59 protein-coding genes are annotated in these 57,108 nt (G+C 48.6%); 16 read left to right on the top strand and 43 right to left on the bottom strand.

The features are described 5' to 3' along the window. Positions 1-37: 37 nt before the first annotated feature. The 16 genes from WH37_RS00295 to WH37_RS00220 form a co-directional block, all read right to left on the bottom strand. Positions 38-811, bottom strand: coding sequence for an SDR family oxidoreductase (locus WH37_RS00295; RefSeq protein ID WP_046228768.1), 774 nt, complete (start codon positions 809-811; stop codon positions 38-40). Positions 812-847: 36 nt separating this feature from the next. Beyond that, positions 848-1,555 carry a Cthe_2314 family HEPN domain-containing protein gene (locus WH37_RS00290; protein WP_046228576.1) on the bottom strand — a complete coding sequence of 236 codons (708 nt, stop codon included), beginning with the start codon at positions 1,553-1,555 and terminating at the stop codon, positions 848-850. A 23-nt stretch (positions 1,556-1,578) separates the two neighbouring features. After that, entirely contained in the window at positions 1,579-2,505 is a 927-nt protein-coding gene (locus WH37_RS00285; protein WP_046228575.1) for a COX15/CtaA family protein, read from the bottom strand. A 167-nt stretch (positions 2,506-2,672) separates the two neighbouring features. Further along, on the bottom strand, positions 2,673-3,023 hold the full coding sequence (locus WH37_RS00280) for a thioredoxin family protein (RefSeq protein ID WP_046228574.1): 351 nt from the start codon (positions 3,021-3,023) through the stop codon (positions 2,673-2,675). Between the two features lie 17 nt (positions 3,024-3,040). Beyond that, positions 3,041-4,639 carry a copper amine oxidase N-terminal domain-containing protein gene (locus WH37_RS00275; protein WP_046228573.1) on the bottom strand — a complete coding sequence of 533 codons (1,599 nt, stop codon included), beginning with the start codon at positions 4,637-4,639 and terminating at the stop codon, positions 3,041-3,043. A 213-nt stretch (positions 4,640-4,852) separates the two neighbouring features. Continuing rightward, positions 4,853-6,514, bottom strand: a complete 1,662-nt coding sequence (locus WH37_RS00270) for a putative polysaccharide biosynthesis protein (protein ID WP_046228572.1) — start codon at positions 6,512-6,514, stop codon at positions 4,853-4,855. A 30-nt stretch (positions 6,515-6,544) separates the two neighbouring features. Then, entirely contained in the window at positions 6,545-7,267 is a 723-nt protein-coding gene (locus WH37_RS00265; protein WP_046228571.1) for a ThuA domain-containing protein, read from the bottom strand. 305 nt (positions 7,268-7,572) lie between these two features. After that, positions 7,573-8,055, bottom strand: coding sequence for a DUF456 domain-containing protein (locus WH37_RS00260; RefSeq protein ID WP_046228570.1), 483 nt, complete (start codon positions 8,053-8,055; stop codon positions 7,573-7,575). A gap of 7 nt (positions 8,056-8,062) precedes the next feature. Next, complete coding sequence (locus WH37_RS00255) at positions 8,063-8,815, bottom strand: Cof-type HAD-IIB family hydrolase (protein ID WP_046228569.1); 753 nt, start codon at positions 8,813-8,815, stop codon at positions 8,063-8,065. A 188-nt stretch (positions 8,816-9,003) separates the two neighbouring features. Next, positions 9,004-9,876, bottom strand: a complete 873-nt coding sequence (locus tag WH37_RS00250; RefSeq protein ID WP_046228568.1) for a metal ABC transporter permease — start codon at positions 9,874-9,876, stop codon at positions 9,004-9,006. Then, on the bottom strand, positions 9,873-10,811 hold the full coding sequence (locus WH37_RS00245; RefSeq protein WP_046228567.1) for a metal ABC transporter permease: 939 nt from the start codon (positions 10,809-10,811) through the stop codon (positions 9,873-9,875). The genes WH37_RS00250 and WH37_RS00245 overlap by 4 nt, the downstream gene beginning before the upstream one ends. A gap of 7 nt (positions 10,812-10,818) precedes the next feature. Then, complete coding sequence (locus WH37_RS00240) at positions 10,819-11,598, bottom strand: metal ABC transporter ATP-binding protein (RefSeq protein WP_046228566.1); 780 nt, start codon at positions 11,596-11,598, stop codon at positions 10,819-10,821. A gap of 28 nt (positions 11,599-11,626) precedes the next feature. Then, a complete protein-coding gene (locus WH37_RS00235; RefSeq protein WP_046228565.1) occupies positions 11,627-12,595 on the bottom strand; it encodes a metal ABC transporter solute-binding protein, Zn/Mn family in 969 nt (322 codons plus the stop codon). A 191-nt stretch (positions 12,596-12,786) separates the two neighbouring features. Continuing rightward, entirely contained in the window at positions 12,787-14,847 is a 2,061-nt protein-coding gene (locus WH37_RS00230; RefSeq protein ID WP_046228564.1) for a peptidoglycan D,D-transpeptidase FtsI family protein, read from the bottom strand. 31 nt (positions 14,848-14,878) lie between these two features. Further along, positions 14,879-16,057, bottom strand: a complete 1,179-nt coding sequence (locus tag WH37_RS00225; protein ID WP_046228563.1) for a transglutaminase domain-containing protein — start codon at positions 16,055-16,057, stop codon at positions 14,879-14,881. Positions 16,058-16,110: 53 nt separating this feature from the next. Then, the gene (locus WH37_RS00220; RefSeq protein ID WP_231594069.1) at positions 16,111-16,572 is read right to left on the bottom strand and encodes a hypothetical protein; all 462 of its coding nucleotides are present in this window, start codon (positions 16,570-16,572) and stop codon (positions 16,111-16,113) included. 228 nt (positions 16,573-16,800) lie between these two features. Between WH37_RS00220 and WH37_RS00215 the strand changes: the two genes are divergently transcribed. Then, the gene (locus tag WH37_RS00215) at positions 16,801-17,970 is read left to right on the top strand and encodes an MFS transporter (RefSeq protein WP_046228562.1); all 1,170 of its coding nucleotides are present in this window, start codon (positions 16,801-16,803) and stop codon (positions 17,968-17,970) included. A gap of 66 nt (positions 17,971-18,036) precedes the next feature. Next, positions 18,037-18,399 carry a ribonuclease M5 gene (locus tag WH37_RS00210; RefSeq protein ID WP_046228766.1) on the top strand — a complete coding sequence of 121 codons (363 nt, stop codon included), beginning with the start codon at positions 18,037-18,039 and terminating at the stop codon, positions 18,397-18,399. Here WH37_RS00210 and WH37_RS00205 read toward each other — a convergent pair. Genes WH37_RS00205 through cyoE form a run of 3 tightly spaced genes read right to left on the bottom strand, consistent with a single transcriptional unit; the run spans position 18,396 to position 20,904 of the window. Further along, the gene (locus WH37_RS00205; RefSeq protein WP_046228561.1) at positions 18,396-19,340 is read right to left on the bottom strand and encodes an AEC family transporter; all 945 of its coding nucleotides are present in this window, start codon (positions 19,338-19,340) and stop codon (positions 18,396-18,398) included. The genes WH37_RS00210 and WH37_RS00205 overlap by 4 nt on opposite strands. A gap of 2 nt (positions 19,341-19,342) precedes the next feature. Beyond that, positions 19,343-19,963: an SCO family protein gene (locus WH37_RS00200; RefSeq protein ID WP_046228560.1), complete on the bottom strand. Its 621-nt coding sequence runs from the start codon at positions 19,961-19,963 to the stop codon at positions 19,343-19,345. 41 nt (positions 19,964-20,004) lie between these two features. Continuing rightward, the gene (cyoE, locus tag WH37_RS00195) at positions 20,005-20,904 is read right to left on the bottom strand and encodes a heme o synthase (protein ID WP_269431253.1); all 900 of its coding nucleotides are present in this window, start codon (positions 20,902-20,904) and stop codon (positions 20,005-20,007) included. A gap of 213 nt (positions 20,905-21,117) precedes the next feature. On the opposite strand from cyoE, the gene WH37_RS00190 reads away from it, so the two are divergent. Together WH37_RS00190 and gerQ are read left to right on the top strand one after the other, a co-directional pair. Beyond that, entirely contained in the window at positions 21,118-21,540 is a 423-nt protein-coding gene (locus tag WH37_RS00190) for a cell wall hydrolase (RefSeq protein WP_046228558.1), read from the top strand. 53 nt (positions 21,541-21,593) lie between these two features. After that, positions 21,594-22,139: a spore coat protein GerQ gene (gene gerQ / locus WH37_RS00185; protein WP_046228557.1), complete on the top strand. Its 546-nt coding sequence runs from the start codon at positions 21,594-21,596 to the stop codon at positions 22,137-22,139. 36 nt (positions 22,140-22,175) lie between these two features. Here the strand turns inward: gerQ and WH37_RS00180 are convergent, their stop codons facing one another. Beyond that, positions 22,176-22,466 (bottom strand): hypothetical protein, encoded by a 291-nt coding sequence (locus tag WH37_RS00180; protein WP_052736716.1) that lies wholly within the window; start codon positions 22,464-22,466, stop codon positions 22,176-22,178. 105 nt (positions 22,467-22,571) lie between these two features. On the opposite strand from WH37_RS00180, the gene WH37_RS00175 reads away from it, so the two are divergent. Further along, entirely contained in the window at positions 22,572-23,558 is a 987-nt protein-coding gene (locus WH37_RS00175) for a metal-dependent hydrolase (RefSeq protein WP_046228556.1), read from the top strand. Positions 23,559-23,718: 160 nt separating this feature from the next. Here WH37_RS00175 and WH37_RS00170 read toward each other — a convergent pair whose 3' ends face one another. Continuing rightward, positions 23,719-23,931, bottom strand: a complete 213-nt coding sequence (locus tag WH37_RS00170; protein WP_046228555.1) for an alpha/beta-type small acid-soluble spore protein — start codon at positions 23,929-23,931, stop codon at positions 23,719-23,721. A gap of 137 nt (positions 23,932-24,068) precedes the next feature. Between WH37_RS00170 and WH37_RS00165 the strand changes: the two genes are divergently transcribed. Then, complete coding sequence (locus WH37_RS00165) at positions 24,069-24,251, top strand: DUF5325 family protein (RefSeq protein WP_046228554.1); 183 nt, start codon at positions 24,069-24,071, stop codon at positions 24,249-24,251. Here the strand turns inward: WH37_RS00165 and trpS are convergent. Then, a complete protein-coding gene (trpS, locus tag WH37_RS00160) occupies positions 24,248-25,237 on the bottom strand; it encodes a tryptophan--tRNA ligase (protein ID WP_046228553.1) in 990 nt (329 codons plus the stop codon). The genes WH37_RS00165 and trpS overlap by 4 nt on opposite strands. Positions 25,238-25,683: 446 nt before the next feature. Between trpS and WH37_RS00155 the strand changes: the two genes are divergently transcribed. Further along, positions 25,684-26,787 carry a permease gene (locus WH37_RS00155; protein ID WP_046228552.1) on the top strand — a complete coding sequence of 368 codons (1,104 nt, stop codon included), beginning with the start codon at positions 25,684-25,686 and terminating at the stop codon, positions 26,785-26,787. Continuing rightward, entirely contained in the window at positions 26,784-27,686 is a 903-nt protein-coding gene (locus WH37_RS00150; RefSeq protein WP_231594068.1) for a TIGR03943 family putative permease subunit, read from the top strand. The genes WH37_RS00155 and WH37_RS00150 overlap by 4 nt, the downstream gene beginning before the upstream one ends. Before the next feature lie 126 nt (positions 27,687-27,812). On the opposite strand, the gene WH37_RS00145 is transcribed toward WH37_RS00150, so the two are convergent. The 3 genes from WH37_RS00145 to WH37_RS00135 form a co-directional block, all read right to left on the bottom strand. Next, on the bottom strand, positions 27,813-28,232 hold the full coding sequence (locus tag WH37_RS00145; RefSeq protein ID WP_046228550.1) for a hypothetical protein: 420 nt from the start codon (positions 28,230-28,232) through the stop codon (positions 27,813-27,815). A gap of 210 nt (positions 28,233-28,442) precedes the next feature. Continuing rightward, the gene (locus WH37_RS00140; protein ID WP_046228549.1) at positions 28,443-29,237 is read right to left on the bottom strand and encodes an IucA/IucC family C-terminal-domain containing protein; all 795 of its coding nucleotides are present in this window, start codon (positions 29,235-29,237) and stop codon (positions 28,443-28,445) included. Next, positions 29,230-30,204, bottom strand: a complete 975-nt coding sequence (locus WH37_RS00135; RefSeq protein WP_046228548.1) for an alpha/beta fold hydrolase — start codon at positions 30,202-30,204, stop codon at positions 29,230-29,232. The genes WH37_RS00140 and WH37_RS00135 overlap by 8 nt, the downstream gene beginning before the upstream one ends. Before the next feature lie 141 nt (positions 30,205-30,345). On the opposite strand from WH37_RS00135, the gene WH37_RS00130 reads away from it, so the two are divergent. After that, positions 30,346-31,197 carry a polysaccharide deacetylase family protein gene (locus WH37_RS00130; protein WP_046228547.1) on the top strand — a complete coding sequence of 284 codons (852 nt, stop codon included), beginning with the start codon at positions 30,346-30,348 and terminating at the stop codon, positions 31,195-31,197. Positions 31,198-31,324: 127 nt separating this feature from the next. Here WH37_RS00130 and WH37_RS00125 read toward each other — a convergent pair whose 3' ends face one another. The 8 genes from WH37_RS00125 to yicI all read right to left on the bottom strand — a co-directional run bounded on the left by WH37_RS00125 (position 31,325) and on the right by yicI (position 40,001). Further along, the gene (locus tag WH37_RS00125) at positions 31,325-31,996 is read right to left on the bottom strand and encodes a 3D domain-containing protein (protein WP_046228546.1); all 672 of its coding nucleotides are present in this window, start codon (positions 31,994-31,996) and stop codon (positions 31,325-31,327) included. A gap of 109 nt (positions 31,997-32,105) precedes the next feature. Further along, positions 32,106-32,888 carry a CAP domain-containing protein gene (locus tag WH37_RS00120; RefSeq protein WP_046228545.1) on the bottom strand — a complete coding sequence of 261 codons (783 nt, stop codon included), beginning with the start codon at positions 32,886-32,888 and terminating at the stop codon, positions 32,106-32,108. A 366-nt stretch (positions 32,889-33,254) separates the two neighbouring features. Beyond that, on the bottom strand, positions 33,255-34,202 hold the full coding sequence (locus WH37_RS00115; RefSeq protein WP_046228544.1) for a DUF4097 family beta strand repeat-containing protein: 948 nt from the start codon (positions 34,200-34,202) through the stop codon (positions 33,255-33,257). After that, a complete protein-coding gene (locus WH37_RS00110) occupies positions 34,199-34,759 on the bottom strand; it encodes an HAAS signaling domain-containing protein (protein ID WP_052736714.1) in 561 nt (186 codons plus the stop codon). The genes WH37_RS00115 and WH37_RS00110 overlap by 4 nt, the downstream gene beginning before the upstream one ends. Further along, complete coding sequence (locus WH37_RS00105) at positions 34,756-35,076, bottom strand: PadR family transcriptional regulator (protein WP_046228543.1); 321 nt, start codon at positions 35,074-35,076, stop codon at positions 34,756-34,758. Before WH37_RS00105 ends, WH37_RS00110 begins: the two co-directional genes overlap by 4 nt. 466 nt (positions 35,077-35,542) lie before the next feature. Continuing rightward, positions 35,543-36,562 (bottom strand): Gfo/Idh/MocA family protein, encoded by a 1,020-nt coding sequence (locus tag WH37_RS00100; protein WP_046228542.1) that lies wholly within the window; start codon positions 36,560-36,562, stop codon positions 35,543-35,545. A gap of 56 nt (positions 36,563-36,618) precedes the next feature. Further along, complete coding sequence (locus tag WH37_RS00095; protein WP_046228541.1) at positions 36,619-37,389, bottom strand: sugar phosphate isomerase/epimerase family protein; 771 nt, start codon at positions 37,387-37,389, stop codon at positions 36,619-36,621. Positions 37,390-37,679: 290 nt separating this feature from the next. Continuing rightward, positions 37,680-40,001 carry an alpha-xylosidase gene (gene yicI, locus WH37_RS00090; protein ID WP_046228540.1) on the bottom strand — a complete coding sequence of 774 codons (2,322 nt, stop codon included), beginning with the start codon at positions 39,999-40,001 and terminating at the stop codon, positions 37,680-37,682. A 150-nt stretch (positions 40,002-40,151) separates the two neighbouring features. Between yicI and WH37_RS00085 the strand changes: the two genes are divergently transcribed. The 3 genes from WH37_RS00085 to WH37_RS00075 all read left to right on the top strand — a co-directional run bounded on the left by WH37_RS00085 (position 40,152) and on the right by WH37_RS00075 (position 41,865). Next, on the top strand, positions 40,152-41,084 hold the full coding sequence (locus tag WH37_RS00085; protein ID WP_046228539.1) for a helix-turn-helix transcriptional regulator: 933 nt from the start codon (positions 40,152-40,154) through the stop codon (positions 41,082-41,084). A gap of 87 nt (positions 41,085-41,171) precedes the next feature. Beyond that, positions 41,172-41,399, top strand: coding sequence for a hypothetical protein (locus WH37_RS00080; protein ID WP_046228538.1), 228 nt, complete (start codon positions 41,172-41,174; stop codon positions 41,397-41,399). Positions 41,400-41,595: 196 nt separating this feature from the next. Beyond that, entirely contained in the window at positions 41,596-41,865 is a 270-nt protein-coding gene (locus WH37_RS00075; RefSeq protein WP_046228537.1) for a hypothetical protein, read from the top strand. A gap of 155 nt (positions 41,866-42,020) precedes the next feature. On the opposite strand, the gene WH37_RS00070 is transcribed toward WH37_RS00075, so the two are convergent. Together WH37_RS00070 and WH37_RS00065 are read right to left on the bottom strand one after the other, a co-directional pair. Next, the gene (locus tag WH37_RS00070; protein ID WP_046228536.1) at positions 42,021-43,088 is read right to left on the bottom strand and encodes an anthranilate phosphoribosyltransferase; all 1,068 of its coding nucleotides are present in this window, start codon (positions 43,086-43,088) and stop codon (positions 42,021-42,023) included. 12 nt (positions 43,089-43,100) lie between these two features. Continuing rightward, positions 43,101-43,721 (bottom strand): ANTAR domain-containing response regulator, encoded by a 621-nt coding sequence (locus WH37_RS00065; protein WP_046228535.1) that lies wholly within the window; start codon positions 43,719-43,721, stop codon positions 43,101-43,103. Between the two features lie 301 nt (positions 43,722-44,022). Between WH37_RS00065 and nirB the strand changes: the two genes are divergently transcribed. The 4 genes from nirB to cobA all read left to right on the top strand — a co-directional run bounded on the left by nirB (position 44,023) and on the right by cobA (position 48,517). Beyond that, complete coding sequence (gene nirB, locus WH37_RS00060) at positions 44,023-46,458, top strand: nitrite reductase large subunit NirB (protein WP_046228534.1); 2,436 nt, start codon at positions 44,023-44,025, stop codon at positions 46,456-46,458. An 18-nt stretch (positions 46,459-46,476) separates the two neighbouring features. Beyond that, a complete protein-coding gene (gene nirD, locus WH37_RS00055; RefSeq protein WP_046228533.1) occupies positions 46,477-46,788 on the top strand; it encodes a nitrite reductase small subunit NirD in 312 nt (103 codons plus the stop codon). 74 nt (positions 46,789-46,862) lie between these two features. Next, positions 46,863-47,732: a formate/nitrite transporter family protein gene (locus WH37_RS00050; protein WP_046228532.1), complete on the top strand. Its 870-nt coding sequence runs from the start codon at positions 46,863-46,865 to the stop codon at positions 47,730-47,732. Continuing rightward, the gene (cobA, locus tag WH37_RS00045) at positions 47,732-48,517 is read left to right on the top strand and encodes a uroporphyrinogen-III C-methyltransferase (RefSeq protein WP_414811796.1); all 786 of its coding nucleotides are present in this window, start codon (positions 47,732-47,734) and stop codon (positions 48,515-48,517) included. The genes WH37_RS00050 and cobA overlap by 1 nt, the downstream gene beginning before the upstream one ends. A 470-nt stretch (positions 48,518-48,987) precedes the next feature. Here cobA and WH37_RS00040 read toward each other — a convergent pair whose 3' ends face one another. From WH37_RS00040 to WH37_RS00005, 8 genes are all read right to left on the bottom strand, one after another. Beyond that, a complete protein-coding gene (locus WH37_RS00040; protein WP_046228530.1) occupies positions 48,988-50,694 on the bottom strand; it encodes a GMC family oxidoreductase N-terminal domain-containing protein in 1,707 nt (568 codons plus the stop codon). Continuing rightward, positions 50,687-51,346 carry a hypothetical protein gene (locus WH37_RS00035; protein WP_046228529.1) on the bottom strand — a complete coding sequence of 220 codons (660 nt, stop codon included), beginning with the start codon at positions 51,344-51,346 and terminating at the stop codon, positions 50,687-50,689. Before WH37_RS00035 ends, WH37_RS00040 begins: the two co-directional genes overlap by 8 nt. A 149-nt stretch (positions 51,347-51,495) precedes the next feature. Continuing rightward, positions 51,496-52,224 (bottom strand): hypothetical protein, encoded by a 729-nt coding sequence (locus WH37_RS00030; protein WP_046228528.1) that lies wholly within the window; start codon positions 52,222-52,224, stop codon positions 51,496-51,498. A 130-nt stretch (positions 52,225-52,354) separates the two neighbouring features. Next, on the bottom strand, positions 52,355-53,461 hold the full coding sequence (locus WH37_RS00025; RefSeq protein ID WP_046228527.1) for a rhamnogalacturonan acetylesterase: 1,107 nt from the start codon (positions 53,459-53,461) through the stop codon (positions 52,355-52,357). 95 nt (positions 53,462-53,556) lie between these two features. Beyond that, positions 53,557-54,813, bottom strand: coding sequence for an MFS transporter (locus WH37_RS00020; RefSeq protein ID WP_046228526.1), 1,257 nt, complete (start codon positions 54,811-54,813; stop codon positions 53,557-53,559). Positions 54,814-54,971: 158 nt separating this feature from the next. Next, complete coding sequence (locus WH37_RS00015; protein ID WP_046228525.1) at positions 54,972-55,328, bottom strand: hypothetical protein; 357 nt, start codon at positions 55,326-55,328, stop codon at positions 54,972-54,974. Positions 55,329-55,391: 63 nt separating this feature from the next. Next, positions 55,392-56,312: an ABC transporter ATP-binding protein gene (locus tag WH37_RS00010; protein WP_046228524.1), complete on the bottom strand. Its 921-nt coding sequence runs from the start codon at positions 56,310-56,312 to the stop codon at positions 55,392-55,394. A 5-nt stretch (positions 56,313-56,317) separates the two neighbouring features. Further along, complete coding sequence (locus WH37_RS00005; RefSeq protein ID WP_046228523.1) at positions 56,318-57,004, bottom strand: hypothetical protein; 687 nt, start codon at positions 57,002-57,004, stop codon at positions 56,318-56,320. Positions 57,005-57,108 lie beyond the last annotated feature (104 nt).

Raw genomic sequence — 57,108 nt, 5'->3', positions numbered from 1 at the left:
CCATTCAGCTGCGGGCAAGCACTTGCATACGTTCCTTTCACAGACCTTTAATATTAGGACGAATCGGATCAAATCCGCCCGTCACATTAATAATATTCCCCGTTAAAAAATCCGACCGCCGTTCGCATAGAAAGGTGATCACCCGAGCAACATCTTCACCTGTCCCGGGTCTGCCAAGCGGTGATTCCGCATCCTCCTGACCCTCTACCTCTGCTATCGTTCGTTCCTTGTTCGCTCCGCGAATGTCGCCAGGCCCAATCATATTGACGGTAATGCCATGAGCAGCTTCTTCAACAGCAAGCGATTTTGTAAAGGAAACGAGACCGGTTTTGGCAGCGGCATATACAGCTCGATGGGGCCATGCACGCGCTTCACCTGCGTGGCCAAACCCGAAATGAATAATTCTGCCCCAGCCACGGCTGCGCATGCCTGCAAGCAGCTTATGGTCCAGCAGCATGACGCTGAGCAAATTGCTGTTAAGCATGTCCGATATAGCGGCAAAATCATAGTCGGCAAACAGCCGCCGTTCCCTAACAAACGGTCCCGCATTGTTTACCAAAATATCGATGCCGCCTCTCCAGCTTGCCGCTTCATCAGCCAGCTTCGTTGCACCCTCCATCGTTGAAAGATCAGCCTGCACAATGGTAGCGCTTACGCCAAGTTGTTCGATCTCTTTTTTCGTTTGCTGGGCTTCCTGCTCGCTCTTAAAATAATTAATGACGATATGACTGCCCTGCTTCGCAAGCTCTAGTGCCGTTCTTTTGCCAAGACCTTTGGCACTTCCTGTAACAAGCGCCGTTTTCCCATTCAACTCCAACTGTGCTTCCTCCCTGCGATTACGAATCACCTATCTTTTTCGTATATAACCGCAAGCGTACTGGAACGTAAGATATAAAGTGTCGGTCACCATTGCTACTCCAGCCGCCAGGTCCTGTGACTGCGCCATGATGTTTTCTAGCTTTACTTCGAGTCCATAGCCTTTATGGCTTTGCACAAGATCATCGAGCATTTCGGAATTCATATAATGAATTTCTGCATTGCGCCGTTTCCGCAAGCGTGCCATCGGCTCCTGCGTTAAGCCTTTGACCTCATCTAGGACACCTGTCAACGGTCGATGGACACCGCGCTCCCGCATATTCCGCAGCACCGTAAAATAGGAAAAATGCGGTTTAATCCGCTCTGTCTTCATGGCGAGCAAATCGTTTAGCAAAATTCCTATTTTATCGAGCAAAGCGAATACGCGAATGAAAGCATTTTTGTCAAAATAAACATAACGCTGATACATAAGAAACTCATCAGATTGCATTTGGCTTACTGAGCTGGATTTGATTTTCTGCTTGAAGCGAAGCGTTGCATAATGGCTTTGCTCCAGCTCATTCAAGGAAAAAATTAAACCGCGTGTCCAGATCTCATACGTCCGAAGCTTATGATCCACATCCTTGCCCGCTTCCACCTTGCTGTGAAGCTGCGATATAAACTGCTCCATTAAACGCACCGTTTCACCATGTCGTCCTTCTAATGCCCGCTCTGGCTCGTCAAACAGAAATCGCAACATCTTGTGCCTCGTCCCTTCCCCTGCTATCTAGCGCCTTCCCGCAGCCTCCAAGAACGCACCAACATATCCATTATAACGCCGAATAGTGCACTAACAATGAGATTATGCAATAAATTTGTAAAAACAAACCAGTTTGAATTTGTAATCGTCAATGTCAGCAGGGCTCCGCTTAACACTTGCGTCAGTACGAGAATGAGCGCGAGCTTTGCCATTGGAGCAAGTCCTTGATTTGCCCCGCTTTTCCTGCGGATGTGCAGGAATACGCCAGCAATCGCAAGGGACAATATAACAGCACCTATACGGTGAATGAATACAATCGTCTCTGCCCCTTCAAAATCGGGAATGACTTTCCCATTGCATAACGGCCAGTCCAGACAGCCGCCACCGGAATCCGTATGACGAATATAAGCGCCTAAATAAATAACAACGTAAATGTATACCGCCAGCCCCAAGAGACGTGGAAAAAACGATCTTGGCACCGAGGACTCGACTGCTTGGCCATTCCGGTTGCGATACGCCCAAAAGACGAGCAGCAGCGTAGAGGCAAATGCCATAAGCGATATGCCAAAATGAATCGCCATCACCCATGGAGATTGCGGCCATTTGACAGCAGCAGCGCCCATTAAAGCTTGTACGATTGTGAAAAACAAGGAGCTGCTTGCGAATACGAGCGGCTGCTTGAAGACGGTTTTGTCGCGTTTAAACAAAACAAATGAGGCAATAAACATGCCCACCACCAAAAGTCCTTCAATACCTGTTGTAAGCCTGTGCGTGTATTCGATAAACGATTCTAATGTATAGGCTGGTATAAATTTTCCGTGGCATAACGGCCAGTCATCTCCACAGCCTCTGCCAGCATCCATGTTCGTAACCAATGCACCGTTTAGCAGTATGATTAGCATGCCTAGAGATGTTGCAACTGAAAATTTGCGAAAACGGCTTGAAACCATTCGTACAATCACCTTTTTTCATTTGAATTACCACTCATTATAGCCATAAAATATGCCAAAAGCCATGTTGAAAATGTGACACTTGTCCATCAAGGCTCTAATTATGATGCTTCTGTGACCATAAAAAAATCCGTGCGACAGCGCCGCACGGACTTTGCAAATTGTGCTTATTGGTTTTCCGCCAAAGCATCGGATACTTGCAAGGCGCGATCAACAAACTGTTCGATCTCCTCACGCGACTTCCGAAGCTTATTGACGAACCGCACAACTTCCTGGCCTTTGCGAAAAGCAAGGAAGCTTGGAATGCCGAGAATGTTCAGCTCGGACGATAGATCCGGCAAATCATCGCGGTCAATTTCATAAAAAACAGCTTTGCCCGCATACTGCTGCTCAAGCTCCGGCATAAATGGCTCAATGTAATGGCAATCCTTGCACCAGGTTGTTTTGAATACGATAACCGTCAGTTCATCGGCCTGCATGGCTTCCCGGAAGGATACATCTGTCGTTAATTTAATCATTTGTTATTTCCTCCTTCTTATCCAACTTCTCGTTCAATAACTAGGAATTTTTCCAAGTCATAATAAGAATCCCATTTCAAGGTTGCGCCAAGCGACTTCGCCAGGTTACGGGCTGAAACATAAACCGTGCCTCTTACAGTAGTTGCCGGATAAGACCATTTCACCGACTTGCCGTTCACAATGGCAGTATCGCTGCCATTTTTCACCGTAATTGTCGTATCAGTCGCCTTATCGAATAGCGTCAGCTGCTTCGTCTTCTTGTTGTAAGAGATTGTAGCTCCCAGTTGCTCCGCTACATCACGCAAAGGCACAAGCGTAATATTCGAAGGGGTTATGATCGGCGGATTGCCATAATCCTCTGCATATAGCGTAGCCGTCTGAACGCCTACATGGAACGTATTTTTAAGCAGATCATAAGCATATGAGCTTTTGTCAAACCATTGCAGCGTTTCGTAGCCATTCAGGTCGTACATATCATCCAGATTAATGGCATCCTCGCTCACTACTGGGGCATCCGCCTTCACCGCTTCGTTCACATTCCATTTTTGGCTCTCGGAGCGAATGACAATGCTCATTTGCGTCTCAGGCTCGCTATCGCCCATCGTAATGGCTGCCTCGACTACTTGCTTGCGAATGTCCAGCTTGCTGTCCACATAAACATCTGCCTTCAGCGACGTATCTTTGTTGAATACAGATTCCAGGAGGATGCCGTCCTCCTCTTCCTCGATCGCTTGCAGTTCCTCCTGCAAGTATGCAAGCTCTTCTGCAAGGCTTTCTGCAATTTCTTTAATCGTATCCTCTTGTGTAGGACCATCGAGCACAACCGGCTGGTCAAAAGGATTTACTTCACCGATCGCTTCCCATACTTCTGGATGGCTGGAAAGCACTTCAACGAAGCCTGTTACCATTTTATCCAAGCCTGCACGGTCACTTGCCAGAACATCGACATATTTTTTAATCCAAGCCCAAATGGCTGGTCCATCCAGTTCCGTATGAATTTTCATCAGGGAAACCGATTGGCCATTAATCGATTCTTGTACCGCATTTACTGAAATTTGATCGGGATTAGGCAGATTATTAATAAAATAGCCACTTGTTACATCAATGATTTCTTTACCCAGCTCAACGAGCGATTCGTCTGCCGGACCACCCGTTACGGACTGTCCGATCGTGCCAGAAACGCCCATCAACGAAGGCAAGCCCGCTTCGCTCATATCCAGAACAAAGGGCTGCTTCGCGCCTTCAATTTCTACGACCGCCGTTGTATCGGACATTTTGAGTGAAAAGCCAATGGAAATCGTGTCAGCCAGCAGAAGCTTACCGCTGTAAGATACATGTGTGTCATCCTGCACCTTAATGTTTGTCAGCATAAGCTTCGCGCTGTTGATCAATTTCATAATCGCCACTTCATCTTCGTCCATGTATTCAAGGTCTTCCTCACTCAAATTTAATTGCAGCGATAATGTCTGCTCGCCCTCATAAGAAGTAACCTTAAGCGAATTCGTAATCGCCTTATTCAGATCGACACCACTAATAGCCTGACAGCCTGCAACAAACACAAGCACCAATGCCAGCAGCAGAACGACCCCTTTTTTTATGCTCCCCAGCTTTTTCAATGTTCGTGACCCCTCTCGCCAACAAAATAAAAATGAATAAAATCCTCTTCATTGTACAGGAGCCTTGGACCCATGTAAATGTATGGAAACAGGCATTATAACAAACAAGGTGAAACGGCTGTCGCCGTCCTTTGGCGGCACGGCGCGTTTCATTCCGAGAAATATAGAGAAAGGATGAAAAAATCATATACTTTCCTATATTTTAAATGAAGCTTACGCTACAGCGCGGCCAGTCAGCCTGAACAGCTTGGCAAACAGCTTGCGAAGTGGTTCAGGGAATGTTTTCACATCTTCCGCTGTCACGACGCGCAGTAAAATGAGCAGCCCCAAATATAATCCGCCAATAACGGCGCCAGCCACAATTGCAGAAATCACATACGCCAGCCTATCCGGCAGCATAAAGCTTTCCAACAGCCATCTGAGGCCCTTGTCGACTCCCCAGCCTGCTGCCATGGAAATGAGTACGGCAGCAAAATAAGGCACCCAGCGGCGGCCAAGCACGTTGAATTGCACATAAGTGCGAATCGATTGCAAATTAAACCAAGTAATAAAAATAAAACATAGCGTTGATGCAGCAATCAGCCCATAAATACCGAAAATCGGGGCCAAAACAAAGCTGCCCAATAGCTTGAGCCCTATGCCAATTAATGTGTTATACATCGCTAAGCGCGGTCTGCCAAGCCCAAACAATACCGAATTGCTGATCATCATCGTCGCCTGGAAAATCGTTCCCGCTGTCAAAGCCGCCACAATGCCGCTTCCTTGCGGTCCTGTAAACAGCAGTCCTGTAACCGAATACGCCAATACGGCAAGCGTAAGCGCCGCTGGAATGCCTGTAAACAGCACAATACGCATAACGAGCGAGGTTTGGCGATTAACCTCTGACATATTCCGCACGGAAAATGCAGAAGATATAACCGGAATAATCGAAGTGCTCAGCGCTATCGCCAAAATCGGTGGAATACCGGCAATGGATTGCGCCTTTCCCCCAAAATCCGCCAATACCTCGATTGCCTGATCATAGCTGTAAACGCCCGCTCTCAATTTCATGAGCAAGTAATTATCGACCATATAAATGAGTTGAACCGTTATAGCGGTAACGACAATCGGGATTGAAATCGAAAATATTTCCCGGTAAATAGTGCGAAAAGGAATACGGGAGGCTTCCGCTTTTTGTAAAGCGATCGTTTTTGCAGCCTCGCTGTCCGCTGGCATTTTATCCATTTCAAGCTTGTCGGTCCGGCGCAGCTTGACTGCGTACCACACCATCACCGCAATAGCGCCTATCGCTCCGAAAAAGTTGCCGAAGGACGCTGCTGCTGCTCCCATCTGATCTCCCCAGCCCCAGGCGAGTACAAGAATCGCCAAGCCGACACCGACAATTACGCGCATAATTTGCTCCATAATTTGCGAGAGCCCGCCCGCCATCATCAGCTGGCGTCCTTGAAAATAACCGCGCATCATGGCGATTAGAGGAAATAAGAGCAGCGTTGGCGCTATCGCCCGAATAGCGAATACCGCATCAGGCAAATCTTGAGACGCTGCCAGCTGTGGTGCAAAAACATACAGCAAAGTAGCCAAGATTAGTCCTGTTACCAGACCGAACAAAAGCGCCGCCTTATAAATGCGCTGCGCTTCCTGCTGGCGGCCGAGCGCATAACGTTCGGACACCATTTTGCTAATGGCACTTGGGATGCCGCCTGTTGCTACAATAAGTAAAGTTAAATACAGATTGTTGGATACGGTAAAGCTTGCTAGGCCTTCCTTGCTAAGCATATGCTCCAGCGGCACGCGCTGGAAAATACCGAGCATGCGGGCGACCAGCGCGGCCATAGCTAAAATCAGTGTTCCTTTAATAAGTGAATCTTTCTTCATAGCGGGTATGTCTCTCTTTCGAATGCAAGATTATGGTTTCACGATTGGCTCAAGCGGCTGGTGATTGCCGCGGACTGGTACTCCGGCGTTAGAAGGCTTTGCCCAATGAACCGCATTTTTGATCACCTGCAGCACTTGTTCATTGTAATAAGTCGGATACGTTTCATGACCTGGACGGAAGTAAAAAATCTTCCCTTGGCCACGATAGAAGGTACAGCCGCTGCGGAACACTTCGCCGCCCTCAAACCAGCTTAAGAAGATGAGTTCGTCTGGCGCTGGAATATCAAAATGCTCGCCGTACATTTCTTCATGCTCGATTGTAATGTACTCCGGCAAGCCTGCGGCAATCGGATGGGCCGGATTCACGGTCCAGATGCGTTCCTTCTCGCCTGCTTCGCGCCATTTCAGATCGCAGCCGGTACCCATTAGTTTTTTGAAAATTTTCGAAAAATGACCGGAATGCAATACAATGAGTCCCATGCCTTGCATGACGCGCCCATGCACACGTTCGACAATGGCATCATCGACTTGATCATGGCCCATATGTCCCCACCAGATAAGGACATCTGTGTTCCCCAGGCGTTCTTCGGTCAGTCCGTGCTCTGGCTGATCAAGCGTAGCTGTAGCGATTTCAAATGAATCGGTGGCGATGCCTGCTGCTAGAGCGTTATGTATGCCATCCGGATAAACGCGCAGCACCTCTTCATGCACCTTCTCATGCAAAAACTCATTCCATACCGTCACTTTAACCATCTATTCTCAGCTCCCCCAAATATAATAAAACGATTTCAAAACGTTGTAGGCCATGTTGTTTGCTTTTAGGTTTTTCAGGTTTTCAGGTTTTCCCTGTAAAAAGCGAAGGATTGTCTGAGCTGCTTTGTGTGAAGGTTGTTGATGAAAAAGGCGGAGCGGAGTAAAAGGTTTGGATTTGAGAAGCGGAGCGTTCGCCTTTGCTCTGGATTTCAACCGTTGAAGCGGTTATTGAAAGAAATCCAGAGCAACAGCGATCGAAAACCAAACCTTTTACGCAGCACAGCACTAATTTCATCATTCGTCCCTTAAACAACCAGCCAAACAATAAAGAGCACAATCATGATCGATTGCAAAACAACCTTCACCACAACGCTCGACAGCAGCCCAACAAGCGAGCCAATACCAACCTTCGCAGCATGCTTCCATTCCTGAACGACGAACAGCTCACCGATAACCGCACCCACGAACGGGCCGATAATTAGACCGAATGCAGGAATAACGAATGGTCCCAAAATAAGGCCGATGGTACTGCCGATTATAGAAGCTTTGGAGCCGCCAAATCGCTTGACGCCCCAGGCACTGACCGCATAATCCGCTACAAACAAAGCAACGACGATGAGCGTTTGCAGCGTCCAAAAGACCCAGCCGAACGGCTCAAATGTAATGCACAGCCCGTAAGCAAAAAACGCGGCGTAAATCGCAAGCGCCCCCGGCAAAATCGGATACACTGTACCCGCCATACCGACAATAAATAAAATGATAACGAGCGACCAGCCTAAGATGTCCAAACCGTTTTCATCCCTTCAGTACATATTTCTTAATAATTTCGGCAACGCCATGCTCATTATTCGACAACGTAATGACGTCAGCCGCTTCTTTCACAGCATCTTGGGCATTGCCCATAGCAACGCCAAGTCCAGCATCGCGAATCGCGGCAATGTCGTTCAAGCTGTCGCCGACAGCAACGACCTGTGACATTTCAATGCCCATGACTTCACAAAGCTCGCTGAGCGCGGTTGCTTTGGTAATGCCTTTCGGATTCATCTCCCAGTTGCTCGTAGAGGAATTTGTAATTTCAAGTGCATTCCACTCGCTGACTTCCTCGTAAATCTTCTTAAGTACGACATCATCTTCGGTGTAATACCCGAATTTCAGCCAATGATGGGCTTCATAATCATCCGCTGGCGTAATCCATTTTTCTAAATTATAAATGTCCTTCGTGCTGTATGCCCAAAACCAGGTGCCTGCGTGCTTCTGTGCGATTTTATGCAGCCGCTCTACATAGTTCGGATCAAGCAGCGCTCTGCGGTGCAGCACATGAGGCTTCTTCCATATTTCGCCCCCGTTTACCGTAATCATCGGCGTTTCAAGCTGTAATTGCTCGGCAAACGGCAAGGCGCTGCGAAAGCCGCGTCCCGTCGAAAAACTGACCGTTACACCCGCATCAAGCGCCTTTCTAATCCAAAAAGCATTTTCATCGCTAATTTCACTCAGTTCATTCAGCAGCGTCCCATCCATATCGAGTGCTACTAATTTATAATCTGCCATCGTTACCTCCTGCATTTGCTGCATAACATCATATCTTGATGCAATACTGCCATTTTATCATATTTTGGGCGTAAGCCAAACGATCCTGCCCCACTTCAAAAAAATAAAGGCCAACCGCAAATTACCGGTTGACCTTCATCCCCGCTGCACGTTGAAACGCAGCTTAAGCAAAGTTCGCATATCGCGTATTATTGTGCTAAACGGCGCAAACGCCATTTTTTCCAGATGACGCCATGGCTAGGCGAGAACAGCAGTGCCAAGATGAACAGCACACCGGCAGCACTAACGATACAGCCTGCAATCGAGGCATCGAGCACAGTCGCCACGCCATATCCAATGAACGTGCTGGCAATGCCCACACCTGCGCTCATGGCGATCATGACGCTCAGCCGTTCCGTTAATAAATAAGCGGTCGCAGCAGGAATAACCAGCAGCCCGACAACGAGGATAGCCCCTACGCTCTCGAAGGAGCTGACCGTCGCCATCGACACGAGTCCCATCAATAAATAATGGAACAAGGCAACGGGAATGCCGCAAGCTGCCGCAAGCGCAGGATCAAAGGCGCATAATTTGAACTGCTTATAGAACAGCCCAATGACGACTAAAATGACCGTTAACGTAATGCCAAGCAGCCATACTGCTATCGGCCCCATACTGACGCCGTTCAGCGTCCACGTATTCCAATGCACATAGGCAATTTCACCATATAAAATCGCATCCTGATCGAGATGCACCTGGCGGGCATACAAGCTCACCAGCAGCACCCCGGTAGCAAACATCGCGGTAAATACAACACCAATGGAGGCATCCGATTGAATGCCGCTTTGCTGAAACAGCTGAATAAGGAACACAGCGAGCAAGCCGCAGGCCATAGCAGCCAGCATCATGACGAGCGAATCCCGTGAGCCGCTGATCAGAAAAGCAATAACGATACCCGGCATAACCGAGTGGCTAATCGCATCGCCGATCATCGCCATTTTTCGCAAAACGAGAAAAGCCCCCAATATGCCGCAGCAGCTGGCGACAAGCGAGCCCGTTAGCAGTATCCAAAAATCGCTCATAGCGTCGCTCCCCCTTCTAGCTGCCGCTCCTTATGTCCCTGCTCCTCATCGATGCTCCGTGCAACCTTGAGCCGCAGCATCCGTTTCGCGAGCAATCCTCTACGAGGGCCAAACAAAATCGAAATAAGAAATAATGCCGTTGCCGCAAGCACCGTCAGCGGGCCCGTTGGCAAATTCGAGCCAAGCGAGCTAATAATCGTGCCGATTCCGCCGCTTAAAGCGCCGAACACGCCAGAGATGACAACCATGAAGCCAAGCTTATCCGTCCAATAACGAGCCGACACCGCCGGTGTAATAATCAGCGCGGCCACTAGCACAACACCGACCGCTTGAATGCCCACTACTACAGCCACGACCATCAAAAACATAAGCAATTGCTCGATTAAAGCAACCGGATAGCCAAGTCCGCGCGCAAAGCCGGGATCGAATGATACAAGCTTGAATTGCTTGAAAAATAACGTACAGACCGCGATGAGCGATAAGCTCACAATCGACATCGTAAGTACATCGGAGCCAACCATCGCGGCCGCCTGACCAAATAAAAACTTATCCAGTCCAGATTGATTGCCATATTCGCCATGCTGGATAATCGTTAATAATACGATACCGAAGCCGAAAAAGCTGGATAGCACAATCCCCATTGCCGCATCATGCTTAATCCGCGAATTTCGCGTAATCCAGCCGATGCCGAACGTCGCGACAAGGCCGGCTGCCCCTGCTCCAAGCAGAAAAAACAGCAGTGATTTTGTGCCTGTCAGCATAAAAGCAATACAAATGCCGGGCAGTGCCGCATGGGCAAGCGTATCGCCCATCAAGCTTTGCTTGCGCAAATAAGAGAAGCAGCCGATGACGCCACTGCTTAAGCCAAGCAGCGTACAGCTTAGAAAAATCCACTGCATATTCGGATCTTGAATCAGTCTCCACAACGTTTCCATCTCAGCCTCACCCTTTCGTGACAGCAAGCCGGGCATTTCCGCCACGCTCAAGAAAGGCAAGCCGCCCGCCATAGGTTTGCTGGAGCATTTGCTGTGTAAATACTTGCTCGGTTTTGCCGTATGCCTGAAGCTCTACATTAAGCAGCAGTACGGAGTCAAAATATTCCTCGACCGTCGCCAAATCATGATGAACGACGATAACGGTCTTGCCCTGCCGTTTCAGCTCTTGGAGCAAAGTAATAATCGCCTTCTCGGTTGCAGCATCGACGCCTGCAAATGGCTCATCCATGAAATACAGCTTGGCGTCCTGTACAAGCGCCCGCGCCAGAAATACCCGCTGCTGCTGGCCGCCGGACAGCTGGCTGATTTGCCTTGTGGCGAAATCCGCCATGCCGACCTTCGCCAAACATTCCATCGCAAGCCTGCGCTCCTTCGCTCCAGGGCGGCCGAACAGGCCCAGATGGCCGTAACGGCCCATCATGACCACATCCAGCGCATTCGTCGGGAAATCCCAATCGACCGACTCGCGCTGCGGCACATATCCGATCAGCCTGCGCTGCTGGCGGTACGGCTTGCCATAGATCAGCACTTCCCCGCTGAGGCGAGGAATGAGGCCGAGCGCCGCTTTCATGAGCGTGGACTTGCCCGCTCCGTTCGGCCCGATTACGCCAATCAGCTCTCCTTCCTCTATGGAGAAAGATACGCCGCGCAGCACCGGTTTTTTCTGGTAAGCTACGCTTAAGCCTTCAATTGTCAAAGGAGCTGCCGTTTTCAAATGATTTTTCATAGTAGCCATCGCCTCTCACTGCGTCTTGTTATTTGAGTGCATTTACAATTGTATCTACGTTATGTTTGACCATACCGATATAAGTACCTTCTTCCGTTCCCGGATCGCCCATGGCGTCGGAGAACAATTCGCCGCCAATCGTCACTTCATGTCCCAATTGACGAGCACCCTCGATAACGGAATCGATGGATTTGCGCGGAACGCTGGATTCGATGAAGACCGCTTTGATTTGTTTCTCAACGAGAAAATCCCTCAGCTCGCTCACATCTTTCGACCCATACTCAGACATCGTATTCATTCCCTGTAGGCCTGTGACCTCTAGGCCATAAGCTGCGCCGAAATATCCGAAGGCGTCATGCGCCGTTACGAGAATTCTTCCCTTTTCAGGAATCGTTGCGATTTGCTCACGAGCATATTGGTCAAGCTCCTCAAGCTTCGCCAGATAAGCCTCCGCCCGTTCCTTGTAGGCCGCCTCGTTCGCTGGGTCCTTCTCTACTAGCGTATCGCGCATAACCTCGGTTGCAGACATCCACAGCTTTACATTAAACCAGATATGCGGATCATGCGATGTCGAATCGCCGCTTGGATTGCCATGCAGCTCCGACTCTGGAATTTGCGAGGATACCGCAACCGTTGGCTTTTGCTTCTCCAGCTTCTCGAACATCTCTCCCATTTTCCCCTCCAAGTGCAAGCCGTTATAAAAAATAATATCCGCTTCATCCAGCTTCTTCACATCGCCTTGGGATGCTTTGTATAAATGCGGGTCAATGCCTGACCCCATAAGTCCTGTTACAACTACGTCGTCTCCTCCGACCTCTGCCGCCACATTAGCGATCATTCCGGTCGTCGCCGTGATTTTTAATTTCCCATCTCCACTTGCCGTCTCGCTGCCACCGCCGCTTGCGCACCCTGCCAGTACAACTGCTGATAAAGCCAAAAACATTAACGTCATAATTAACCTCTTTAATGCCGAATTCATTTTACGCTGCTTCTTCATGCTTTCAATCTCCTATCCATCTAATTGTTTTAATTGATTTTATTTTGCCTATGCGAATGTAAGTTAGCTAAGCGCCTCTTTGTTTATATTATACAAAAAAGTTTCTCTAGTGCAACATTTTTTTTTAAAAAAAGACCTTTTCCCCAGCAGCGCTGTTGAAAAAGTCTTTTAAAATAAGCTATTAATCTCGATTATTGCACAGTTGTTTCCGTATCGGCAGCATCTGTATCAGTCGAAGCCGCGACATCCTCTGCCTTTCCAGGAATGCCGTTCAGACCAATTTCATAATCGTAGGCATCAAAAATTTTACGGGCAACCGGCGCTGCCGACCAGCCGCCAAAACCACCGTCTGGCATGATGACCGCAACCGCGAGCTTAGGATTGTCAGCAGGAGCATAAGCGATAAATACACCGTTATCCGCTGTTCTGCCTTTAACGGACGATTCTGCTGTCCCTGTTTTACGATTAAATGTGTAGCTGACGCCATCGAAACCTTGCACGCCAACTTTCCCCATGCCAGCCTCAATTTCATTCCAATAGGCATCAGGAAGATCCACTGTATTGAGCACCACTGGCTCAAAGGATTGCACAACCTTGCCCGTGGAATCTTTAATTTCATTTACAAATTGCGGTTTCATTCGCTTGCCATGATTAGCGAGCATCGAAACATACTGCACCAATTGCAAGGCGGTATAACGAGCCTGTTGACCGAACGAGGCACGAATGAGCGCGGATTGCGCACTTGCCGTTTCAAATTCATGATAATAATCGACGCTTCCTTTTTTCTCCATGCGAAGTCCGCTTTCTGTAGAAACGCCAAGCCCGAACTCCTTCATGTATTTGTCCCATACATCGACACCCTCGATACCCGGATACTTTTGGTTCAGCCTGCTGCCGATCATCGCTGCCATGAAAGGGTTGGATGATTTCGCAATAGCCTTTGCTGGATCAAGCGGACCATAGACGTGACCGCCAGCATTTCGGATTGGCACCTCATGACCTGCTTTACCAAATGTAAACAAACCTGTATCGTTGTAAAACGAGTCGGTTGTAAACAATCCTTCTTTTAAGCCAATCAAAACAGAAAGCGGCTTGAGCGTCGATCCCGGTGGAACGAGTGAAGAAGGATGACTTTTGCGTTCCTCATCCGAATCGTATTTAGGATATACCTCCGTAATCGTTCCGTTGTTTACTACATTTTCAATGTTGTCATAATCCTTCTGGCTAATGCTGCCTCCAGCCCAAATATTCGGATCATAGTCCGGCATACTTGCCATTGCGACAACTTTGCCAGTCTCAATTTCCATCGCTACTGCAAAGCCGATTTTCGCATAAGGAGCACGTTCAGCAGATAATGATGAAGTACTAATTTTCTTAATCTGATCCATAATAGCCTGTTCTGTTGTTTGCTGTACGCCCCGATTAATCGTCAGGTAGAGGTCATCGCCTTTTTCCGGATTCGTAATTTGTACAGGACCGACGATAACCTCCTGGTTGTTGACCGGATAGCTCTTCAGCCCGTTTTTACCACGCAGTATATCCTGGTACAATAGCTCAAGCCCGTCGAACCCAACCTCTTCATCCTCCAAATATTGAAGCTGCGGGTCTTTTTCTTGTGCTTTCTCCCCATAAAAATCCAAATTTTCGCGTACACCCTTAAATTTCTTCAAGTACCCGACCAGCTGAACAGCAGTCGTATCCTGACTATAGTGACGCACGCTTTCTTCCATAATATCCAGACCGACAAAGCTGCTCTTATTGCCGAGAAAATAAGCAATTTCCTCATTCGTCAGCCCCGATTTAATCCGTCTCGGCGTAGAAATCGTATTGAGCCTAAACCCTAAATCCATCTGCATAATGACATCTTCCACCGTCATTTTTATAGCTGAATCTCCGTATTTATCAAACACCTCTACGAGTCTGGTCGCTTCCTCGGTAGCAAGCTTCTTCAGCTCTTCCGTTTTATAATTGGGCGGAATGCTGAAATAAAGCGACTGCGTCGAAGTGGAATACGCAATGGCTTTCCCCTCAGAGTCATAAATATTGCCGCGAATCGGCGCGATTTTCACATTGCGTGTGCTCTTCTTGCTGCCCGCCGCGCTTAGCGTCGGCCCTTCTACAAACTGCAAAATAGCCAATTGAATAATCAGTACGCTGAACAAACCAAAGACGATAAAGAAAAATAAGTTCAGACGAAAGGAGAAATGGCGTTTATTAATAATTTCCCTTTTCTGTGGATCATCCGTCAACATGCTCACCTCAATTATGAATTAAATATATGAATTAAATGCTTAGCTGCTTATCCCGAATATGCGTCTGCTCAAAGTCAGGCGAATTAAACCAATCACCTGAAGAAGCCCAAGTTGCATCCAGCGGCAGCCATTTCCCATCTATTCGCACTTCATTCCACGCATGGGGGCCAAAGCCGCCCTTCCCATCTGCGCCAAGTCCCGTTACTACCCGTACCTCGACGTCTACAGCACGCGCCATCATGTCATACAATCTCGCGACATCTATGCAAACACCTTTTCTCGTATCAAACGTGTTCTGCGGGGATTGCTCCTGCCAAATGCCCTGCTCCTCGTAATTGCGGGCCTTATCCCAATCATAAGCAATTCGCGTACCTAGCCACGCGTATAGCGCCCTTGCCTTCGCCTCATCCGTCGCTGCATCCTTGACGACCTGCGCCGCCGCCTGCTCAATGTCTGCAGGAATGGCATAATCGATGACTTCATATTTTCGCTGTAAAATATTTTGGAATTCCGCCTGCATCGCCTCGGCCAAAACAGGCCCGCGTCCAGCGAGCATATCGCCCGCCACCGGTTCCAGCAACGCAGCAGCCTGCATATACAATGGCGATTGCTTAATCATCTGTGCTCCAATGCCGCTAGGAAGCAAAGACACATACACGAACAGGACACCAATGAATATGAAGGCTCGGCCTGCTCCATGGACGCCTCCTAACAAGGCTCCAAAAACGCGACTTGCCGCCCGCTGCCTAGGAAGCGCCATCCGCCGCTCCTGCTGGCGTCCGTCTGCGTCTACGTGAGCTCTTCGCCTAAATATCAGCTCAAGCAGCGGGTTCAGCCCGGAGGCGGCTACTCGCAGCAGCAAATAAATGAACAGAAACAGCAGCACATAACGCAGCAGCGCAAAATCCCTTATACTCGTTATCAACGTGTACCAGGCCTGCTCAATCGAACCCAGCTCTCTGCTAGGGACGATAACATGCTTCCTCAGCATATCCGCTGCGACTGGCGAAAGCTTTCCCGCCCAATGCGAAGCGAGTACAAGACAAGCCACAATTACGATACTTTCCCACACAAAAAAGAAAAGACGCCTCGCCGATCCCGATGCGCCCCTAATCAAACCCTGAATGAGCGAGACAAGGAGCACCAGGAGAACGGCAGCTGTGACAGGCTCCATCATACTTTGACCGCCTGTCTGAATCCATTCCGTCATCCCCGTAATCCCCCTCATTCATTGCTCAAAAACGTTATCTATAGTAAAAGTGCTTATGGTTTGTTTTTTTTGGCTTGATCAATAATCGATTGAATCGTCTCGTCAATTTGCAGTTTAAACAAGTCATTTCCACGGTAAGATACGGAAACTTCATTCGTTCCCGGCACGCCGGTCAGCGCTACGCTATCTGTCGAGACGGTATAGGAGCCGTCTTCATTCGTCGTAAACTTGGCGTTCTTCGCTTCACCGATCATAGCCGAAATCGCTTCCTGCTTAAGGCTTCCCGTTGTTTCCTCCAGCTTCGTGCCAAATGCCTTCAAATCCTCCATCGTATATCCGCTGTAGACGATAACGCCAAATACAATAACGGCGACTAAAGCCCATTTTACAACGGTTTTGACAATGCGGATAATAAGCAGCAGCACAACAAGGGCAATAGCCAGCACAAACCAATGCTCCTTCAGAAAATCGCTCCAAGTATTCCAATCATAACTTGTAAAATCCAGAAACTCCAACCTGACCCCTCCTATTATAACGTGCAGACACTGCTATTATCAAACATTATACCCTAGCTGTAATCCAGCGTAAACGCTGGGCACCCTGCTTTATCCAGACATATCCTGTCCGACCTTGGCGTACAAGTAAATTATATGGCTCAGGGGCATGGCCTATGAATGGAACGGATGTTGCTTCAATCCATGCGCTCCCTGCTAGGCCTGATTACAATCTGGAGGTGAAGCCTGATGAAAACTGCCATCTGGCTCTATTTTTTTCTGTTCGTCGCATTTTTTGATCTGCATGCTCAATATCCGATTTTGACGCCTTTCGCCATCTCGCTTGGCGCAGCGCCATCGTTCATTGGGCTGATGATGGGCATGTATTCCATTACCCATCTGCCTGGCAATCTTATTGCCGGCTATGGCGTTGACCGCTTTGGCAGCAGGCTGTTTATTGTGTTCAGCTTGCTTGGAGCAGGCGTCATTCTCTTGTTCCAAGCCCAAGTGACGAATCCTTGGCAGCTGCTTGTCCTTCGCTCTATTAGCGGCTTCGTGCTCGCCTTCCTCTCGCCAGCATGCCTTGCCTTGCTTGCCCGTATGACGAGCGATCGTACCGAGCAGGGCAAGCTCATGGCTGGCAACGGGCTCGTTCATACGCTGGCAACCGTCATTTCACCAGCAGCAGGCGCTTATATGGTGGCAAAAATCGGCTTCACCACCGCGTTTTATATGCTGGGCTGGATTTTAATCGTTACTGCGATATGCGCGTTGTTTTTCATCCGCGACATCCCAGCAGAAGCAGCCGTTCCTGCCACTCCTGCCGGAACGTTGCCTCATAAGCTGTCTGCCCCGGCAGCCGCCGATTCGAAGTCCGTATCTTGGCTGATTTATGTATTGCCAGTCGGCATCAGCTGCGCGCAGGGCATCCTTTCCTTCGAGCTGCCGCTCATGGCGACAACGACCGCCGGCATGCTAACGACGGGCTTGCTTTTTTCCGTAGTCAGCCTCGGCGCACTAATTACGCTCAGCATGCTGTTTCTCAACCGCTTCTCCGCCTATCGCCGTACTTTATGGGGAGCGCTCGCGCTGGCTTTGATTTATTTCAGCATCGCCGCTGATTCGCCGCTGCCCTTTGCCGTCATGCTGCTGCTTGTAGGCATGGCAAAAGGCATCGTCATTCCCGCAATTTCGATATTGCTTATTGAGCTAAGTGGAGGAGCTCGCTACGGCCGCACCTTTTCCGCTCTATCCATTGCCTATTCGATTGGAGCCTTCCTTGGTCCAATGCTTGCTGGTCAACTGCGCGACTATATGTCGCCGTATTATATCGCCTTTCTCGTCCTGATGCTCGCTGTGTCAATTCTCCCTTTCCACCGTCGCAGCCCGCTCGTTACGCGAACCCATTTTTCATCATGACCGCCACAAGCTTTTCCCCTTGTAATTTGGTACACTGGATGTAAAAAAAACAAGGTGATCAGCATGATAGACATTGCGATTATTGTGGAAGGCAAAAATGATAAAAGCCGCGTCAGGCGCGTGCTTGACGAAAGCATTCCGATCTACTGTACATATGGCACTCCCGGAACAGAGCAGCTTGAGAAGCTGCGCAAGCAAATCGGCGAGGGGCAGGTTTATATTTTCACAGACAATGATTCCTCGGGCAAACGCATTCGAGGCATGCTGCGCGATTTGTTCCCTGATGCAGAGCATATTTATACGAGGCGCGGCTATTCAGGCGTAGAGCATACACCCGAGGAATATGTCATCGCCCAATTGGAAAAAGCGGGATTAGAGGAACATATTCTGTATCCTCCTCCCGCTCCCACTGTAACCCCGCAAGATTAAATATGAAGTATAAAAATAACGAACGATACCGTCACAATGCTGAACATCGTTGACAAAAACACCGCCTGTGAAGCAAATTCCGGCTCGTTGTCGAATTCCACCGCCAGCAGCACACTGCTAAGCGAAGTAGGCACCGAGGCCGAAACGATAAGCGCCGCTGTCGTCAGCCTATCGAATACGAATAGCCCTGTGGCGCTGATCAACCAAATAGCTAGAGCTGCCAGCAGCGGGCCTCCGATCAGCCGAAGCCCATTCGACAGCAGTACATTGCCAAGCAGACGCTTGTCAAACCGCCACTTCATGCTGCCCAGCTGGACGCCGAGCGTAATGAGCGCCGTTCCAATAAATGCGTTTGCCAAATATTCAATCGGCGTTTGCAGCGGCTGTGGCAAATCTACATCTAGCCCTTTTAATAGAAAAGCAAGCGGAATGACGTAAATAATCGGCATGGAGAAAATCGTCTTCAGCGTATCGCGCCAGAACAGCTTATGGGCGTTCACACTGTAAATGCCGAACGTATTCGGCAAAAAGGACTGTGTCGTCATGACCAATATCTGCACCGCCAGCGTCATTGGGTTCCCAGCAAACGCCAGCTGATTGAGCGGTATGCCGTAATTAGCACTATTATAGAACAGCACGCTGTTGCGCATGGAGCCGCGCATGCCTCCCTGCAGCCCTCGCATTTTCACAACGACCTCTACTACTAGAGCTTGCAGCAGCATGAAAATAACGACAAACAGCAGCACCTTCCAGATCAGATCCGTTTCAAGCTCCGTCGTACGCAGCAATTGAAAAATGACAGCCGGCGAAAACACATAAAAATTAAGCTTAGACAACGTTTTGATGTCCAAAGAAAAAAGCCGCTGCATTGAGAAGCCAATAGCTATCATCAATGTAAGCGGCGCAACGTTACTCCATAAAATATGATAAAAGATAGCCATCGCTATTCCTTGGCAAGCCGCTTCATATCAGCAACGATGCTTTCCGGCGTCAATTCCTCATCGCTCGCAGCAATCCACTTGCGAATTTGGCCTGCTTTGTCTACCAGAGTAATCACATTCATATGCGTAAAGCCGGTTCCTTCTTTGTCCTTAATGACGCTCGCGCCAAAATCCTGGGATAGCTTGATGGCTCCTTGTGGATCATCCCCCCGCAAAAACAGCCAGCCCTGATCTAGCTTGGCATAATTGCGCTCCGCGAACGCCTTTATAACCTCCGTTGTATCACGCTCGGGATCGAACGTAATCGAGATCATTTCGGCATCCGTTCCAAGTATGCCTTCCTTCTCCAAACCTTCCTGCACCTGCGACAACAGGAACGTCGTTGGCGGACATACATCCGGGCAATTGGCAAAATAAAAATAAACCAATCTTGCTTTGCCGTTCGTCGATTCCTTCGTCACTTTGTTGCCGTCCAAATCCGTCAGCTCGAAGGCTGGCGCTTCTTGCAGAATCGGCATTGGCGTTTCCGGTTTAAATACATTGGTCATTAATAAATAAATGCCCATCCCCAGGCAAAGTGCCAGCACAGCAATTTTGAAGCTATGCTTTTTCAAAAAATCCATGATCCCTATTCCCCCCATGAAACTTGTCCAGAAATGACGCGCTATTTCACCGTATTAACGATCATTACGATAAATACAACCATTAGATAGTTGACCGAAATAAGAAAATTCGTTTTCGCCCATTTTTCCGTATCCTTCGCCTTCAAGCCGCGAATCGTGTGAACCGCCCACAGTACACTGCCTGCAATAGATAGCACTAGAAAGACATATCCGGTGTAGCCATAATAGAACATGAGATAGCAAGTAGGTATAAGCAGCGCTACATAAGGAATCATTTGCAGCTTGGTCCGTCTAATCCCTTTAACAACAGGAAGTAGCGGGAAGCCTGCCGTGCGGTATTCCTCAACGCGTCTAATGCCAAGCGACCAGAAATGAGCTGGCTGCCACAAAAATAATAAAGCGAACATGAGCCAAGCCCCTGCATCCACTTCATTCGTTACTGCGCAATAACCGATAACCGGAGGCATCGCGCCAGAAATTCCACCAACCGACGTACTCCATGTGGAGCTGCGCTTCAACCAAATCGTATAAATAACGATGTATACGAACCAGCCCAAAAGCCCCAGCCAGCCTGTAAGCGGGTTGACCGCCAAAAACAGCACCAATTCCCCTATGATGCCGAGCACAAGGCCATAACCAAGCACAAACATCGGCTTCAGTCTGCCTGTTGGCAAAGCGCGTCCTTTCGTTCTTTCCATCTTCTGATCCAGCTCACGATCCCAATAATTATTAATGACGCAAGCGGATGCCATCGTAAGCGTGGAGCCAATCAGCATCCAAAGCAGATCAAACCAGGCAATTTGCCATTTGGAAGCTACCCAAAAGCCGCCAACGGCTGCAAACATATTGAGCCGGAGCAACCCTGGTTTTGTCAATGCTATCAAGTCTTTAAACACGAAGCGAGCCTCCCAGGTATGTGACACGGCGCAGGTGGCGCCCATACATTTCATTGTTCAATCGTTCTTAATCATACAGAAAAAACCACGTTATGACAACGCTCAAGCTTATTGTTCATCAATTTGCCACTCAAAATGTGACAATAAATTTGGAACCCTTTCTCTGGGCTCACAATACACTAAGTATGTAGTTTAACGCCCATGATCATCCGCCTATTATACGGCGGAGCATCATTGAGGGCTGAAAGGAGCCTGCCTGTGGCTGTCATCAAGACTAATGCAGAGGATACGAAAATGCTGGCAAGACTGATGCGCGCAGAAGCGGAAGGCGACGGCGAGCTTGGCATGCTGATGGTGGGAAACGTTGGTGTCAACCGCGTCCTGGGCAACTGCCTCGATTTTAGAAATATTCGCTCCATCTCGCAGATGGTGTTTCAAAGGCCCGGCGGCTTTGAAGCGACACAGAAAGGATATTTCTATCAAAAAGCGCGCGATCGTGACGTCCGGCTCGCCGAGCGCGTCATTAGCGGGGAACGGCAGCATCCGGCGTCGAATGCGCTGTGGTTTTTCCGTCCGGCTGCTGGCTGTCCTGGCACCTGGTACAATCAATCGAACAGCGGCCGCTTCAAAGCCCACTGCTTCTTCGTACCTACCCAGGCTAATTGTCCAAGTGTGTATTAGCTTCTACGCGTCTATTTCACAAGTTTTTCAATTAGAAAGCGAGGAAAATTTACATGACGAACGGTTATGGTTACAAAACAGCGGTTAGTCCTGCAACCACAGGAGGCTACGGCTATCCTTACCCTTATCCGATGGGCGGGCAGCCGATGGGTGGGCAGCCGATGCCGATGCCGGCGATGGGAGGCCAAATGCCTGCCATGCAGCAGGTAGCGGGCATGCAAGCGATGCAGCCGATGCCGGTTAACGTCCCTAGCGGTTCCTTCGTAACACCTTCAGGCGGCAATGTGGTTACTGTACCAATCGTAGAGGAATCATACGTAGAAAATATTTTACGGCTTAACCGCGGCAAAATGGCTACCTTCTACATGACATATGAGAATAACCGCGAGTGGAACGCCAAAACGTTCCGCGGTATTGTAGAGGCAGCAGGCCGCGACCACATTATTATTAGTGATCCAACAACAGGCATGCGTTACCTGCTTCTTTCCATTAATCTTGACTATGTCACCTTTGATGGTCCAATCAATTATGAGTATCCATTCCAAGGCGGCATGATTACAAACAGCACACCGCTAAATACGAGCCGCGACTTATCTTAACACGGCGCTGCTAATAACCGCCTCATTCTTGCTTTTTTATGACGGAGCGGAGATTGGCTTAAACGTCCACACATGCACCTTCGCTAAGCCGCCCGGCACCCAATCGGCCATCTGGCACCAAGAAGAACGCTCACTTAGGCGTTCTTTTTTTATTTGCTCAGCCTCCTCCGCGCTTTCTGCCTGCCATACCTCAACAAATAAATCAGGCTGATCCGTTCCCTCATAAACACGGAGTGCGGGATTGGCTGTTTTCATTTGCTCTATATAATGTAAATACTCGATTTTATTTTCTGTTTTAATCCGATATTCAGCAAAGCAAATATACATCGTTACATCCCCTTTTCGTTTCCTTTACTCTCCTTCATAAATCTGCGTTCAGTCGTCGATACTATCGTATACGGACAATTGAATGAAGATACAGGAGGTTGTGCTGTGGATACAGGTACACATTTAGTTATAGGCATTGGCCTTGCAGGCCTTGCCACCATTGACCCCGTTATTGCAGCTGATCAAACGCTGCATACGGCAGTCTTGATTGGAACCATTGTTGGATCGCAAGCTCCTGACGCCGATACGCTGCTGAAGCTGAAGAGCAATGCCAGCTATATCCGCAACCATCGCGGCCTTTCACACTCGATTCCTGCAATAGCCATTTGGACAGTCGTTATTACCGGACTGTTGGAGCTGTTTTATCAGGGCAGTCTGCCGTGGCTTCATGTTGGAGGCTGGGTGCTGCTCGCAGTATGCGTCCATGTGCTGAGCGATCTATTTAACGCATATGGCACACAAGCGATGCGGCCATTCAGTGAAAAATGGATTTCATGGAACATTATACACATTTTTGACCCCGTGATCTTCCTTACTCACATTATTGCCATTCTGCTGTGGGCAAGTGAGACAATTAGTCCAACCATCATTTTTCCGATTTTGTATTTATTCACAGCCGCTTATTTTATATGGCGAACGTTAGCACAGCGTTCGATTATGCGGAAGCTGCCCACTTGGGATAAAGAAAATCTGTCGGCAGAGGGTTATTTGCTTATTCCGACCGTATCGCTCAGCATCTGGAATGTGATCAAGCTGATGAAGAATGGCAGCTTCGCAGTTGGCGATTTGCGAAATGGCTCGCTCCGCTGGATTGACCGGGTCAAATGCTCCGATCATCCCGCGGCCGCCAGATCCAAAAGCGATCCCGCTATTCGCTCCTTCCTTTATTTAACCAAGTTTGCCTGCGCCGATGTCACCGAGCATGAATGGGGCTATGAGGTGCGCTGGTCCGATGTTCGCTATAGGCATCGCAAGCAATACCCTTTTCTAGGCGTCTTATTAATGGACAAGGAATACAAAACCTTAGGGTCTTACGTGGGCTGGCTCAACGATGAACGGCTTATGAAGCGGCTGCGAATGAATACTTATTAACGGCCCAGTCTTTATGGGTTGACGGCGGAAAGCTCCTTCCTTCACAATAGAAGGAAAGAGCTTTCCTTTATTTTGTGCCAATCGTGTCAAAAGAACAAATAAGAAGCTCAGGGTTTCCCCTGAGCTCCTGCTTGTGTTGCTTTGTGTATAGAAAAAACGATTAACGGTAACCGCCAGACAATTGTTGTTCGGCAATTTGAACTAGTTTTTTCGTAATATATCCACCCAGCGAACCTGCATCGCGAGTAGAGATATTGCCGTAATAACCGTCTGCCGGAAGTTGAACGCCAAGCTCTTGAGCTGCTTCAAGTTTCATTTGATTCAGAGCTTGCGTTGCTTGTGGCACCACCAATGTGTTACTTCTACTAGCCATTAGGAATTTCTCCTTTCAGTATATGCACTGTGATATGTTGCAAGCTTGCAAGCTTATTATGTGCATGACTCAAGAAACTATTCGGTTTTTCAAAAAAATATTATCGGGCGGTTACTGCCCCAGAGGAGAACCTCATTATGTCCAAGCCTTTATCGCTGCTTTTCGCCGTCGTTGCTGTACTTTTGATGAGCGCTACCGCCATTTCCATGAGCTATAACGCATGGCTCGCTTTGCTATTTGCTGTTCTTACGTTATTCTCAATCGGCGCAGGCTTCATTGTGAAAGCGAGACTTAGACGGCTTAAGCAGCAAAACAATTAGCGTTTCGGCGCTAGGAAGCCCATTCTTTCTTTGACGTCAGCTAGCGTACGATCAGCAATTTCCGCCGCACGCTCAGCACCTTGCTTCAAAATATCATGGATTTCGCCCGATGCGCGAATTTCTTGATATCTCGTTTGCAGCGGTTCCAGCACGGAGACGACTTGCTCGGCCAATGCTTTTTTGAACGGCCCATAGCCTTGCCCTTCATAACGCGCCTCAACCTCTTCAATCGTCAAGCCTGCACAGTTGGCGTAGATACTCAAGAGATTGCTGATTTCAGGCTTGCCCGCTACATCATATTTCACTTCTCGGCCAGAATCCGTTGTCGCACGGCTAATCTTTTTACGAACGACATCTGGCGGATCAAGCAGGGCAATGAAGCTTCCGGCATTCGGATTGCTCTTGCTCATTTTTTTGCTGCCATCGTCGAGCGACATAATGCGCGAGCCATGCTTCGGCATATAAGGCTCTGGAATTGTGAAATATTCGCCAAAGCGGTTATTGAATCTGTTCGCAAGATCGCGCGTCAGCTCCAAATGCTGCTTCTGATCGTCACCTACCGGAACTAGATCAGCGTTATAGAGCAAAATATCGGCAGCCATCAAAGAAGGATAGACGAACAGCCCTGCCGGAATCGATTCCTTGCCTTGGGATTTATCCTTAAACTGCGTCATACGCTCCAGCTCGCCCATATAAGACAGCGTTGTAAAAATCCATCCCAGCTCAGCATGTGATCTCACATGCGACTGGACGAATATGCTCGCTTTCGCCGGGTCAATGCCTGCAGCAATATAACATGCCGCTACCGCTTCCGTCTGCTCGCGCAGAGCGGCCGGATCTGGCAGCTGCGTAGCAGCATGCAGGTCAACAATCATAAAAAAACATTGCTCGGAATGCTGCAATTTGACGAAATTTTTCATTGCACCGATGTAATTGCCCAATGTCAGCTGACCGCTCGGCTGAATGCCTGATAATACTTTTTTCATCTTCAATCTTCCTCTCCAATTTCAAAATCAACGCAAAAAATCCCCCGCCGCAAGGGACGAGGGACCGTGGTGCCACCCTAATTCGCTATCCGCAGCCGCCATTATAGGACGGCAATACAATCGGAACAGCCTTCAATATTCCATAACGGGGAATTTCCGGAGAAGCATCGGCAGCGCGAGTCGCTGCGTTTCGCTTTCGGCTCGGGGGCCCATTCGGCTTCAGGCTTGCACCGGTTCACACCAACCACCGGCTCTCTGGACGCATTTTGCCTGCGCTTACTTGTTCCCGTCATCGCATTTACAATGATTATACAGCGCTAACAGCCAATGTCAAGCTGTAGTGCACCCACTTTTTGCCCATAAAGTTGTCCTATTTTGCTTCTCGGGCGCATAAACTATGATATAATCGTAATTATTACTATAAGAAAAGCGGGTGTGGTTTCTATATGCCGATTGTCAGGTTTCGCTACATAACCTTTCTGCTGGCGCTTGGCTGTGCCGGGATTATTATCGCCATTGCTTTGAATCGGCCTTCACCTTTCGCCTTCCTGGATTATTCGCATGCCCAGTCCTTCAAAATTTTATTTTTGAGCATTATTTTAGAGGCGATACCGTTTATCCTGCTTGGCGTGCTCTTCTCCGGCCTGCTTCAAGTATTCGTGACGGATGAGATGATTCGCAAATTTACGCCTAAAAATCCAATTGCCGGCGTCCTGTTCGGCGGCTTGCTGGGACTCGCTTTTCCGCTTTGCGAATGCGGCATGATTCCCGTCGTCAGGCGGCTTATTCGCAAAGGCATGCCCGCTTACATTGGCATTGTATACTTGCTGGCCGGGCCTGTCGTCAATCCTATTGTGTTCACGGCAACCTTTGCCGCCTTTCGCTCAGCTCCAGAAATGGCCTATGCCCGTCTAATTCTTGCTTTTGCAGTCGCCGTCATTATCGGGCTGATCATGCATGTGTTTATGCGCAAAAGTCCGCTTCGCGACGAGCGCGAGCCGCAGCTCGCTGTCCACTCCAGTCATGGTGATTATCATGGACATCATCATCATAATGATGCACACGACCACGTACATAGTCACAAACCTAAGCATGATCACAGCCACTCTCACGGACATCATCACGAGGAGCCTCGCGGCAGTCTCAGCAGCCGATTGTCCGCCATGCTTGGACACGCTTCGGATGAATTTTTTGAGATGGGAAAATATTTAATATTCGGCGCTATGCTGACAGCTGCGATTCAGACCATAATGGATCGGAGCGTGCTTGCATCCGTAGCCGATCAGCCGCTGCTTTCTTATATGGCTATGATGGCTTTCGCCTTTATTTTATCGATTTGCTCTACATCGGATGCCTTTATCGCCGCTTCATTCGGCAATGTGTTTACAGGCGGCCCGCTGCTCGCCTTTCTCGTATTTGGCCCGATGATTGATTTCAAAAACATGCTCATGCTGCTATCGGCCTTTCGGATCAAAATTGTACTGGCGCTTGCCCTTCTCTGCTTCATTCTCGTTGGGCTCGGCTCCTGGATTATGGAGGTATGGTTATGAAGCATCACCTGCTTAGAGCTTTCATACTGACCGCATTTGCTCTGCTTATCGTTTATTTATCCCGCTCGAATCAGCTTTCGCTTTACATTGCGCCAAGGATGGAGCTATATGTGAAGCTGTCTGCTCTCGGATTGTATGCCGCAGCCATTCATCAGCTGTTTCTGGCTTTAAAAAAACGGCGCCAGCAGCATCAGCACACGGCTGAATGCGGCTGTGAGCATACTCCATCGCCATCCGTGTTCAAAAACACGGTCATTTACAGCCTTTTTATTTTTCCGCTGGCGCTTGGCTTCTTCTCGCCTGCTGGTGTCTTAGGCAGCACGGCTGCGGCGAAAAAAGGGGTGAGCTTTGCCGCTTCAACCAATGTCCAGCCGCTCGGTACCGAGCCTGGGCAGCTGGCCGCATCCTTGCCTGAGCCGTCTGCTTCCATTGCGCCAAAGCCGCCGACTTTGGAGGAGCGCTTCCCTTACGATGAATACACGAAGGCCCATGCCGAATATGGCATGAAGCTGTATCAGAAGCCGAATATTACCGTACCGGAAGCGACTTATATCGAGACTTTAACAACACTCGATTTGTACCGCGATAATTTTATGGACAAAACGATCGACATCAGCGGGTTTATTTACAAAGAGGATGACATGGGAGAGCAGCGTTTTGCCGTCAGCCGCTTTGCCATGACCTGCTGCTCGGCGGATGCGATACCGTATGGTTTAATGGTTCAAGTTAGCAGTGCAGACGATTATAAGGGTTTTGCCGCAGATGATTGGGTAAGCGTTTCAGGCAAGCTGATGACCTCGATGTATAATGGCAACGAAATTTTGACCTTAAAGCTCAACACCATTAAACGAATCGAGGCGCCCGAGTCTCCTTATGTTTATGCGAATTATGATTTTTAGCTATGCAGCATACTAATCGAATAAATAGAAGCCTCCGGTTCATTCCGCTTAACGTACAGCGGCTCCGAAGGCTTCTTCTTTTAGGTTTAAGCATTAGCTGCTCCAATTTCAGCGTCACACCCTGCTTTATTCAGCACCCGGGTACAGCTCGCGCAAATTCGATTGACGAGGCTGCTTGTAGCGGTAGCTCCAGTTCGACGTATTGTAATTTGACTCATAGCAGACGCTCGCCGACCATGATCCCGCCCCTTGCTTTACGGCAAAATCGTACATAATTTCCCCGTGCGTCCAATTCCGTCTATATTTTAGGCCTTCGATCGCCATCTTGCGGAAATCCTGTACCTGCTTAGCGGTCATGCCTGAGCTCAGCTTTTCAAACTGGCCATTTCTCGTTTCTAGAGGATTATGCCTCATCCCAAATTTCCCAACCGCATTGTTGCGAATATGGATACATACCGTTCCTGCAATCGCATTCATTAATTCCTCTTCTAATTGCCGAAATACAAAATCAACTTGTCTTGCCAGCGACATTGATTCCAATTCCATACCCATATTCCTCCTGGTTGTAAAATAGTTATTATATATATGCGTTTCCCTAATTATCTCTATATGTATAGTTCTTGGGACTCATTATAGTTCAAAAATCATGAAGTTACAATAAGAAAATTCGCAATTTTCAGTTAATTGTAGTTTACTAAAAAAGATCATCGCCCCCCTTCATGCATCGGCGGCAATGATCTTGCAATTCAATAAGTTCTATTTCAGTTTTGCACGATGCTCGCTGCGACGCTGAACCCGCTCCGTATCGCTAATACGCGGACAAGTATAGCAGTAACGACCGCCTTCGACTTTATAATAGTGGCAGCAAGCATATTTAATGCGCATCTGTTTTTCCGGATCATCGATAGCTTCCGTATATTGAAACTTAACATCCAAAGGATTCCTTTTACGATAAAAAATCGCAGGATCAAGCGCCTTCATCGTCTTGTACAGCGAGTCAACCGCTTCCTTCACCGCTTCGCTTTCCGAGGAAGCCATCAGGACGCCATACTCATATTCCAACGAGGTAGGCAGCTGACCCCATAACAGACTGGCTTTCGCAGATCCAGCACGCTCAATGCTATGAAAAAACGGAGCAATCGTCTCGTGAAAAAACATTTCAAGCCGCGCGCGTACCCATTCGCCAGCCTCCTTCTTCGTAGACGGGGAATGAAGCAGCTCTGCCTTATTCAGTTTGAAATACACATTATAATAACCGTCTGCCCTACACACATAAAGCGTCAGATTATCAAGCGACAAATCTGGCGCTATGCGGTATTTTGCCAGCATATAAATAAGGGCCAGCATTGGCCGGCGAAACCAGGAGGCCGCATAAACCTCAGCAACAATTTGCTCCGTTCCATTCACAAACGGCTGGTATACCGCAAGCAGTTCTTGCATCACCGACTGTTCGAGCAAGGCGGAGGCAGCACTTGTGTAAACCACTTCATCAGGCTCATCTACACAAAGATTAAACCGCTCCTTCAACAGCCGGTACAAGTCTTCAGTCATTTGTTGAACCCGGAACGAAGAAATTCATAATTTGATCATGCAGACCAGGCAAACCCTCGTGGCCAAAATCCGGATAAATTTCCACTCGCTTCGGCGACTGAATTTTATTATAGGCCGCAAACTGGGTCGAAGGCGGGCAGATAGAATCACTGAGGCCTACACCAAGCAGCACCTCTCCGCGAATACGCTCCGCCAGAAATTGAATATCAATATAGCCGAGCTTTGTAAAAATTTCTTCCTCGCGCTTATGCTGCGGATCGAAATGGCGGAAATATGTACGCAATTCAGCGTATGCATCCTTCGCCAAGTCCATCTCATACACGCGGCGATAGTCGCTGAGGAACGGATAAACAGGCGCCAGCTTCTTCACACGCGGCTCCAGTGCTGCGCAAGCAATCGTGAGAGCACCGCCTTGCGACCAACCCGTTGCATATACTTCATTTGCATCCACCTCAGGCAATTCCATTGCAATACGAGCCAGCTGCGCCGTATCAAGAAAAATATGACGGAACAGCATATTATCCGCTTCGCCATCAAGGCCGCGAACAATATGCCCGTTATGCGTCGTTCCTTCGACGCCACCGGTATCCTCCGAGTAGCCCCCTTGTCCACGAACGTCCAGCGCCAGCACCGAGTAGCCAAGCGATACAAAGCTCAGCTTATCCGCCCAGTCGCCTGATGAAGCCGAATAGCCGTGGAACATAACGACTGCTGGGTGAGGCTGCTGAACGCTTTGTCTAGGGCGAAGGTATTTGGCATGAATTCTCGCGCCGCGCACACCTGTAAAATACAAGTCAAAGCACTGCGCGGAAGCTGGCTGAAAAGCGCTCGGAACCAGTTCAACATTCGCCTCTGTAGCGTTAAGCTCGGCAAGCGCGCGTTCCCAATAAGCCTCGAAATCTGCTGGCTTTGGACTACTGCCTTGATACTTATGTAATTCATGAACAGGCATATCTAATAAAGGCATTGTAAATTCCTCCATCTCAAGTTCTTATCCTATTAATTTTAAGCCTGTGCCCTTCACTTGTAAAGCGGATGAAAGGCGTTATTTAGGGAAAAATACCGTTTATTACGGCTGTTTGCCCGACCGAATGGAGGACGTCATGAAATGCTCCAGCGCTTGAACAAATTGTTGATTTTGCTGCTCGTTATCGCTACCTTTCTAACATCCGCAGAAGCGCTGAATGCGAGCTCCAAGGCAAGCGTCCAACTGGCGGCTATAACAGACAGCAGCGGCAGCCTAAACCAAGCGGATAAAGCCAAATCAGCCAAAAAACGCCGCACCGACAGCTTGTCATGGATTAAGCTGCAGCAGCGCTATCCCAGCGCCTATTATCTAAATGGGCCGCGTCATAAGAAAGAAGCGGCGCTAACCTTCGATGATGCTCCTGATCCACGATTTACCCCGACGATTCTGGACATATTGGCGAAGCATCATGTACAGGCAACCTTTTTTCTTGTTGGCACGCGAGCGAATAAACATCCCGAAATCGTAAAAAGAATTCATCGCGAAGGCCATATCATCGGCAATCACTCTTACAATCATGAGGTGATGTCGAAGCTTTCACCGAAAGATTTTCACCGTCAAGTGTGGCATACCGATGCGATTATTAGTCGAATCATTCCGTATCATCCGCACTTTTTCCGGCCACCCTATGGCGAAATGCTGCCTGGTCAAGTCGCTTGGACCAAAAAAAACGGCTATATCGTTGTGAATTGGGATGTTGATTCAGCCGATTGGAAAAACAATCCGTCCAGCGCCGTCATTTTACGCAATATGCAAAAAACGCTTCGCCCAGGCTCCATCATCCTGCAGCATGCCGGTGGTGGCGTCACGCAAAGCCTGTCAGGCACAATCGAGGCGCTCCCGCAGCTCATCGCCTCCCTCCAGCAGAAAGGCTATCGCATCGTCACGCTGCCAGAGCTGCTTGGACAAAGTGCGGAGCGGCGCATCCGTTAGGTTAGCCCTGTGCGTACGACAAACAAGTCCAGCGCTCCTCAAGACGAGGAACGCTGGACTTGTACATAGGGTTATTGGAAACAGCGTTAATGTTTATAACGCAACAGACCTATTTCTGAATAACGCTCTAATTCACCATATATACTTTAACGTCTTGAATGCCAAAGCTTTTAGCAGTAGCTGTGCTGCCAGGTACAAAGATATCGATGCGATTGCCTTTAATCGCTCCACCCATGTCGTTGGCTACAGCAATCATACCGCCTTCAGGCAAGCCATCATAATCGTAGCCTGTCACATAAAGCTTCGTTCCAAGCGGAATAACTGAGGAATCTACAGCCACTGTTCCTACTTTAAGCGGATTGCCAAAATAATCGACAGCTCCCCATTTTCCATTTTCCGAGGCTGCCGCTGTGTAAGCGGTCGCTTTTACATTCAGCTGCTTGCTAAACGTATAGCTGTTGCCGTTGCTTGCAATAATACTTTTTGCAGACAAACTTTCCGCCTTAACCGTTGCTGCCGCTTTTGGCTGCGCCTGATCGCCGACCTTCGCCGCACTGTCTGCATTTGTCGCTGAAGCCGCAACTGGAACCTTCAATTTCATGCCTACCATTATGTTCAGCGGGTTTATTTTGGGATTAGCTGCAAGCAGTTTATCCAAATCGACCTTATACTGCTGGGACAACTTCCAGAACGTATCGCCTTGTGCAGCTTTATGTGTTTGAACCGCCGCGTTAGCGGGGGCTGCTGCCAGCGCGCAGGAAAGCACGAGAGCAGCAGCCGTAATACTTAGCTTCTTCATCACAAATATCCTCCAAAACCGATTAAGTCCATAGTTTACCAAAGCCGCGCGGGCAAGGAGCTGCGCGGCGTGAAAGATTTGGCGTCCGATCGCCTATTTCTGTTCACTTCTAGTTCGTAAATTCTTGTACCCATTGGCCGTTGTAGTAGCCAACACCGATTTTTCCGAAGTTTTTGCTCAAAATATTTGCACGGTGGCCTGCGCTGTTCATCCATGCTGTCATAACCTCGGACGGGTTGCGTTGTCCGGCAGCAATGTTCTCACCAGCGTAAGAGTAGCTAACACCGAAGCTCTTCATCATATCAAACGGCGATCCGTAAGTTGGGGACGTATGGCTGAAATATTTGTTGTCCGCCATATCCTTCGCTTTTGCTACCGCGACTTTTGTCAGCAGCGCATCGACCGTCAAAGCTGGAAGACCTGCGCTTGCACGCTCCTTGTTTACGATTTTCACGACTTCGCTTTGGTAAGCGCTTTGATTAACAGTTGTTCCGCTGCCCGAATTCGAAGAACCAGAGCCCGTTCCTGTAGTTGGCTTCGTTGTTCCCGTAGTACCAGAGCCTGTGCTAGGCTTCGTCGTTCCTGTGCTTGGCTTGCTTGTACCTGTGCTCGGCTTGCTTGTACCTGTGCTTGGCTTGCTTGTTCCTGTACCCGATGGCGTACCGTTAGGGAAGCTGATTGTAATGCCGTTAAAGTTGATTTTGCTCAAATCAATTCCGTATTGCTCCGCAATTTGCTTCAACAAATCTTGGTTAATGCTATAAGCAGTAATCTTGGAGTTCGCCTTCACTGCTGGTGCTGCTCCCACCGTCGATGGTGCTGCTACGCCTGCACCGATTAATGCGGCTGCGGCTACGGCAGCGACACCTACTTTAAATGGTTGCTTCTTCATTATGAAATCTCCTCCTCGAAGTTGTGTGTAATTTGTGTGTGCCGGTCATCCCGACGCAAACTATCGTAACATGGCATTTGGGTGGTTACACGGCTCAAAAAATGGTAAAACAAGCGTTTTTTACGCGAAATAAACCGTTTTCAGACGTTTATGAGAATCATCTCACTTTGGAAATCCGGGTGAAAGAATAGCCGCAACTGCCTTTTTTCACTCTTCGCCAGCCTGCCATCCAAATGAATGCTCCGCCATATTAGAATCCGCTCATAAACCCCTCATTTTCCAAGCGAAAACCGTTTAAAAAACAGAAAAAAGCCCCGCTGCGCTTGGCTTTGCGGGACTTTCAGCTTGCTGCTTATTTTGCACACGCTATTTGAGCGTAATATTGCCCGAGCTTGTTTTCAAATCAATTGAAAGGTCCGATCCAGTCCCAATTGTGCCAGCAAAGGAACGATCATCCTCTTTTTCCGTTTGAACATTGTCCCATTCGACCTTCTGGCTGCCGGATGTTGTTTTCAGCTTAATTTCGGCAGACTGTGGCGGCTGCTTAGCTTCAACGACGATATTGCCAGAGGTAACGTCAAGCTTCATGCTATGAGTAATGGTTTCCGATTCAACTCTTATTTTCCCACTGCTCGCTTGGCCATTCAGCTCTCCCGTACCATTAATAAAGCTTGCATTGCCGCTTGTCGTGTTGAATTCAACCGTTTCTGCCTTATAGTCTTCTATCTTGATGCTGCCGGAGCTGACATCCAGCTTCATGCTCTCACCAGTAACGCCAAGCAGCTCAATTTTTCCGCTTGTCGTTTCAAAATCCATCTCATCCGCAGACAAATCCTCCCCCTTCACACGTCCTGATGAGGTTTGCATCGCCAAGGTGCGGCTGTTCATATCGGATGCGCTGACGTTGCCACTGTTCGCCTTCAGCGTCACCTCATCCCATTTGCGCTCCGGCAGCTCTACCGTCAGCTTAAATGAAGAATAGTTGATACCGATGGTAAAACCCGTATTAAAGCTGCTTTTAATGACTAACCTGTCGCCATCCTGCTCCGTCTCAAGCTTTAGCTTGTTTAAATATTTCGAGCTTGCCCGGCCTTCCAAGTGTACAACAATCTTATCCGAGCTCCCTGGCACCACTTCTATATCCATCGAACCAGCTTCTACCGTCAAGCTGCCTACGCCAGCTGCATCAACTGTTTTCTCCTGCGATACAGGCTTCGTTCCGAAGGACAGCAGCTCATCCCAGCTAAAAGAATATATCGCTCCGGCCAAGCCGATTCCAAGTAATATAAGCGCAACTGCAATTGCCTTTCTCATTGTTTTTTCCCCCTGATGATTTTCGTATTAAACTTCAAATATTTAATCGTTGCAGCGAAAAATCCTTTTGTCAGAGCATTAACGCCTACGCCCAGCAAAATGCCCAATCCAATGCAGACGAGCCCAATAGAGGCTGCTTGGGTTAGTGTAAACATGCCGCTCCACGTGCTCTCCAGCACCGTTGTGACGCCTGCCAATCCAAGCGCTAGAGTAGTCGCCCATAGGGCAATAAGCACGCCAACTGCAGCCACATAAGGCCCCAGTACAAATACGATATTGAAAAATCCCAAGCTCACTGTTGCAAGCACCGCCTTAGACGTATTGCCGAAGCTTTTCTCCGCTTCAGCCCGTTGTACTTTATAACCAAGCAGCAGTTCGCTCGCAATCTGCCTTGGGTCGCCTAGCTCCAATGCAGCCTCATGCTCGCTCTGCCCATTTTCCTCTGCCTGCTGAAAATGACTGTAATAATCGAACAGCCACTCGCGGCGCTGCTTATCCGGCACTTTCGCGAGCAGCCTCTCCAGCTCGCTCATATAATTGTGTTTCGTCATCATCATGGACGGATTCCTTCCTCAATAATTTCATTTACGGCTGTCGAGAAGCTCGACCATTCATGAATGAGCCCTCGCATATGCTGCCAGCCCGCCTCCGTCAGTTGATAATATTTCCGCGGAGGTCCTTCATTCGATTCTTTAAGGTAAGTCGAGAAGTAGCCTTCCAGCGTTAGACGATTGAGCAGCGGATAAACACTCCCGACGGCTACCTCGAACTTGGACGATATTTTCACCGCTAGTTCATAGCCGTAACGGTCCCCCTCAGACGTCAAGACGAGAACGCATAGCTCCAGCACACCTTTCTTGAACTGCACATTCATACGCGACGCTCCCTGCTTTACTTGAAATGCTATTGCTTTCACTATTCGATATTATCGAATAGCGAACGATACGTATTCGCTGTTGAACTTAATTTACCATATGCTATTCTATATTGCTACATACTAAACTAAAAATAATACCACCGCCGGAGAGTCTCTCCTCCTTAAGACGGAGAGACGTTAAAAATGATGGTGAAAAAGGGGCCGCGCTGCTGCGTGAAAGGTTTTGCTTACGATCGCTATTGTCTTTGCATTTCCTGAATTAAACCGCTCAGCGGTTGAAATGCAAAGACAAAAACGAACGCTATCGCTTCTCCAGCTCAAACCTTTCACTCCGCGCTTGCCACTGTTCACCGTCAATTTTAAAAGCCTTCACCATATAAGTCGGCGAAGGCAGTTTTTAGAGGGATAACGCGCTTGGCTTGTTATCCCTACAATATAGTGAGAGAAATCATGTAAAACAATATTAGTTGATGTCGATGAATTTGCCTGTTGCTTGGGATTCGAAGGCGCTCAAAATGACTTTAAGCGATTTGCGGCCCTCTTCGCCTGTTACAGGTGGAGTCGTGTCATTGACGATGGAGTCAATGAATTTATCGATAACAAAGCTCGACAGCTGCTTCTCATTTGTGGAGATTTCGCCTGTTTTGTAGCGCTCAACTGTACCGTCGCGCAGTTCAATGATGACTTGATCTTCCGGGTGCGTACCGATTTTCATAACGCCTTTGGAGCCCCACAAAATCGTGCTGTTGTCTTCGCCTTTGTAATAAGTCCAGCTCGCTACAAGCGAACCCATCGCGCCGCTCTTCATACGAAGCACGCAGTTTGCATTGTCATCTACATCGCTGTCTTTATCTACTGTGCCAACGAAGCCAGCAATTTGCGCCACTTCATCGTCAAGCAGCCAGCGGATCAAGTCGGATTTGTGCACGCCAAGGTCGCCCATTGCGCCCATGATCGCTTCTGGCTTGCGGAAAAACCAGCTTTCCGCGCCATCAATGCTCCATGCATCCGGACCTGGGTGGCCAAACGACGTACGGAATGTCAAAACTTTGCCGATAATGCCCGTTTTCAGCAAATCTTTCGCTTTTACATGCGGCGGCATGAAGCGTTGGTTATGTCCAACCATCAGCTTAACGCCATTTTTCGCAGCCGCTTCAATCATCGCTGCCGCTTCTTCATCCGTAGCTGCCATTGGCTTCTCAACCAATACATGCGCGCCAGCGTTTGCTGCTGCAATTGCTACTGGTGCATGAAGCGCGTTCGGTGTACATACGCTAACCGCATCCGGCTTAATTTCAGCCAGCATCGTCTTATAATCTGCAAAAGCTTTACCGCCATGCTTCTCCGCATACCCTTCCGCACGCTCAATAATCGGGTCAACGAATGCGACTAATTCTACATTCGCATTGTCTGCATACTCCGGAATGTGACGATATTTGGAGATGGAACCGCAACCTACTACTGCTACTCTGATTTTACTCATTAAGTGTATCCCTACCTTTTCAATAATTAATGTATAGGTCGTACTACATTTGCAAATTAAGCGTTCAGAAAATTCTTTTTCAGCCAGTCCATGCTTTCTGCTACTGCTTCAAGCGGAGGATTTGTGCAAGTGTCCTGCTCAACGATCAGCCATTCTACATTCGCTTCAACCGCACTATTAATGATAGCAAGCAGCGGAAGATCGCCACGGCCCAGCTCCACCGTATCAATTGGCAATTGGCCGTTGTTGTCGCGGTAGTCCTTCAAATGAAGCAAAGGCAGGCGCCCTGCATATTTAGCGATATAAGCGAGCGGATCTTTACCGGAAAATTGCACCCAGCCGATATCCATTTCCACTTTCAGCAGCTCAGGGCTGATTCGCTCATAAAGCGCATCAAACACTTCTTTGCCATCGATTTCCACTTTAAATTCAAAATCGTGGTTATGGTAGGCGAAATCAATACCCGCTTCGCGGAAACGTTTACCATACTCCTCAAAAGCTACAAAATGCTTCGCCCAAGCCTCAGCACTGCGCTGATCATCAAGCAAATAAGGACAAATCGCATATTTTGCGCCGATTGTTTTCAAGTAAGCGATTTCTTCATCCAATTGGCTTTCCAGCAAATGCAGGCCGATATGGCTGCCGATTGCTTTCAATCCAAGCTCTTGGAGCAAATCACGCATTTTTTCCGCTTCAATACCGCCATATCCTGCAAACTCCACGCCTTCATAGCCCATTGCCGCAACCTTGCGCAGCGTACCTTCGAAGTCTTCCGCTGTTGCGTCACGGAGCGTATACAATTGTAAACCAATTCCGATTTGTCCCACTTTGGCCGCACTCCTTTATATTGTGAATTTAGTTTCTCAAGTCTTGTACTTTACATTTAAAATTATATAGAAGGAACGCTGCAAAAAACAGCTGTCTTATTAGTCTTTTTATATGTTATTTTGTTGAATGCTGTCTTTTACTCCAAGAAAAAAACGCCCTGCGACGACTGTTGGTGCGGTCGTCACAAGGCGTTGGTCTATTTTTCAGGCACATCCGGCATTATGCCGTTTGTTTATTTCGTCGAAAGCTTGAAACAAACGCTACGCTTTTATTTCGATTTTTATTTCAATTACTTCAATGTAATCGTCAATGCCGTTTCTTTCGCGCCAGCAGCAATCGATACAATGCCGTCTTGAAGCGAAGCAGCGCCATCCACTTTAGCAATTTCGCCAATGCCATGAAGAGCCAGGCTGAGCGCTTTGCCGCTGCCCTGTACTTTAACGGCTACTTCCTTGCCTTCGCGTTTCACGGTAATGAGCAGCTCGGCAGCGCCTTTAATGTCGCGAACCGTGGCCGAAGCAGATGCTCCGTCAGCGAGGCTGTAAGCCGTCAGCTTCACGCCGTCAGCATAGTCATAATCCGGCTTCCTGTCATTCGCACCGATTGCGATGATCGAATTTGGACGGACGAACAATGGAAGCGAGAGGAAGTCATGCGTTTCCTTGAACCATTTTCCACCTTCTACGATTTCACCAGTCAGAAGATGCGTCCAGCTGCCTTCCGGCAAATAATATTGTACAAAGCCGTTTTCGTCGAATACAGGGGCAACCATGATGGAATCACCCAGCATATACTGGCGATCAAGGAACTCGGAAGTTGGATCTTCCGGGAATTCCAGCACCATCGCACGCATCGACGGCAAACCTTGCTCCACCGCTTGCGCAGCTGTATTAAACAGGTAAGGCATCAGGCTGCATTTAAGCTTCGTGAAGAAGCGGGTAACATCAACCGCTTCTGTATCATACGCCCAAGGCACCCGGTACGATCTGCTGCCATGCAGACGGCTGTGGCTGGAAAGCAAGCCAAACGCAAGCCAGCGTTTGAAGACATGCGCTGGAGCTGTACTCTCAAAGCCGCCGATATCATGGCTCCAGAAGCCAAAGCCGGACAAGCCCAGCGACAGGCCGCCGCGCAGCGATTCTGCCATCGACTCGTAATCCGCGTAGCAGTCGCCGCCCCAGTGAACGGGAAACTTTTGACCGCCAACGGTAGCGGAACGCGCGAACAGCGCAGCTTCATTTTTGCCCAATTTCTCTTCCAACACCTCAAATACAACCTTGTTATATTGGTACGTGTAGAAATTGTGCATTTTTTCAGGGTCAGAGCCGTCATGGTACACCACATCGGTCGGGATCCGCTCGCCGAAGTCGGTTTTGAAGCTGTCAACGCCCATATCTACAAGCTCACGCAGGTAGCCTTTGTACCATTCGCATGCCGCAGGATTCGTGAAGTCCACGATGCCCATGCCAGGCTGCCACATATCCCATTGCCATACGTCGCCATTTGGCTTTTTGATCAAATACCCATTGTCTCTGCCCTCTTCAAACAGACGGGAGCGCTGCGCGATGTAAGGGTTAATCCATACGCAGATTTTAAGCCCCTTCTCTTTCAAGCGTTTCAGCATGCCGACAGGGTCGGGGAATATCCGCTCGTCCCATTTGAAATCCGTCCAGTGGAAATCGCGCATCCAGAAACAGTCGAAGTGGAATACATGCAGCGGCAAACCGCGCTCTTCCATGCCATCGACGAAGGAATTAACCGTTGCTTCATCATAATTTGTTGTAAAAGAGGTCGACAGCCACAGGCCGAATGTCCAAGCCGGCGGCAAGGAAGGCTTGCCTGTCAGCTCGGTATATTTTCCAAGCACCTCTTTAATCGTTGGACCATCAATGACGAAATATTCAAGGGATTCGCCCGATACATGGAATTGAACCTTCTTCACTTTCTCCGAAGCAATCTCAAAGGATACGAGATCCGGTTGGTTGACGAATACGCCGTAGCCTTTGTTCGTTACGTAGAAAGGAATATTTTTGTACGCTTGCTCGGAGCTTGTGCCGCCATCCTTGTTCCAAATATCGACGACCTGACCGTTGCGCACGAAAGGCGTAAAACGCTCGCCGAGACCATAAACCCATTCGCCCACGCCAAGATCAAGCTCTTCACGCATATAGGCTTGCTCTTTGCCTTCCGTAATATACGCCATCGACTTCTGCCTGCTTCCGGTAATGCGCTCGGAGCCGCGGTAGAAATCCACTGACCACTCGGGTCCTTTGCGAATATGCACGCTGAGGCTGCCGCTTGTAAGGATCGCCGCTTCTTCCGTTTCTTCTATAGTAACGAAATTGCCGGTTTCCTTCGTCAGCTCGAATACAGGACCGCGCTCACGCACGCCCATGTGATGAATCAGCTTAACGCCGACAACGCCTGGCATCGGAGAATGAAACCGAACCGTAAGCAGCATCGTATCTAACATATTGGAACGTGACAAAATAGGACGCGGGGACGCATAAGCGGTAAGTACGCCGTCCTTTTGCTCAAAATCATGGGCTTGAACCGCGCCTAGAAGGCTATACTGTTCACGCAGCATCCAGTTGCCGTCAGTAAATTTCATAATAGAACCGACCTTTCTGCTTTTATATAGGTTATTTGACTTTAAAATCGTTCTATTTTGCATTATACTGATAAGCAAAGCAACAAACTAACAGAATTATGCCCGTTTATAACACCATTCTGATTTCTTCATCACCGGAGGTTGACTGCAATGGATTTGACGCTGCGTCATTCGCTCAGGGAAGACCGCATGCATGGCGATGTTACCTTTCCTCTTGCTGCTTACTGGATGGAATATGCACCTGGCGAGGTAAATGTAGACTGCCACTGGCATGACGAGGCTGAGTTTCTAGTTGTGCTGGAGGGCGAGATGCTCTTCCAGATTGACACCGAGTATTTTCCCGTTCGCGCGGGCGAAGCCGTCTTCATCGACAGTGGAGATATTCATGCCGGACACTCTTTAAATGGCTCCTCCTGCACCTATTGCGCCATCGTATTTGACGTTCGCTGGCTGGACAGCACCAGCTATGATGCCGTACAGGAAACATGCGTTCGTCCGTTTCAAGAGAAGAAAAAGACGTTCCCGAGGCATATATCACCGGACAGTGGTTGGAAGCGGCAGCTGCTCTTCTTGCTCCGTTCTATGATTAACTGCTGTAGAGCTCCTTATGCTGGATTCGAAGCTGCGGTGAAAGGGTATTTCTACTTAATGCTGCATGAGATCGCTATTGAGAACAGGGCGTGCAATCGCAGCGAGGCAAGATCGGATGACAAAACCCGAATAGAGCGGCTTAAGAAAAGCATCCTCTATATCCAGCTGCATTATCGCAGGCCGATACGCATCGGCGAGCTGGCGGAGCAAATTCCGATGAGCGAAGGACAGTTTTTCCGTTTTTTCAAATCGATGACGAGGCAGACGCCGGTTGAATATTTAAACGCCTATCGGGTAAACCAGGCGGCCGAGCTGCTGCTGCACACGGAACGCAAAATTTCAGACATCGCGCTGGAGGTCGGCTTCGACCATATCAGCTATTTTGTTAAAGTATTTCGCAAGACGTTGAACTGCACCCCCTCCGATTTTCGCAAGCAAAAGCGGAATCCGGTTCAAAATGGCGCATTATTAGAAAAAATTACGATTTTGTAACCTTTTCATAACTTTTTTTTAAGATTCGCTTAAGATTCATCAAGTAAAGTAAAATTAAAATTAACCAATGAGCGGAGGAATTCCTTTATGAAAACAATGCTGTTGTTTCAAAATAAAACGATTCCCGTCTATATAACGGATACGAATAAAAAAGCAGTCGAAAAACTGACTGATGTGCTGAACCGCAAGCTGAACACAGGCAAAAATGCACTCAAGCTCTGTATCAAGTCGCTCATCAGCGTCGAAATTGTAGGCAGCGAAGCTACGCTGCATTCGTATCATGAAAAGGATACATTAACGATTTCCCTGTACTAAATTAGGGTAAATGCTGCAACAAAGCGCTTCCTTTCCACTCCGGCAAATGGACAAGCTCTGATTTTGAATATCGATTGTGTACGTTCAAGCAGGCGATCATGTATCGCCTGCTTTGCTTTGCTTAGGGCATCATTATGCCATTGCTCAAATTTTGATACATGGTATACTATATTCAATGATTATTGGAGGCTGTTGAATGAGCGAACAAATTAACCGTATTGAACAGTTATTGATCCAATTTGCACAGCAAACGAACGAACGGCTTGATCAGATTGATAAGCGTTTTGATCAAGTAGATATGCGGCTTGACCAAATGGACAAGCGTTTTGACCAAGTAGACACGCGGCTTGATCAAATTCAAATCCAGCTGGAGCGCATGGAAGATTCGCAAAATGACGATGTCATTAGCATACTTCGTCATACGCATGACAAAGTTTCGCATTTGAATCAGAATGCTATAGTTTAAAACATAAACAACCGCTATTTTCCAATCAATATAAAAATGTGTTGGATGATCACTGATTCATTCCATACAAAAAAGCAGTCTTCCATTTGCCCGCGAAGCGAGCATGAAGACTGCTTTTTTCATGTAAATCATAAGCTTCCTATACATGGTTACGATTACGGCGTCGTCACAGTCGTCTTATGTAGCGGCTGCTGCTGCTCCGAGATGAGCAAGCTAACCTTCCACTTCACATACAGCTCCCATGCCGTCCCATTGTCGATCAAGTCCTTGCATGTATATAAGCCTTCCTCAATTGAATCGACACGTTCTGCCAAATGAAGCCGGACCGCAGCGTTAAGCAGCACCTGGTTCATAAAAGCGAGATGTCCGCCTCCGTTAAGCACAGCTTCCGTCACGGCAATTTGCTCGGCAGGCGTCCAGTCAACCTCGGGAGGCGGCAGCTCCAGTCCATACGCATCCGGATCAATGATTTGCAGGCTGGCTTCGCCGTTTTCCACCTGATACGTTCTAGTTGGCCGCTCGATGAACAAGTCCTCCGAGCCCTCCGTCCCTTGGATAATGAGCGCCTTCTTATAATTCAAATTTGTCAATAGCTTCGACATGCGGTCAAACACCGTATTGTGATAGACGCCGAATGCGAGATAAGGCGAATGTCCATAATCCACAAGCTTCTCGGCTGTGTTCAGCACCGTTCGCATGCCCATTTCCTCGCGCAGTCCATGCAGCCGCTTAAGCGGCGGGCACCACTCTTCTGCGGGAACGAACAGTACACCCGTCTCCCTTGCAGCTTCAAGGGATGCCTCCTGCGAAAGCTGCTTCGGATTTATGCCCAGCTCAAGCAGCAGATCCTGCAGCGTAATGCCCCATTTTGGTGGAAGCGTAGCCGTACCATGCAGCGTAACCGGCAATCCAGCAGCCGCTAAGACGAAGGAGGTCGCAAATGTGGCGTAAAATGATTTTTTCCTGCCGTCGTATGGTCCTGCGCAGTCAATTCCCTCCTGCACATGCTCGCGGCGAGCCTGGCTCCGGCACACGTTGACGAAGGCTTCAAGCTCCTCAACGCTTTCCATCTTAATCCGCTCCGCCATAAAAAAAGCGCCGATCTGCGCCTGAGTCGCCTCCAGATTCACAATCCATTCGGCTGCTTGCAGCGCTTCATTATAGGTCAAATCACGCGCGCCCCTTTTGCCGCGCCCGACTTCCTTCAATAGACTGGTAATCATTGGTACTCCCCCTTATTTTTGCTCCTGCAGCAGCTGATAGACCTTCACAATGGATGTCGCTACATCCACAAGACGTTTTCGTTCATTCATTGCCTGCTTGCGTAGCAAATCATAAGCCTCCGCTTCGGAAACTTTTTTAATGTCGCATAAAATCCCCTTCGCCATATCGATCCATTTCCGTTCTTCCAAACGCCCCTCCAGCTGCTGGCGCTCCATATGCCATTGCTGGCGCTCACTGCATTGCTTGGCGCCAAAATGAAATGCCCAATGCAGCTCCTGTTCGCTCATAAGCGGCGTAATGATGCCGTCCACCGGAAGATCATCCTCGCAAAAAGCATTCGAAAGCGTCGCGGTTTCGGCACTGCACCACCAAAGCATCGGAACTTTTTTCCAGCTCAGCAGTTTAGTGCCCCAATGCTTTACCTCGTTTAATGGAAGATTCAATACAACCGCATCCGATTGAACGATATGCTTGCGCGCAAGCTCCTCGCTGCTGCCATGCAAAACAAAATAACCGCTGGATTCCAATATAACTTCGGGCAAAAGCCTGCTTAAATCGCGGTCTGCCTGGTTTTTCTGTCTTTCAGGCTCACGATCGACTGATTTATGTTCAATAAGTAATAAAGAACGCATTCAGGAGCGCCCCCTCCTATTTGACTGTTGTGAATATTTATAACACAAACACCGTCATTTTGTCGACACCTCAAATTATACAACAATTTACGTGAGGTATATTGACATGATATAAAAATCCAGTGTATAGTATCACTATCAACTATAACGTTTTTCACGAGTACAATGGCGTATTCGATTGATCCGGCAATGGAGCCTGGTTTCGTTCTACTAAGGAAGCACAACTGTGTCCTTGGCAGCGAAATCAGGCTTTTTATATTTATCCAGACAGAGCTGCCCTATTTGAGAGGAGAGAACCATTATGACAGTCCCTAAAAAATTAGTACTTATCGGCAACGGCATGGCAGGCGTCCGTGCAATAGAGCATTTGCTCAAGCTGGCCCCAGACACTTATGAGATTACGATTTTCGGTGCGGAGCCGCATCCTAACTATAATCGTATTATGCTGTCCACTGTGTTGGCGGGCAGCACCGAGCTTAAAGATATCATTATTAATGATTGGGATTGGTACAAGGACAACAACATTACGCTTCACACAAATCAAGCCATCAAAAAGATTGATACGCAGCGCAAAGTCGTCATTACCGAAAGCGGCATGGAAGCTTCTTATGATGAAGTTGTTATCGCGACAGGCTCCAAGCCGTTTATGCTTCCCATTCCCGGCGCAGATAAAGAAGGCGTCATTGCCTTCCGCGATATTCAAGATTGCGAGAAAATGTTCAGCGCAGCAAAATCGTACAAAAAAGCAACCGTTATCGGCGCTGGCTTGCTCGGTTTAGAAGCTGCTCGCGGCTTGCTCAACCTCGGTATGGAAGTCACGGTCATTCATAAGCATCCTTATATTATGGAACGGCAGCTTGATGAGGCAGCCTCGCTCATGCTGAGAAAAGAACTTGAATCCCAAGGCATGAAATTTCTGTTAAGCAAGCACTCCGCTTCTATTACAGGCCGCGGCAGAGTCAAGGAGCTGCAATTTACCGATGGCAGCCATTTGGCTACTGACCTGATCGTAATGGCGGTCGGCATTCGTCCGAATGTGGATTTGGCGAAAAGCTCCGGTATTGACTATAACAACGGCATACTCGTCGATGATTTTATGAATACGAATATTCCTCATGTATCGGCACTTGGAGAATGTGTGGAGCATAGAGGCGTTGCTTACGGCCTTGTGGCTCCATTGTATGAGCAAGGCGCGGTGCTCGCTAAACGTCTCGCTGGCGTCGAAACGGCTGGTTATGCCGGATCGGTAACTTCCACCAAACTAAAAGTATCCGGCGTCGATGTTTTTTCAGCGGGGCGTTTTGTTGAGACAGAAGGCTCGCGGGCGCTGCGAATTCAAGATGATATGGCAGGCACTTATAAAAAAATCGTTATCCGTAACGGCAAGCTAATTGGTGCGGTATTGTTCGGAGATACAGCAGACGGCGCTTCATTGTTTGCTTCCATTAAAAGTGGAGAATCGATTGAGGGCCGCGAGAAGGAGCTGCTGCTCGGCATTTCGAGTGATCTGCTTGGCAAATCAGGTGGCAGTGCAAGCCGTCTGGAAAACATGCCCGACGATGAAATCGTCTGCGGCTGTAACGGTGTTACTAAAGGTGCCATTGGCGATGCCGTCCTTAACAAAGGCTGCAATACATTTGGTGAACTAAAAGCCTGTACGAAAGCATCCGCATCCTGCGGCGGCTGCAAGGCTGATGTCGAAGGACTGCTTCATTTTTACGCAGGTGATGCTGTCGGCGAATCGGCGAAGGAAGGCATTTGCGGCTGCACCTCGCTTAGCCGTGATGAAATCGTAGAACAAATCCAAAGCATGCGTCTGATGACTGTCAAAGAAGTCATGCATGTGCTCGACTGGAATAACAAAGAAGGCTGCTCGAAGTGCCGCCCTTCCCTCAACTACTACCTCGGCATGCTGTTCCCAGAAGATTATGTGGATGAGAAGGAATCCCGCTTCACGAATGAACGTTACCACGCCAACATTCAGAAGGACGGTACTTATTCCGTTGTTCCTCGTATTTATGGCGGCGTGACGACTCCAGCCGACTTGATTAAAATCGCTTCGGTAGCAGAAAAATTCAATGTGCCACTGGTGAAATTCACAGGCGGTCAGCGCCTTGACTTGTTTGGTGTTAAAAAAGAAGATTTGCCAAAAATGTGGGAGGAGCTGGAGATGGCTTCGGGCCACGCCTACGGTAAAACGCTCCGTACCGTAAAAACATGTGTCGGCAATACGTTCTGCCGCTTCGGTACACAGGATGCCATGGCGATGGGCATTAAGATGGAAAAAGCATTTGAGCGTCTGAACGCTCCAGCGAAGTTCAAGCTGGCGGTATCCGGATGTCCCCGTAACTGTGCGGAAGCAACGATTAAAGATTTGGGCGTCGTAGCTATTGACGGTGCATGGGAAATTCATGTTGGCGGCAATGCCGGCGTGAAGGTAAGAGCTTGCGACCTGCTGACAACGGTAAAAACCGAAGAAGAGGTTATGGAATGGACGAGTGCTTACTTGCAATACTACCGCGAAACAGGACAATGGAATGAGCGTACAGCACACTGGATCGACCGTGTTGGCCTTGATACAGTGAAAAAAGCGTTGGAGAAGCAAGAAGACCGTCTCGCGCTCGTAGAACGTGTACAGAAAGCACTCAGCGTGACTACAGATCCTTGGAAAGAAATTGTTGATAACGATGAATTGCGTAAAAACTTCGAACCGATTGCCGGCCCACTGCCGGTCTAACATCAGGAGGGATTAAATATGAGCAAACTGCTGATTGGCAAATTATCTGATATTGATATTCGCGGCTCGCGCACCGTGCGCGTGAAGGAGACGGAAATTGCTTTATTCCGTCTCGAGGACGGCAGTGTGCTGGCTATCGAAAATCGTTGTCCGCATAAAGGCGGACTATTATCCGAAGGCATGGTATGCGGCACGGTTGTCCATTGTCCGCTGCATGATTGGAAGATTGACCTCCATAGCGGATTGGTCAAGGACCCGGATGACGGCTGTGTAACAACTTTTGCTACTGAAATTGATCCAGAGAACGGCGCTATTTACGTAACGCTATAAAGCAAGCCTTCTCACTCTCAACTAAACTAAAGCTAAAGCTTGCTCAGTTATACGGCAGCTAAGGAGGCATCATTATGTCCTACATCAAACCTGTAGAAGTAATCGACACCATGATTAATACTGGAGCAGCAAAAGCGGACATGAGCCGGATGCAAATGCTCACGCGCGGATTTCTCGGGGGCGCTATTCTGGCTTTTGCCACAACGCTTGCGTTTACTGCGACGAGCCAAACCTCGCTCGGCCTTGCAGGCGCTCTCGTATTTCCCGCCGGGTTTGTCATCATAGTCCTCCTTGGCTTAGAGCTTGTTACTGGCAGCTTTGGACTTATTCCGCTATCTGTTATTGCCCGTAAGACGACCGTAGCCCGCATGCTGTCCAATTATTTTTGGGTCATTGCCGGCCATTTGATCGGCTGCGCTGCCTATGCGCTGCTGTACGGTTTAGTCATTACTAAAATGTTCACCGATATGAGCAATCCGCTCATTCAAATGATTATTCAGCTTAGCGAAACGAAGACACTCGGCTACAAGCATATGGGGTCCGAAGGCATGATGCTTGTTGTCATTAAAGCTATTTTGTGCAACTGGATGGTGACACTCGGCGTCGTAATGGCTATGACGTCCAAGTCAACGGGCGGCAAAATCATTGCGATGTGGCTGCCAATCGTTATTTTCTTCGCCCAAGGCTTCGAGCATGCGGTCGTCAATATGTTCGTCATTCCGGCAGGCATGCTGCTTGGCGCTCAGGTCAGCTTTTCTGATTGGTGGGTATGGAATCAAATTCCTGTACTCGTTGGCAACTTTATTGGCGGTGCAGTGTTTACGGGGATGATGCTGTATTTGTCCCATCATTCGTCGAAAAGCCAAGCTTTGGACGCCAAAGCACCAAAGAAATCCGAACCAGCAGCAATTGGAGCAGTCGTCGCAAAAGGAAGTGGTCTATGATGAAGCAATCAGCAGGTACGGTTTACATTGTCGGAGCAGGTCCAGGCGATCCCGAGCTCATTACCGTAAAAGCCATGCGGCGCATCCAGTCGGCTGACGTTATTTTGTATGACAGGCTTGCTACGACTGAGCTGCTCGATTATGCCAGCAAAAAAGTTGAGCTCATCTATTGCGGCAAAGCGCCAAATGCCCACGCTATACCGCAGGATCAAATTAATCAACTGCTTGTAAAATACGCTAGCCAAGGAAAAAATGTCGTTCGGCTGAAGGGTGGCGACCCCTTCGTCTTCGGACGCGGCGGCGAGGAAACGCTGGAGCTTGCCAAGCATGGCATTCCGTATGAGGTGATTCCGGGTATTACGTCTGCCATTGGGGCAGCGGCAGCGGCGAATATTCCGCTTACTCACCGCGAGCATGCTTCATCCTTCGCCTGCGTCACAGGCACTCGCTGTCATGGTGATAAAGCTCCTGTACGCTGGGATCTGCTCGCACACAGTGTAGATACTTTAGCCATTTATATGGGGGTCAGCCAGCTCGGCTCCATCCGTGAAGAACTGTTGAAGCATGGAAAAGCCGCTTCGACGCCCGTTGCACTCATTGAACGCGGCACCACCTCGAAGCAGCGTACCTTTACCGGCACGCTCGAGCATATTCATCATCTGGCCGCTTCCGTACAGCTCAGCAACCCGGCTTTAATTATTATCGGTGAGGTTGTAAAAGTGCGGGAGCAACTGCTCATGGCAGAGCAGCAAGCCGAGCAGCAAGCCGAGCAGATGATTGGCTGACAGAAAAGTTCAAATGCATGAGGCCCCGAGGAGCTTAGCTTCCCGGGGCCTCATGCATTTGAAGCAGCGCTTGCTGCCGCTTACTAGGTTGTGTATGCAAACGATAATGGGAGTATCAGAAACTTGGTGGACACAGAATCCGCTATTTCAACAGGATAGCGGTTAATGAAGAATCCTGCGGACTCAGGAGCCGCTAATGCTCCACCAATCGCCATTTTGACGCAATCATGAAGGCAATAGCGGATTTCCTGTCCGCTTACAGGCTGAAATCGTATAAAAAGCTAAAATAGCGGAACCTCTGTCCTTCAAAAAGGGGAGGGCGTCCCTGCCTGCGCGGTCAAAGAAATAATCGCATTATTCTGTTCCCCAGCCTCGGATAATCAGAATAGATTTGTCTCAATCAAAATCTCAAAGCAAGAAGTGCAGGACGACTTGGGTTTGTATACAGGTCCTAAATAACAAGTTGACCGTTACACAAAATATTTATTAAAAATCTTTTCGGCCGTTCGTGTGGCCAGCGCTTGTGTGGTAAGGGTCGGATTCGGACCGCCGATTCCGTTGAAATGCACGCTGTTATCAGCGATGAATAATCGTTTGACTTGCATCGCCTCGCAGTTCGTATCCGTAACGTACCCCATTCGCATCGTGCTTTCAATATGGAGCATGAAGCTGAATGGCGTATCCGAACGAATAATCGTTTTGGCTCCTGCCTGCTTCAGCGTCTCGGAAGCATATCTGGCTAATTTGTCGCGTCTTTGCAGCGTTTTTTTGCTGGGAGTATAATAGACAACCGGAATCGGGCCGTTCTCGTCCTTCAGCAGCGGATCCACCTCAACCCTATTGTGGTAAAGCGTTTCGTCATCTGTGAGCAGCAGCATCGTCATCGTTCGCGTATAGTTCATCATCAGCTCTTTCAATTGAGGACCAACGACCCGGCCGTGAATATCCCAAGGCGCTCCCGGCTCGGGAGGGTTAAGGGCATTATAGCCTGCCTCGCTGAAGCCATAAGTCAAAAAAGACATTAAACCCGGGCTCAAACAGGACACTTGGAAAATCCCTGTTCCCGGAATATCAACTCTGGCTCCCGAAGTGTGCCCCACATACGGATAAACGGCAGGCATGCCCAGTATGTTCATTAGTTCCTTTTCATCAAAAACGCCTGAAACCCAGTCAAAACAATGATTGGTCAAGCCTCTTCCTACCCAAGCATTATGGGGCAGTCCAGAATTCAGCCACAGACGTGGAGATTCGATGCAGCCTGCAGCCATGACGACCGTTTTGGCATTCAGTTCCCCGATTTCCCCTGTCCATGTATCTCGAAATTGCACACCTGTTGCACGAAGCCCTTCTTTCGGGTCCTGCTCTGTTAAAATTTTAATCGCGAAGGAATTGGGACGAATAGCTACGTTTCCGGTTTTGAGCGCAAGAGGAATGTAGCTGACGAGGGTACTTCTCTTGGCGATTTTATCCACTGATGGCCCGACCGAGCAGCCATTGACACAATTCCCCTTCAAGGTGCACCCTTCCATATGGGATAATTGCTCCAATGAATAATTGGGGTCCATAAGATGTTCATTTGTCGGGAGAATAGCGTTTGGATTAGGGCGATAACCCGGCGTCGTCACATTGAGTGTTGGTATGAGCTGCCAGCCCGCTTTTTTAGCCCCATAGTAAAAAAGCTCTTCTTTCGGAGTCGTCGGTGCAAACTGGACAGGCAAAGTAGCTTCGGCTTTCTCGTAATAAGGAATCAGCTCTTGATAGCTGATTGGCCAAATCCCGTCAACCGCAATCGGAAAGGCCCGCGGCGACTGCGTCCAATAATGCTGGGTCGTTCCTCCAACTCCGGAAAGCTGCCAGATGTCTCCCTTCTGGCGCATGACTCGGTGCCAAGGTGTACGCCGGCGGTCTGCCGGCCCGAAGCGGAACACGCCGGACACCACATCATTCATGTTGTTCTCATATCCATTGTATAGCTTCTTGTAGAGGCCCACATCCAAATCATTGTAGCTGGAGCTCCATTCTCCTCCGCGTTCGCTGTTCGGATTTTGCCAGTTTTTATTTCCATACCACGGGCCAGCTTCAAGCACCAATACCTGCAGCCCAGCCTCCGCGAGCTCCTTGGCGGCGACGGCGCCTCCGCCGCCAGATCCGATTACAATTACATCCGCATCATACAATGGTAGATTCCCCTCCCTCACGAACGATGGTCAACTTATAACCGAGCAGCGCCCGATAACCCGGAACGACGCCTGGGTAACCGACCTGCTTCCAGCTGATCGGGAAATATTCCAATCTTCGCTCGGTGGGCGTGGCGAGCCTTGTCGTACCGTAGGCGGACCACTCCGAGTAATTTCCAAACATCGTCTGCCTGTTAAGAAAATCAATCATAAACCGGACAATGCCGCCATCATACTGGTACGGAGGCGGCAAGCTGCCAAGGTCAACATCAAGCTGCTCAAGCATCGCTAAAACCCGAATCCTGTCGATAGGAGAAAGAGCGGCATAAGGACTGCTTCCCCAAACCACATGATTTGGCGCATGCTGTACCCGCCCGGAGGTGACGAGCTCCACAGCACCAGCATTGAGCAATTGGGCAGTAGGTGCAGCTAGCGGAACGACGGTAAGATGTGTTCCTAAAAAAAGCGAAAGGCTGTGATCCAATTCCCAAATCATATACTCATGAATGTGCAAATCTGCCGCACCAGCCACTTGTTCCGCTCCGTACACGGCAAGAGCAGGCGTGTTTGGCACAATGGCTTCGACCAGCGCCCGGAATGTGGCAACCGTATGAGGATCAATGGAATTTATATATGATTTTGTTCGATCCATGATGGATTCCACCCTTTGCAAGCAAAGATGTTAGCATTTGGACTCAATATAACAAAATCTATTCCGTTAGTTTGTCTATTATTCTTTCACAAACAAAAAGGAAAGAGCAGCCATAAGACCGCTCTTTCCTTTTTTCGGTTGCAATATCCTTATGAAGTTGCTGCCCGGGATGCTTCTGGGGATGCTTCTGCCGCTGCATCTGAGCCTTGGCTCGCCGCACCACCACCTGCACCTTGGCTGCCTGGACGGCCGCCGCTCATTCCTCCACCCATCATGCCGCCGATTTGAATCGTCGCCGCATCCTGGGTGCCATCGGTTACCGTGTAGGTGACAATGTCATCGGCCTTCAGGTCAGCGAGCGTCTTGGTTGTTTCCACTCGCTGGTCATTTTCGAAGGAAATGGCTGTAATCGTTGTCGCATCGGTCACAGTCACTTCCACCGTCTCCTCGGTGAACATGTTCTCCATATTCATCCGGCCACCGCCCTGACCTTGAGCAGCTTGTCCGTCATCCTGTGCCGGCGGCTCCGGCTGTGTTCCATCCGGCGCAGTTCCCGCTTCGCCCTGCTGTGCATCGCCTTGCGCTGGAGGCTGCCCGCCTCCTTGGCGGTCGCCTGGCGTGAAGGAAGATTTGTACAACGTAATGGTCTGTCCATCAATGGATTTGATTTTGCCCATTGTGCCTCCCATCATCATGCCGCCTTGGCCCGGATCGCCCTGCGCTTGCCCAGCACCAGCATCCGCTTGTGTCTCACTCTGCGCCGCAGCCGCTTCCGTGCCTGCAGCAGCAGTCGTAGTCGTTGCTGTCTGATTGGCACTGCATGCAGCTAAAGTGGCGGTTATGAGAATCGTGCTAAGTAGTGTTTTCCAATTTTTCATAAGGGTTCGCTTCCTTTCAATAAGCCTTGCTTGAATGTACAAGCTCAGCTTATCAAACCATTATGAACACCGTATGAATGCCGCCTGAACGTCCGCTGAATATGCCGATCGTACTTAGCGAAAACAACGCTTAGCGGAATGCGACCTGAATAGCCCCCAGCCTCAATTGCTTCAGCTGCTCCACAACAAGGCCGGCCACTTGCAGCGCACCGCGCTCCTGAAAATGCGTATTGTCCTCTACACCATTCGGGAAATTCATAAACTCGCCTGGCGCCGCCCACATAAATACCGATTTGGTCGCTTCCGGCCCAAGCTCCTCAAACAGCTTGCGGCTTTCCTCCGCCAAGTCGATTAACGGCACATTTTCCTCCTCGGCAAGCTCCCTCATCGCAATCAAATAGTCGCCGTGCGTATCGATGAGACGGCCATCCGCTTCATAAAATCTCCGCTGTACGGATGTCACCAGCACGGGAAGCGCCTCGCGCTGCCGGGCCCCGTCTATGTATCGTTTTAAATATTCCTTATAAGTGGTAAAAGGCTCCGTGCGCCGCTCCTCATCGGGCTTCTGGTCATTATGACCGAACTGAATTATCAACACGTCCCGCGGCTTCATCCATTGCCAGATTTCATCCAGACGGCCTTCTCCGATAAAGCTTTTGGAGCTGCGTCCGGAAACCGCCCTGTTCTCAATGGCTGCGTCCTGCTTGAACCATTTGGGCAGCATTTGGCCCCAGCCTGCATAGGGATAGCCATCCTCCGGCTGATCCGTAACCGTGGAATCTCCGGCAAGAAAGACGGTGACCGTCTGGTTGGAAGAAAGCACCTCCAACGCATTAATGCGCGGCGCCAGCCCCGTAAAGGCCAGGCGGATTTGTCCATCCCTTACCGACAAGGAAAAGCTGTAGCGGATAAATTCGCCTGCTACCGTCCTTAAGCGCTGGGCAACGAGCCGACCGCAGCCTGCTTTGATCGTCGTCTCCGTAGCTGTTATGGCATCGCCAATTAACAGATTCACGGTATAGACACCATTTTCGACATCAAGTAAAAAAGAGGTTTCCACGGGAATGCAGAAGTCGCTGCCCATGCCCTCTGCTTCCTCTCGGCTCTTCGCCGCCACCTTCGTCACCGAGCTGAATCCGTAGCCTCTGTCTGGCTCGTACAACGTAGAGTCCGTTACCTTCACATGCTCGTCCCTCGCAGCTCCAATACCAAAATCAAATCGAAAAACATCTGTCATTTTTGTTTTCCTCCTTTAAATGATCATCACCCTTTTCTCATCTGGTTGTAAGCGTTCTCTAAGTTGTACGCAGGACAGCTGTCCTGCTGCCTGTTTTATTCTCCTAGCGTAGTACCGTTTGAAAGCGGCGTCCCCGCCCGCTTGCGGTTGCCGATTACAAAGAGCAGCGTCCCGATCCAGCCAAAAATAGCAGCCCCGATAAGCAGCGTACTCAGCGGCACACTGTCCGACAAACCTGCGCTCAGCAATGGCCCAAGCGTGCCTCTCACGCCGAACAGCATCAGATGGATGCCGAACACGACCGCCTCCCGGCCGGGAGCAAGTCTAAAAATATAAGAAAGGATGCCAATATCCCAAATCGCTTCGCCAATTCCCTGAATACCGTTGCCGAGAATGACAGCGGGATAGGTACCTATCCATCCATAAAGCATTGGAACGATGGCATATGCTGCAATGCCGCCTAGTATCGTATAGCGGATATCAAAACGGTCAATCATCCAGCCCGCAATAAAATACGTCACCAGCAGTCCGATAAAATAAGCGACGCGTGCATAACCAATTTGCACATTGCTTAGTTCAAGCACCTGCACCTGAATAATTTGATAAAGCGGGATGGACAGCATATTGCCGAAGCCAGCAAACGACGTTGCTGCCAGCAACACTGCCAGCTTCTTATTGCCCGACACGAGCTTCCACTGGTCGCGCAGCGAGAACCGGGTGACGGATGCGCCGGGAGCCTCCAGCTTTTTCAACGGGATTTTCGGCAGACGCAGCGTTTGGAACAGCAATATTGACAATGTACCAGCGGCGGCTGCGCAGACGAGCGGCCAGGACGTACCGGATGTATCCGCCCATTTACCGACCAAATAGGCTAGTGGGATCATAATGGCTCCCATAGCCACTCGCACATACCCCATCAGCCTGCCTCTTACATCGGGCGGGTACATGCGGGACACCAGTGCAGCATAAGCCGGAGCTTGAATCCCCATTAAAATTTGAAAAACGAGCGCCGTTGCCACAAACACCGAAGGATGAGCGAACAAAGCCGGAAGCAGCAGAAGCAGCCTGCCAATTAAGTTAGGAATGATCACAAATGGCTTCGGATTGTTGCTCTTCTCAATCCAGTTCGCCCACAGCGGCGAGAAAATAAGGCCAATTGCCGGAGCAGCCGACAATAGCCCTACCTGAAAGTTCGTCGCCCCCTGCTGTATCGCGAACGGCATGTAAAACTGATTAAGCACGACATTAAACAAGCTAAATAATAGTGAAGCGCCCACATCAATTTTGGCGTTATACCATACACGGGGAGTCATTTGCATGCCAAATTTATGCAATCGGGCTTTCGTTTCCATCTTCTGCTGCTTCCTTTCGAATCTCTCCATTTTCCGAAGAGTGCTCATTCATTCTGTTACTTTCATTAGAGCAAAATTCAATAGGAAGCGCAACAGAAGATTTTTGCAAAAAAAAGAAAGCTCCGGCTGCTACTCGGCCTCAAGCCTTCCCAGTTGTCCTATAATGTTGCGGCGATGAGCACAAAACAGACAACGGAAATGCCCGTGTACAGCCATGCGCTCGTTTTGCTGCAGGTTTTGCTGGTCCAGATTCGGTACAAATAAATGATCGTGACGATGACCGAGATAGCCGTAATGCCGCTAAGCAGCCAGTTTACCCAATTGGTTCCCGAAGTGGCCGCTTCGCCGTGATGCCTATGCATGCTGCTTTCCATTGCTATACTTCCTGTCAGCAGCAGTGGCAGCAGCAAATGAATGCCATGAATGACAAGGGGAAGCAGCATTCCTCCAATAGAAAGTAGCGAGCTTCGCGGCAGCTGTTGCTTCGTAATGGACAGCCCTCTCCCTTCTGGCAAAATAGGTTCTTCCCTCATAATTACAACCGGGCAAACTGTTTTATGCCAAAAGAGCATTATTTTTCAATCTTTATTCTCGTGGTTAACAAAAATGGTTTCCAATGAAGTATGTTCAACCTCTATTCGAAATAGGTCTAAATGATAGCGAACTGCTCCATTGACTATATGAGGAATTACGCCTTCGTTTGCTATGTTTAATTCCACCCATTCGTTGTTCCATGCTGCAATTTCTGCGAATTGGTTCATTTCATTCATCCATAGTTGAAATTCATTCTCGGTATTGGATTGATATTTAATTTTTAGTCGAACATGCTCATCATGAGACTGCTGCAACTCCTTCATACTCCCTATTTTCTCAATTTTCCCTTTATGAAGTATAGCGATGCGACTGCACACTCTTTCCACCTCATCAAGGTTATGCGAGGTCATAAACACAGTGGTTCCTTGTGAGGCCCATTTTATAATTAAATCTCGAATTATAATAGATGACTCAATATCAAGCGTTGAGGTCGGTTCGTCAAGAAAGAGCAATTCAGGAGTGCCAATTAAGGCTTGAGCGATACCTAATTTCTTTTTCATTCCTAACGAGAATTTGCCTACTTTCTTATTAGCATGCTCTCCTAAGCCAACTTCCTCTAACAATTCGAGCATCGCTTTCTTGTTTGCCCCAAAGCCTTTAATGCGAGCGAAAAAAAACATATGCTGCAGGGCAGTCATGTCATTATAATAATTGCTGTTATCAGGCAGAACACCCATACGCGATTTAATTCGATTTAAATTTTCGTAAGGTTGGTCAAAGATTTCTATACTTCCACGAGTAGGTTTTAAAATTCCTGTCAACATATTTATCGTAGTGCTCTTCCCGGCCCCATTCCTGCCTAGAAAGGCAAAAATCTCACCCTTATTTAGTGAAAAGCTAATTTCATCCACTACCTTATGATTTCTATATTCCTTGGTTAATCCGTCCACTTTTAGTATAGTCATCTGAACTAGAGTTCCTTTCTTTCAAAAACGATAATTGAGATTATTAACATAATAGCAACCTCAACAACTGTTAAAGCAATAAAGCGATAATCATCCATTGCAATATAATAAGGCAGCGCATAATTTAAAACTTTGGCTATAACTGATTTGTTAAATAAACTCCATATCCCTACACCTGGAATTACAAGCCCGCCAATTAAACTGATAAGTACCGTATAGCTATGTTTCGTAATAATAGTGGACATCATTATCGCTACTCCAGAATGAAATGCTATGAAAACCCACAATAAAATTAATGGAGCAATATAAAAAGTTTGAGTACTGATAGAAATACAAACAAAGGTGATTAGAGTAACGCTTGCCCAAAAAGAAAATACCGATATAAACTTGCCAACTATTACGTTTTTTCGAGATGTTTTTGTAATGAGGAGCCTTATTCTTTGCAATTCAATATCGCGGTTTACAATATCATGGGATAGTATATAGATAAACAATGCCCCGAACAAAATAAAAATAAAAGATAACCCCGCAAGCTCCGTTCCTTGAGAATCTCCGGATGCCTCTGTCAAAAATGTACTGCTTGAAGCATACTGAGCAGCCCAAATAGATACGGATGTTACAAATAGAATGACAAGAAAAGATTTCACACCTTTTATTAGCCCCAGATACTCTTTCAAAACAATACCAAACATAATGTCCTCCTATATTATATTTACTTCATCAAATCTCACTAGCGTTGCATAAATGTTCTCTGAATCTTCATAACTTTCTGTAGCATCGAAATTTGCGCACAAAA

The sequence above is a fragment of the Paenibacillus algorifonticola genome (assembly GCF_000971975.1).
GTDB classification, from domain to species: domain Bacteria; phylum Bacillota; class Bacilli; order Paenibacillales; family Paenibacillaceae; genus Pristimantibacillus; species Pristimantibacillus algorifonticola.
Note: the sequence above shows the minus strand (reverse complement) of the source record. Positions and strands in the feature narration are given on the sequence as shown.

What these genes read in the sequence shown, in the direction of transcription:
- WH37_RS00290 (WP_046228576.1), bottom strand. Translation starts at nt 1,555, where the DNA reads ATGTTGCGATTTCTGTTTGACGAGCCAGAGCGGGCATTAGAAGGACGA.
- WH37_RS00285 (WP_046228575.1), bottom strand. Translation starts at nt 2,505, where the DNA reads ATGGTTTCAAGCCGTTTTCGCAAATTTTCAGTTGCAACATCTCTAGGC.
- WH37_RS00280 (WP_046228574.1), bottom strand. Translation starts at nt 3,023, where the DNA reads ATGATTAAATTAACGACAGATGTATCCTTCCGGGAAGCCATGCAGGCC.
- WH37_RS00270 (WP_046228572.1), bottom strand. Translation starts at nt 6,514, where the DNA reads ATGAAGAAAGATTCACTTATTAAAGGAACACTGATTTTAGCTATGGCC.
- WH37_RS00265 (WP_046228571.1), bottom strand. Translation starts at nt 7,267, where the DNA reads ATGGTTAAAGTGACGGTATGGAATGAGTTTTTGCATGAGAAGGTGCAT.
- WH37_RS00255 (WP_046228569.1), bottom strand. Translation starts at nt 8,815, where the DNA reads ATGGCAGATTATAAATTAGTAGCACTCGATATGGATGGGACGCTGCTG.
- WH37_RS00250 (WP_046228568.1), bottom strand. Translation starts at nt 9,876, where the DNA reads ATGAGCGATTTTTGGATACTGCTAACGGGCTCGCTTGTCGCCAGCTGC.
- WH37_RS00245 (WP_046228567.1), bottom strand. Translation starts at nt 10,811, where the DNA reads ATGGAAACGTTGTGGAGACTGATTCAAGATCCGAATATGCAGTGGATT.
- WH37_RS00240 (WP_046228566.1), bottom strand. Translation starts at nt 11,598, where the DNA reads ATGAAAAATCATTTGAAAACGGCAGCTCCTTTGACAATTGAAGGCTTA.
- WH37_RS00235 (WP_046228565.1), bottom strand. Translation starts at nt 12,595, where the DNA reads ATGAAGAAGCAGCGTAAAATGAATTCGGCATTAAAGAGGTTAATTATG.
- WH37_RS00230 (WP_046228564.1), bottom strand. Translation starts at nt 14,847, where the DNA reads ATGTTGACGGATGATCCACAGAAAAGGGAAATTATTAATAAACGCCAT.
- WH37_RS00225 (WP_046228563.1), bottom strand. Translation starts at nt 16,057, where the DNA reads ATGACGGAATGGATTCAGACAGGCGGTCAAAGTATGATGGAGCCTGTC.
- WH37_RS00215 (WP_046228562.1), top strand. Translation starts at nt 16,801, where the DNA reads ATGAAAACTGCCATCTGGCTCTATTTTTTTCTGTTCGTCGCATTTTTT.
- WH37_RS00205 (WP_046228561.1), bottom strand. Translation starts at nt 19,340, where the DNA reads ATGGCTATCTTTTATCATATTTTATGGAGTAACGTTGCGCCGCTTACA.
- WH37_RS00200 (WP_046228560.1), bottom strand. Translation starts at nt 19,963, where the DNA reads ATGGATTTTTTGAAAAAGCATAGCTTCAAAATTGCTGTGCTGGCACTT.
- cyoE (WP_269431253.1), bottom strand. Translation starts at nt 20,904, where the DNA reads ATGGGCGCCACCTGCGCCGTGTCACATACCTGGGAGGCTCGCTTCGTG.
- gerQ (WP_046228557.1), top strand. Translation starts at nt 21,594, where the DNA reads ATGACGAACGGTTATGGTTACAAAACAGCGGTTAGTCCTGCAACCACA.
- WH37_RS00180 (WP_052736716.1), bottom strand. Translation starts at nt 22,466, where the DNA reads ATGTATATTTGCTTTGCTGAATATCGGATTAAAACAGAAAATAAAATC.
- WH37_RS00170 (WP_046228555.1), bottom strand. Translation starts at nt 23,931, where the DNA reads ATGGCTAGTAGAAGTAACACATTGGTGGTGCCACAAGCAACGCAAGCT.
- WH37_RS00165 (WP_046228554.1), top strand. Translation starts at nt 24,069, where the DNA reads ATGTCCAAGCCTTTATCGCTGCTTTTCGCCGTCGTTGCTGTACTTTTG.
- trpS (WP_046228553.1), bottom strand. Translation starts at nt 25,237, where the DNA reads ATGAAAAAAGTATTATCAGGCATTCAGCCGAGCGGTCAGCTGACATTG.
- WH37_RS00155 (WP_046228552.1), top strand. Translation starts at nt 25,684, where the DNA reads ATGCCGATTGTCAGGTTTCGCTACATAACCTTTCTGCTGGCGCTTGGC.
- WH37_RS00150 (WP_231594068.1), top strand. Translation starts at nt 26,784, where the DNA reads ATGAAGCATCACCTGCTTAGAGCTTTCATACTGACCGCATTTGCTCTG.
- WH37_RS00145 (WP_046228550.1), bottom strand. Translation starts at nt 28,232, where the DNA reads ATGGAATTGGAATCAATGTCGCTGGCAAGACAAGTTGATTTTGTATTT.
- WH37_RS00140 (WP_046228549.1), bottom strand. Translation starts at nt 29,237, where the DNA reads ATGACTGAAGACTTGTACCGGCTGTTGAAGGAGCGGTTTAATCTTTGT.
- WH37_RS00135 (WP_046228548.1), bottom strand. Translation starts at nt 30,204, where the DNA reads ATGCCTTTATTAGATATGCCTGTTCATGAATTACATAAGTATCAAGGC.
- WH37_RS00130 (WP_046228547.1), top strand. Translation starts at nt 30,346, where the DNA reads ATGCTCCAGCGCTTGAACAAATTGTTGATTTTGCTGCTCGTTATCGCT.
- WH37_RS00125 (WP_046228546.1), bottom strand. Translation starts at nt 31,996, where the DNA reads ATGAAGAAGCTAAGTATTACGGCTGCTGCTCTCGTGCTTTCCTGCGCG.
- WH37_RS00120 (WP_046228545.1), bottom strand. Translation starts at nt 32,888, where the DNA reads ATGAAGAAGCAACCATTTAAAGTAGGTGTCGCTGCCGTAGCCGCAGCC.
- WH37_RS00115 (WP_046228544.1), bottom strand. Translation starts at nt 34,202, where the DNA reads ATGAGAAAGGCAATTGCAGTTGCGCTTATATTACTTGGAATCGGCTTG.
- WH37_RS00110 (WP_052736714.1), bottom strand. Translation starts at nt 34,759, where the DNA reads ATGATGATGACGAAACACAATTATATGAGCGAGCTGGAGAGGCTGCTC.
- WH37_RS00105 (WP_046228543.1), bottom strand. Translation starts at nt 35,076, where the DNA reads ATGAATGTGCAGTTCAAGAAAGGTGTGCTGGAGCTATGCGTTCTCGTC.
- WH37_RS00100 (WP_046228542.1), bottom strand. Translation starts at nt 36,562, where the DNA reads ATGAGTAAAATCAGAGTAGCAGTAGTAGGTTGCGGTTCCATCTCCAAA.
- yicI (WP_046228540.1), bottom strand. Translation starts at nt 40,001, where the DNA reads ATGAAATTTACTGACGGCAACTGGATGCTGCGTGAACAGTATAGCCTT.
- WH37_RS00085 (WP_046228539.1), top strand. Translation starts at nt 40,152, where the DNA reads ATGGATTTGACGCTGCGTCATTCGCTCAGGGAAGACCGCATGCATGGC.
- WH37_RS00080 (WP_046228538.1), top strand. Translation starts at nt 41,172, where the DNA reads ATGAAAACAATGCTGTTGTTTCAAAATAAAACGATTCCCGTCTATATA.
- WH37_RS00075 (WP_046228537.1), top strand. Translation starts at nt 41,596, where the DNA reads ATGAGCGAACAAATTAACCGTATTGAACAGTTATTGATCCAATTTGCA.
- WH37_RS00070 (WP_046228536.1), bottom strand. Translation starts at nt 43,088, where the DNA reads ATGATTACCAGTCTATTGAAGGAAGTCGGGCGCGGCAAAAGGGGCGCG.
- WH37_RS00065 (WP_046228535.1), bottom strand. Translation starts at nt 43,721, where the DNA reads ATGCGTTCTTTATTACTTATTGAACATAAATCAGTCGATCGTGAGCCT.
- nirB (WP_046228534.1), top strand. Translation starts at nt 44,023, where the DNA reads ATGACAGTCCCTAAAAAATTAGTACTTATCGGCAACGGCATGGCAGGC.
- nirD (WP_046228533.1), top strand. Translation starts at nt 46,477, where the DNA reads ATGAGCAAACTGCTGATTGGCAAATTATCTGATATTGATATTCGCGGC.
- WH37_RS00050 (WP_046228532.1), top strand. Translation starts at nt 46,863, where the DNA reads ATGTCCTACATCAAACCTGTAGAAGTAATCGACACCATGATTAATACT.
- cobA (WP_414811796.1), top strand. Translation starts at nt 47,732, where the DNA reads ATGAAGCAATCAGCAGGTACGGTTTACATTGTCGGAGCAGGTCCAGGC.
- WH37_RS00035 (WP_046228529.1), bottom strand. Translation starts at nt 51,346, where the DNA reads ATGGATCGAACAAAATCATATATAAATTCCATTGATCCTCATACGGTT.
- WH37_RS00030 (WP_046228528.1), bottom strand. Translation starts at nt 52,224, where the DNA reads ATGAAAAATTGGAAAACACTACTTAGCACGATTCTCATAACCGCCACT.
- WH37_RS00025 (WP_046228527.1), bottom strand. Translation starts at nt 53,461, where the DNA reads ATGACAGATGTTTTTCGATTTGATTTTGGTATTGGAGCTGCGAGGGAC.
- WH37_RS00020 (WP_046228526.1), bottom strand. Translation starts at nt 54,813, where the DNA reads ATGGAAACGAAAGCCCGATTGCATAAATTTGGCATGCAAATGACTCCC.
- WH37_RS00010 (WP_046228524.1), bottom strand. Translation starts at nt 56,312, where the DNA reads ATGACTATACTAAAAGTGGACGGATTAACCAAGGAATATAGAAATCAT.
- WH37_RS00005 (WP_046228523.1), bottom strand. Translation starts at nt 57,004, where the DNA reads ATGTTTGGTATTGTTTTGAAAGAGTATCTGGGGCTAATAAAAGGTGTG.